This window comes from Rhodobacter lacus, from assembly GCF_042683065.1.
GTDB lineage: Bacteria > Pseudomonadota > Alphaproteobacteria > Rhodobacterales > Rhodobacteraceae > Rhodobacter > Rhodobacter lacus.
This window is the reverse complement of sequence record NZ_JBHUIX010000013.1, coordinates 55176-111391: the sequence shown is the minus strand read 5'-3', so window position 1 is coordinate 111391 and position 56216 is coordinate 55176. Positions and strand designations below refer to the sequence as shown.

54 protein-coding genes and 1 tRNA gene (1 of these 55 only partly in view) are annotated in these 56216 nt (G+C 65.4%); 30 read left to right on the top strand and 25 right to left on the bottom strand.

Translation table 11 applies throughout. The annotated features are described in order from the left end of the window. A protein-coding gene (locus ACFSM0_RS12745) for a glycoside hydrolase family 3 N-terminal domain-containing protein (RefSeq protein WP_377390940.1) crosses the window boundary here: on the bottom strand, positions 1-1212 show its 5' portion. Its footprint begins 1134 nt before the window's first position; 1212 of the gene's 2346 nt are visible here — the first part of the coding sequence; its start codon is at positions 1210-1212; its stop codon lies beyond the left edge, outside the window. An 84-nt stretch (positions 1213-1296) separates the two neighbouring features. Here ACFSM0_RS12745 and ACFSM0_RS12740 point away from each other — a divergent pair, with 84 nt between their 5' ends. After that, a complete protein-coding gene (locus ACFSM0_RS12740; protein ID WP_377390938.1) occupies positions 1297-2037 on the top strand; it encodes a hypothetical protein in 741 nt (246 codons plus the stop codon). Here the strand turns inward: ACFSM0_RS12740 and ACFSM0_RS12735 are convergent. Next, positions 2024-3787, bottom strand: coding sequence for a cation:proton antiporter domain-containing protein (locus ACFSM0_RS12735; protein WP_377390936.1), 1764 nt, complete (start codon positions 3785-3787; stop codon positions 2024-2026). The genes ACFSM0_RS12740 and ACFSM0_RS12735 overlap by 14 nt on opposite strands. Positions 3788-4015: 228 nt before the next feature. On the opposite strand from ACFSM0_RS12735, the gene ACFSM0_RS12730 reads away from it, so the two are divergent. After that, the gene (locus ACFSM0_RS12730; protein ID WP_377390934.1) at positions 4016-4474 is read left to right on the top strand and encodes a GNAT family N-acetyltransferase; all 459 of its coding nucleotides are present in this window, start codon (positions 4016-4018) and stop codon (positions 4472-4474) included. A 365-nt stretch (positions 4475-4839) separates the two neighbouring features. Here the strand turns inward: ACFSM0_RS12730 and ACFSM0_RS12725 are convergent, their stop codons facing one another. Continuing rightward, positions 4840-5520 (bottom strand): TetR family transcriptional regulator C-terminal domain-containing protein, encoded by a 681-nt coding sequence (locus ACFSM0_RS12725; protein WP_377390932.1) that lies wholly within the window; start codon positions 5518-5520, stop codon positions 4840-4842. Positions 5521-5692: 172 nt separating this feature from the next. Between ACFSM0_RS12725 and aptA the strand changes: the two genes are divergently transcribed. The 9 genes from aptA (at position 5693) to aroC (ending at position 15846) form a co-directional block, all read left to right on the top strand. Continuing rightward, positions 5693-7018, top strand: a complete 1326-nt coding sequence (gene aptA / locus ACFSM0_RS12720; RefSeq protein WP_377390930.1) for an omega-aminotransferase AptA — start codon at positions 5693-5695, stop codon at positions 7016-7018. Between the two features lie 192 nt (positions 7019-7210). Continuing rightward, positions 7211-7966, top strand: a complete 756-nt coding sequence (locus ACFSM0_RS12715) for a hypothetical protein (protein ID WP_377390928.1) — start codon at positions 7211-7213, stop codon at positions 7964-7966. 215 nt (positions 7967-8181) lie between these two features. Continuing rightward, positions 8182-9432: a Zn-dependent hydrolase gene (locus ACFSM0_RS12710; protein ID WP_377390926.1), complete on the top strand. Its 1251-nt coding sequence runs from the start codon at positions 8182-8184 to the stop codon at positions 9430-9432. Positions 9433-9519: 87 nt separating this feature from the next. Then, positions 9520-10971 (top strand): dihydropyrimidinase, encoded by a 1452-nt coding sequence (gene hydA / locus ACFSM0_RS12705; RefSeq protein ID WP_377390924.1) that lies wholly within the window; start codon positions 9520-9522, stop codon positions 10969-10971. A gap of 15 nt (positions 10972-10986) precedes the next feature. Then, positions 10987-11766 (top strand): ABC transporter ATP-binding protein, encoded by a 780-nt coding sequence (locus tag ACFSM0_RS12700; protein ID WP_377390922.1) that lies wholly within the window; start codon positions 10987-10989, stop codon positions 11764-11766. A gap of 108 nt (positions 11767-11874) precedes the next feature. Next, the gene (locus ACFSM0_RS12695; RefSeq protein ID WP_377390920.1) at positions 11875-12738 is read left to right on the top strand and encodes an ABC transporter permease; all 864 of its coding nucleotides are present in this window, start codon (positions 11875-11877) and stop codon (positions 12736-12738) included. Continuing rightward, the gene (locus tag ACFSM0_RS12690) at positions 12735-13580 is read left to right on the top strand and encodes an ABC transporter permease (protein ID WP_377390918.1); all 846 of its coding nucleotides are present in this window, start codon (positions 12735-12737) and stop codon (positions 13578-13580) included. Before ACFSM0_RS12695 ends, ACFSM0_RS12690 begins: the two co-directional genes overlap by 4 nt. A 55-nt stretch (positions 13581-13635) precedes the next feature. After that, complete coding sequence (locus tag ACFSM0_RS12685) at positions 13636-14616, top strand: ABC transporter substrate-binding protein (RefSeq protein WP_377390916.1); 981 nt, start codon at positions 13636-13638, stop codon at positions 14614-14616. Between the two features lie 129 nt (positions 14617-14745). Then, positions 14746-15846, top strand: a complete 1101-nt coding sequence (gene aroC / locus ACFSM0_RS12680; protein ID WP_377390914.1) for a chorismate synthase — start codon at positions 14746-14748, stop codon at positions 15844-15846. A gap of 7 nt (positions 15847-15853) precedes the next feature. Here the strand turns inward: aroC and ACFSM0_RS12675 are convergent, their stop codons facing one another. From ACFSM0_RS12675 to ACFSM0_RS12655, 5 genes are all read right to left on the bottom strand, one after another. Continuing rightward, the gene (locus tag ACFSM0_RS12675) at positions 15854-16156 is read right to left on the bottom strand and encodes a DUF1330 domain-containing protein (RefSeq protein ID WP_377390912.1); all 303 of its coding nucleotides are present in this window, start codon (positions 16154-16156) and stop codon (positions 15854-15856) included. Positions 16157-16236: 80 nt separating this feature from the next. After that, entirely contained in the window at positions 16237-16548 is a 312-nt protein-coding gene (locus ACFSM0_RS12670; protein ID WP_377390910.1) for a phosphoribosyl-ATP diphosphatase, read from the bottom strand. After that, positions 16545-17306, bottom strand: a complete 762-nt coding sequence (hisF, locus tag ACFSM0_RS12665) for an imidazole glycerol phosphate synthase subunit HisF (protein ID WP_377390908.1) — start codon at positions 17304-17306, stop codon at positions 16545-16547. Before hisF ends, ACFSM0_RS12670 begins: the two co-directional genes overlap by 4 nt. Before the next feature lie 199 nt (positions 17307-17505). After that, on the bottom strand, positions 17506-18225 hold the full coding sequence (hisA, locus tag ACFSM0_RS12660; RefSeq protein ID WP_377390906.1) for a 1-(5-phosphoribosyl)-5-[(5-phosphoribosylamino)methylideneamino]imidazole-4-carboxamide isomerase: 720 nt from the start codon (positions 18223-18225) through the stop codon (positions 17506-17508). Continuing rightward, a complete protein-coding gene (locus ACFSM0_RS12655) occupies positions 18222-18371 on the bottom strand; it encodes a hypothetical protein (protein WP_377390904.1) in 150 nt (49 codons plus the stop codon). Before ACFSM0_RS12655 ends, hisA begins: the two co-directional genes overlap by 4 nt. Here ACFSM0_RS12655 and ACFSM0_RS12650 point away from each other — a divergent pair. The 3 genes from ACFSM0_RS12650 to ACFSM0_RS12640 all read left to right on the top strand — a co-directional run bounded on the left by ACFSM0_RS12650 (position 18361) and on the right by ACFSM0_RS12640 (position 22061). Next, positions 18361-18747, top strand: a complete 387-nt coding sequence (locus ACFSM0_RS12650) for a DUF2147 domain-containing protein (RefSeq protein ID WP_377390902.1) — start codon at positions 18361-18363, stop codon at positions 18745-18747. The two genes, ACFSM0_RS12655 and ACFSM0_RS12650, sit on opposite strands and share 11 nt — an antisense overlap. A 121-nt stretch (positions 18748-18868) precedes the next feature. Continuing rightward, the gene (locus ACFSM0_RS12645) at positions 18869-20515 is read left to right on the top strand and encodes an FMN-binding glutamate synthase family protein (protein WP_377390900.1); all 1647 of its coding nucleotides are present in this window, start codon (positions 18869-18871) and stop codon (positions 20513-20515) included. Positions 20516-20609: 94 nt separating this feature from the next. After that, complete coding sequence (locus tag ACFSM0_RS12640; RefSeq protein ID WP_377390898.1) at positions 20610-22061, top strand: exonuclease/endonuclease/phosphatase family protein; 1452 nt, start codon at positions 20610-20612, stop codon at positions 22059-22061. Positions 22062-22088: 27 nt separating this feature from the next. On the opposite strand, the gene ACFSM0_RS12635 is transcribed toward ACFSM0_RS12640, so the two are convergent. The 4 genes from ACFSM0_RS12635 to ACFSM0_RS12620 all read right to left on the bottom strand — a co-directional run bounded on the left by ACFSM0_RS12635 (position 22089) and on the right by ACFSM0_RS12620 (position 27321). Further along, on the bottom strand, positions 22089-23744 hold the full coding sequence (locus ACFSM0_RS12635) for an ABC transporter permease (protein WP_377390896.1): 1656 nt from the start codon (positions 23742-23744) through the stop codon (positions 22089-22091). Between the two features lie 20 nt (positions 23745-23764). After that, complete coding sequence (locus ACFSM0_RS12630; protein WP_377390894.1) at positions 23765-24715, bottom strand: extracellular solute-binding protein; 951 nt, start codon at positions 24713-24715, stop codon at positions 23765-23767. Beyond that, positions 24712-25839, bottom strand: coding sequence for an ABC transporter ATP-binding protein (locus ACFSM0_RS12625; protein ID WP_377390892.1), 1128 nt, complete (start codon positions 25837-25839; stop codon positions 24712-24714). Before ACFSM0_RS12625 ends, ACFSM0_RS12630 begins: the two co-directional genes overlap by 4 nt. Positions 25840-25905: 66 nt before the next feature. After that, the gene (locus tag ACFSM0_RS12620; protein ID WP_377392454.1) at positions 25906-27321 is read right to left on the bottom strand and encodes a DHA2 family efflux MFS transporter permease subunit; all 1416 of its coding nucleotides are present in this window, start codon (positions 27319-27321) and stop codon (positions 25906-25908) included. Positions 27322-27523: 202 nt separating this feature from the next. Here ACFSM0_RS12620 and ACFSM0_RS12615 point away from each other — a divergent pair, with 202 nt between their 5' ends. Next, a complete protein-coding gene (locus ACFSM0_RS12615) occupies positions 27524-27901 on the top strand; it encodes a hypothetical protein (protein WP_377390890.1) in 378 nt (125 codons plus the stop codon). 234 nt (positions 27902-28135) lie between these two features. After that, entirely contained in the window at positions 28136-28696 is a 561-nt protein-coding gene (locus tag ACFSM0_RS12610; protein ID WP_377390888.1) for a manganese efflux pump MntP, read from the top strand. A 345-nt stretch (positions 28697-29041) separates the two neighbouring features. On the opposite strand, the gene ACFSM0_RS12605 is transcribed toward ACFSM0_RS12610, so the two are convergent. From ACFSM0_RS12605 to ACFSM0_RS12550, 12 genes are all read right to left on the bottom strand, one after another. Further along, positions 29042-29692 (bottom strand): pyridoxamine 5'-phosphate oxidase family protein, encoded by a 651-nt coding sequence (locus tag ACFSM0_RS12605; protein WP_377390886.1) that lies wholly within the window; start codon positions 29690-29692, stop codon positions 29042-29044. A gap of 16 nt (positions 29693-29708) precedes the next feature. Next, positions 29709-30230 (bottom strand): gamma-glutamylcyclotransferase family protein, encoded by a 522-nt coding sequence (locus ACFSM0_RS12600; protein WP_377390884.1) that lies wholly within the window; start codon positions 30228-30230, stop codon positions 29709-29711. Beyond that, on the bottom strand, positions 30227-30925 hold the full coding sequence (gene anfO / locus ACFSM0_RS12595) for a Fe-only nitrogenase accessory protein AnfO (protein WP_377390882.1): 699 nt from the start codon (positions 30923-30925) through the stop codon (positions 30227-30229). Before anfO ends, ACFSM0_RS12600 begins: the two co-directional genes overlap by 4 nt. 71 nt (positions 30926-30996) lie before the next feature. Then, a complete protein-coding gene (anfK, locus tag ACFSM0_RS12590) occupies positions 30997-32379 on the bottom strand; it encodes a Fe-only nitrogenase subunit beta (protein WP_377390879.1) in 1383 nt (460 codons plus the stop codon). Between the two features lie 13 nt (positions 32380-32392). Further along, positions 32393-32740: a Fe-only nitrogenase subunit delta gene (anfG, locus tag ACFSM0_RS12585; RefSeq protein WP_377390877.1), complete on the bottom strand. Its 348-nt coding sequence runs from the start codon at positions 32738-32740 to the stop codon at positions 32393-32395. Between the two features lie 8 nt (positions 32741-32748). Then, positions 32749-34332 (bottom strand): nitrogenase iron-iron protein, alpha chain, encoded by a 1584-nt coding sequence (gene anfD / locus ACFSM0_RS12580; RefSeq protein ID WP_377390875.1) that lies wholly within the window; start codon positions 34330-34332, stop codon positions 32749-32751. A 68-nt stretch (positions 34333-34400) separates the two neighbouring features. Further along, on the bottom strand, positions 34401-35228 hold the full coding sequence (nifH, locus tag ACFSM0_RS12575; protein ID WP_377390873.1) for a nitrogenase iron protein: 828 nt from the start codon (positions 35226-35228) through the stop codon (positions 34401-34403). 286 nt (positions 35229-35514) lie between these two features. Continuing rightward, on the bottom strand, positions 35515-37131 hold the full coding sequence (locus ACFSM0_RS12570) for a sigma 54-interacting transcriptional regulator (RefSeq protein ID WP_377390871.1): 1617 nt from the start codon (positions 37129-37131) through the stop codon (positions 35515-35517). Positions 37132-37622: 491 nt separating this feature from the next. Beyond that, positions 37623-37946, bottom strand: a complete 324-nt coding sequence (locus tag ACFSM0_RS12565) for a hypothetical protein (RefSeq protein ID WP_377390869.1) — start codon at positions 37944-37946, stop codon at positions 37623-37625. 68 nt (positions 37947-38014) lie between these two features. Further along, positions 38015-38203 (bottom strand): hypothetical protein, encoded by a 189-nt coding sequence (locus tag ACFSM0_RS12560; RefSeq protein ID WP_377390867.1) that lies wholly within the window; start codon positions 38201-38203, stop codon positions 38015-38017. Then, positions 38200-38454 (bottom strand): hypothetical protein, encoded by a 255-nt coding sequence (locus tag ACFSM0_RS12555; protein ID WP_377390865.1) that lies wholly within the window; start codon positions 38452-38454, stop codon positions 38200-38202. Before ACFSM0_RS12555 ends, ACFSM0_RS12560 begins: the two co-directional genes overlap by 4 nt. Before the next feature lie 183 nt (positions 38455-38637). After that, complete coding sequence (locus tag ACFSM0_RS12550; protein ID WP_377390863.1) at positions 38638-39090, bottom strand: Rrf2 family transcriptional regulator; 453 nt, start codon at positions 39088-39090, stop codon at positions 38638-38640. Between the two features lie 165 nt (positions 39091-39255). Between ACFSM0_RS12550 and ACFSM0_RS12545 the strand changes: the two genes are divergently transcribed. Continuing rightward, on the top strand, positions 39256-39729 hold the full coding sequence (locus tag ACFSM0_RS12545; protein WP_377390861.1) for an Lrp/AsnC family transcriptional regulator: 474 nt from the start codon (positions 39256-39258) through the stop codon (positions 39727-39729). Positions 39730-39857: 128 nt separating this feature from the next. Continuing rightward, entirely contained in the window at positions 39858-40412 is a 555-nt protein-coding gene (locus ACFSM0_RS12540) for an RBBP9/YdeN family alpha/beta hydrolase (RefSeq protein WP_377390859.1), read from the top strand. Between the two features lie 796 nt (positions 40413-41208). Here the strand turns inward: ACFSM0_RS12540 and ACFSM0_RS12535 are convergent. After that, positions 41209-41298: transfer RNA gene (locus ACFSM0_RS12535), tRNA-Ser, on the bottom strand. 202 nt (positions 41299-41500) lie between these two features. Between ACFSM0_RS12535 and ACFSM0_RS12530 the strand changes: the two genes are divergently transcribed. The 12 genes from ACFSM0_RS12530 (at position 41501) to ACFSM0_RS12475 (ending at position 56210) form a co-directional block, all read left to right on the top strand. Next, on the top strand, positions 41501-42403 hold the full coding sequence (locus ACFSM0_RS12530) for an SPOR domain-containing protein (RefSeq protein WP_377390857.1): 903 nt from the start codon (positions 41501-41503) through the stop codon (positions 42401-42403). Positions 42404-42416: 13 nt separating this feature from the next. Then, positions 42417-43592 (top strand): D-alanyl-D-alanine carboxypeptidase family protein, encoded by a 1176-nt coding sequence (locus tag ACFSM0_RS12525; protein WP_377390855.1) that lies wholly within the window; start codon positions 42417-42419, stop codon positions 43590-43592. Between the two features lie 3 nt (positions 43593-43595). After that, positions 43596-44219: a dTMP kinase gene (gene tmk, locus ACFSM0_RS12520; RefSeq protein ID WP_377390853.1), complete on the top strand. Its 624-nt coding sequence runs from the start codon at positions 43596-43598 to the stop codon at positions 44217-44219. Then, on the top strand, positions 44216-45331 hold the full coding sequence (locus ACFSM0_RS12515; protein ID WP_377390851.1) for a DNA polymerase III subunit delta': 1116 nt from the start codon (positions 44216-44218) through the stop codon (positions 45329-45331). Before tmk ends, ACFSM0_RS12515 begins: the two co-directional genes overlap by 4 nt. 15 nt (positions 45332-45346) lie before the next feature. Continuing rightward, the gene (locus ACFSM0_RS12510; protein ID WP_377390849.1) at positions 45347-46141 is read left to right on the top strand and encodes a TatD family hydrolase; all 795 of its coding nucleotides are present in this window, start codon (positions 45347-45349) and stop codon (positions 46139-46141) included. Further along, entirely contained in the window at positions 46134-46937 is an 804-nt protein-coding gene (locus tag ACFSM0_RS12505; protein WP_377390847.1) for an MBL fold metallo-hydrolase, read from the top strand. Before ACFSM0_RS12510 ends, ACFSM0_RS12505 begins: the two co-directional genes overlap by 8 nt. Next, positions 46934-47884: an AEC family transporter gene (locus ACFSM0_RS12500; protein ID WP_377390845.1), complete on the top strand. Its 951-nt coding sequence runs from the start codon at positions 46934-46936 to the stop codon at positions 47882-47884. The genes ACFSM0_RS12505 and ACFSM0_RS12500 overlap by 4 nt, the downstream gene beginning before the upstream one ends. Before the next feature lie 186 nt (positions 47885-48070). Further along, positions 48071-51433 carry a Hint domain-containing protein gene (locus ACFSM0_RS12495; protein ID WP_377390843.1) on the top strand — a complete coding sequence of 1121 codons (3363 nt, stop codon included), beginning with the start codon at positions 48071-48073 and terminating at the stop codon, positions 51431-51433. Between the two features lie 95 nt (positions 51434-51528). Further along, positions 51529-52632, top strand: a complete 1104-nt coding sequence (locus tag ACFSM0_RS12490) for an ABC transporter ATP-binding protein (RefSeq protein WP_377390841.1) — start codon at positions 51529-51531, stop codon at positions 52630-52632. A gap of 183 nt (positions 52633-52815) precedes the next feature. Next, a complete protein-coding gene (locus tag ACFSM0_RS12485; RefSeq protein WP_377390839.1) occupies positions 52816-53889 on the top strand; it encodes an ABC transporter substrate-binding protein in 1074 nt (357 codons plus the stop codon). Between the two features lie 91 nt (positions 53890-53980). Beyond that, positions 53981-55246: an ABC transporter permease gene (locus tag ACFSM0_RS12480; RefSeq protein ID WP_377390837.1), complete on the top strand. Its 1266-nt coding sequence runs from the start codon at positions 53981-53983 to the stop codon at positions 55244-55246. Positions 55247-55259: 13 nt separating this feature from the next. Continuing rightward, a complete protein-coding gene (locus ACFSM0_RS12475; protein ID WP_377390835.1) occupies positions 55260-56210 on the top strand; it encodes an ABC transporter permease in 951 nt (316 codons plus the stop codon). The last annotated feature ends 6 nt before the right edge of the window (positions 56211-56216 follow it).

The following is a 56216-nucleotide window of genomic DNA, read 5'->3' as shown; positions in this document are numbered from 1 at the left end:
CGGCCCGATCAGCGCAAGCGTGCCCTGCCGTTTGAGCGGCAAAGCCCCGTTGTTCTTGAGCAAAACGAGTGAGCGCGCCGCCGCCTCGCGCGCAAGCGCCACATGTTTGGGCGCGCGGATCACCTGTGCGCGGCGGTCTTCATCAAGGCCCAGATAGGGGTCGTCAAACAGGCCCAGCCGGTATTTGGCAGCAAGCACCTGGCGCGCGCGCGCGGTGATTTCGGCCACTGTCACCGGGCCGAAGGGGCGGGCCTTGGGGGCGCGCCGCCCCTCCTCCACCAGCGCCGCGAGATGGCGCAAAAAGGCGCCCGAGACCAGATCAACCGTCACCCCCGCCTTGAAGGCAAGATAGGCGGCATCGCGCGCATCCCTGGCAATGCCGTGGTGGATCAGCTCCGGGTCGATCGCGGTGAAATCGGTGACGATCATGCCCTCGAAGCCGAACTTTTCCCGCAAGATGTCTTGCAACAGCACGCGGTGCGCGGTGGCGGGAATGTCGTTGAGCGCGGAAAAGGCCACCATCACCGCCCCCGCCCCCGCCGCAACGCCCGCGCGGAACGGCTCCATGATGCGCATCAGCGTGGCCGGGCTCGCCTCGACAGAGGCATAATCGCGCCCCGCAGTCGCCAGCCCGTAGCCGGCAAAATGCTTGAGCGTGGTCATCATCCGGTCGGGGCGGGCCATGTCGTTATCGGCGCCCTGATAGCCCTCGATCAGCGCCTCGGCGAGGCGCGCGGAGAGATAGGGCAACTCGCCATGCCCCTCGGCCACCCGCCCCCAGCGCGCATCATACGAGATGTCGAGCATCGGCGCCCAGGTGAGGCTGACGCCATCGGCGCGCGCCTCCGCTGCCGTCATCGCGGCGATGCGGCGCAAAAGCTCCGGGCTCCAGGAGCAGGAGAGCGCCAGCGGAATCGGCCCGCAGGTGATATAGCGCTGCAGGCAATCGCGCGCGAAAAAGAGCGGGATGCCTTGGGGCGCCTCTTCCAGCGCCATGCGCTGCAGCCGCCGCCGCTCGGCAATGCTCGCCCCCGCCGAGGTGCCGCAAAGCTGGCCATGGCGGATCAGCGTTTCGGTATCGGCGCCTTTGGCGGCCCCGGTCGTGGGCAGGCCCGCGGCATGGGGAAAGTTGAGTTGACCGATCTTGTCGGCGAGCGTCATCCGCGCCAGAAGATCATCAAGAAAGCGCGTCATCGCGGCCGGTTCGGACATGGTGTGCTCCTCTGGCTTTGGGGGAGAGTGGACCCGCCGGGCGCGGGGCGCAAGCGGGCAGCGGGCACCATCACGTGAGGGAAGATGCTGGAACGGATCTGGGAGGCGGGGCCCTATGCTGTCGATTACCTGCCCGGACGGGGGGCGGATCTGGTGATCGCCTTCGCCTCGGTGGGCCATGATCCGGCGCGCCCGCCCGCGCCCGAGTTCATCGCCAGCGCCTCGGGCCGGGGCACCGCGGCCCATCCGCGCCCGGCGCTTTTTGTCTCCGATGAAAGCCGCAGCTGGGCCAATGCGCCGGGCTTTGAGGCCGCTCTGGAAGGCAGCCTCGCGCGGCTGCGCGCCCGTCAGGAGGTGGCGCGGATCGCCACGCTCGGGCTCTCGATGGGGGCCTTTGCGGCGCTTGTCGCGGCGCAGGTGATCCCGGTCGATCTGGTGCTTGCCTTTGGCCCGCAATATTCCATCGCCCCCGGCGGGGTGCCGGGAGAGACCCGCTGGGCGGAGTGGACGGCGCGCATCGCGCCCCTGCGCTGGCCCGTCGCCCCGCTCCCGGCACTGGCGCAGGCATGGCTCTTTCATGGCGGGGTCGATGACCTCCCGCATGCGCTGCGGTTTGAGGCGCATCCGGGCTCAGAGCAGATCATCTTTCCCGCCCAGAGCCATGCAAGCCTTGTGCCGCATCTGAAGAATCGCGGCGCGCTCTCGGGGCTGATCGAGGCGGCCCGCGCCGGAGACCGGCGGCGGCTTCTGCGGATCGCCGCCAGCGCCGGGGGGGCGCGGCGCGCAAAGCTCTTTCCGCCCGGGGCGGCAGCTATTCCGCGCTGAGCTCGCGGCGCAAAAACCGCATCATTTCCGCGCGGCGATCCGCGAGCAGGCTTTGCGTGCGCTCCTCTGCCACGCCCAATGCGCCCAGCGCGCGGTCCAGCAGTTCAAGGCTCGTCTCGAAGGCTTCGGGGATCACATGGCTCGCGCCAAGCGCAAAGAGCCGCACCGCATGGTCGGCATCCTGCGCGCGCACGATGATCGGCACCTCGGGGCGCTCGGCGCGAACGGCAGAGACGATGGCCTCTGTGGCGGCGGGGTCATGCATGGTGAGGATGACCGCCGGCGCCTCGGCCAACCCGCAGCGGCGCAAAAAGCCCGTACGCGCGGCATCGCCAAAGACCACGTCGCGCCCGCGCTCGCGGCCCCGGCGCACCAGATCCGCATCGCGGTCGATCACAAGGCACTCGAAGTTTTCGGCGGCGAGCACCTCGTCGATGAGCCGCCCGACCCGGCCATGGCCCACCACCAGCACCCGGCCGGAGCTGGCGTCGGGCACCACCGCATCGCCGCTTGCCGCATTTGCCCCCGCCCGCGTGCCCACGCGCCGCCCCATCTTGGCCAAAAGCGGGGTGAGCAGCATCGTGCCCGAGGCCACAAGCAACATGAACTGCTCCACCTCACGCGAGGTGAGCCCGCTTGAGCCTGCCATGCTGAGCACGAGAAAGGCAAATTCGCCCCCGCCCGCGAGAAGCAATGCCGCCTCCAGCGCGCGCGGCCATGGGATGCCAAAGGCGCGCGCGAGCGGTGCCATCACCGCCGCTTTCACCGCCGTCATGCCCGCAACCGACACCACAACCATGACCGGATAGGCGGCGATGGCCGCCGGGTCGATGCGCATGCCGACCGAGATGAAGAAGAGCCCGAGCAGCAGCCCCTTGAAAGGCTCGATATCCACCGCGACCTGGCGGCGAAACTCGGTTTCAGCGAGCAAAAGCCCGGCAAGAAAGGCGCCCAAGGCCATGGAAAGCCCGGCAAAACGGGTCACGAGCGAGGTGCCCACAACGACAAAAAGGATCGTCGCCATGAACAGCTCGCGATTTTGCGTATGCGCAACCTGACGAAACAGGCGGCGCAGGATCAACCGGCCAAAGCCCACAATCAGGCCAATCGCGGCAATGGCTTGCAAAAGCGCCGTGCCAAGCCCGCCGAGCACTTGGCCCACAGAGACCTCGCGGCCATCCGCCGTCGCATCGCCAAAAACGACGATCAGGAACAGGATCGGCACCACGGCCAGATCCTGCGCGAGCAGCACGCCAAAGATGTTGCGCCCCGAAATCGTGGTCAGGCGGCGCTGCTCGGCCAGCAATTGCAGCACGATCGCGGTCGAGGAGAGCGCAAGACAGGCGCCGATCACAAGGCTCGCGTCGATCGGGTTGCCAAACACCCAGGCCGTCAGCGCAATCGCCACCGTGGTCAGCACCACCTGTGCCATGCCAAGGCCAAACACCACGCGCCGCATTGTCCAGAGCCGGTCGAGCGACAGCTCTAGCCCGATGTTGAACAGCAAAAACGCCACGCCAAGCTCGGCGAGCTGGTCCACCGCTTCCTGCGAGGAGATCGTGAACCAGCCGAGAAACGGGAGGTATTCGGTCAACCGCCCGGCGCTGTTGGGGCCCAACAGCAGCCCCGCCACCAGAAAGCCGACCACCGGCGACACGCGAAAGCGTGTCATCAACGGCAAGACGACCCCGGCAGTGCCAAGGAAGATCAGGGTTTCGCGGTAAAATCCAAGGTGGCTTGCATCGGTCATGATCCCTTCAACCACGAAGCGGCACGGCGGGCGAGAGGCCATAGTGTCCTGTTGTGGCGGATGGTTACGGACATCTTGCCGCGCCCCGGCGAAGCACCTGATTTCCTTCGGCTTTCTGGCACGGCCAGTTAAGCTTGCCGGGCACGCGACGCTTGACCGGATCGCCGCGCAGGATCAGACTCGACGCACTGTGCCCTCCGCCCGCGTTCCGCCGAAGGAGTTCTGCCGATGCCCGATCAGATCACCGTTCCCCCGCTCACCGCCACGCCCGTTGCAGGGACCGATCCCGCACTCGGCGCGGCGCTCGCCGCGGCCCGTCTGCCGGTGGCCGATCTGGCCGATCCGGGGCCGCAGTTCTTCGCCTTTGCCCTGCCCGACACGGCCGAGCGGCTTTATGGCGGGGTCATGATGCTGGAGCAGCATGCGCTTTTGCGCTCGATCCTCGTGCCCGAGGGGCAGCGGCGCAAAGGGCTCGGCAGTGCGGTGCTGGCCGCGCTGATGGAAACGGCGCAGGCCGCCGGGGCGCAAGATCTCTGGGCGCTGAGCCCGGCGGGCGCGGCCCCCTTTTTCACGCGCCGCGGGTTTCGCGAGGTGGCGCGCTATGAGGCGCCGCAGGTGGTGCTGCACGCGCGCCTTGCCGGGCTCACCTGCCCGATCTCGACAGTGATTCTGACCCGGGCGCTTTGATCTTTGGGAGCGGGGTTTCGCTCTGCTGACGCAGAGCGACCCGGGCGGGGGCTCCGCCCCCGCACCCCCGAAGGGGTTCAGGCACACCGCCGCCCGCCCCCCGTCGTCCGTGCCCGGACGTGCCTGGCGGGCCGCGGTGGCACGGTGGCGGGGTGGCGGGGTGGCCGACCATACTCGGCCCGCACGCAGAGCTGAAAACCGGTTTTCGCTGTGGTCGCTCTCTCACCAGCGGCGCCGGACCAGAAAACATGTCCGCCCTCTCGCTGCCCCCGAGCGCTGGCACCCCCATGGGCCTTGCGCGGGCTGGGGGGTCCGGGGGGCGAAGCCCCCCGGCGGGTCGCTCCGCGTCAGCGGAGCGAAACCCGTCAGGGCGCGAGAAGGCGCTCGAACAGCGGCGTCAGGAAGCGCTCGGCCTCCGCGCAGGGGTCATCGTGCTCCGGGCCGAGCACGGCACGCACCTGCACATCGAAATCGGCATAATGCTGGGTCAGCGCCCAGATCGCAAAAATCAGGTGATAGGGATCGACCGGCGCGATCTGCCCCGCCGCCGCCCAGCCGCGGATCACCGCCGCCTTCGCATCGACAAGCGCCTTGAGATCGGTCGAGAGCATCTCCCCCATGCGCGGCGCGCCTTGCAAGATCTCGTTGGCAAAGAGCCGGCTTTCACGCGGCATCTCCCGGCTCATCTGCAGCTTGCGCCGCATGTAGCCCATGATTTCCGCCTTCGCATCACCCGAGGCCTCCATCTCGCGCAGGGGCGCGAGCCAGGTATCGAGCAGGCTTGTCAGAAGCGCGATGTGGATCGCCTCCTTCGAGGGGAAATAGTAAAGCAGATTGGGCTTCGAAAGCCCCGCCGCCGCGGCGATCTGGTCGAGCGTGGCGCCGCGGAACCCCTGCGCGGAAAAGACCTCGAGCGCAGCCTCGAGAATCGCCTCGATGTTGCGCTGCTGGATCCGGGTGCGCCCGCGCGGCGCGGCTCCGCTTCCGCCAAAGCCGGAATATTCGGCCGCCGCCGGCTCGGGAGCTTTCGGTCTGTCTTCTGCCATGCCGGTCCCGGTCTCCCCATGTTGAACGCTTTCCACCCGCGCCCGCTTGACGCCGTCTCAACCGATGTTAGCCTCTCGCTGACCGTGTGGTCAAACCACTCCGGCCAAGCCACCCCGGCACATTCCGCCACAGCCCCGGCCCACCGGCCCCATCGCCTTCAGGAGACCCCCCATGGCGCTCGACCGCAAGACGCCCAATGACCTCAATGCTTTCTGGATGCCCTTCACGGCGAACCGCCAGTTCAAGAAAGCGCCGCGGATGTTCGTGGGCGCAAAAGACATGCATTACACCACCGCCGAGGGGCGGCAGGTGCTCGATGGCACGGCGGGGCTGTGGTGCTGCAACGCGGGCCATTGCCGCCCGAAGATCTCCGAGGCGATCGCGCGGCAGGCGGCAGAGCTTGATTATGCCCCCGCCTTCCAGATGGGGCATCCGGCGGCGTTTGAACTCGCCAACCGGATCATCGAGATCGCGCCCGAGGGCATGGAGCATGTGTTTTACACCAACTCGGGCTCGGAATCGGTCGAGACCGCGCTGAAGCTCGCGATCGGCTATCACCGCGCCCGCGGCGAAGGATCGCGCACCCGGCTGATCGGGCGCGAGCGCGGCTATCACGGGGTGAACTTCGGCGGCATCTCGGTTGGCGGCATCGTCACCAACCGCAAGATGTTCGGCACGCTGCTTGCGGGCGTGGACCACCTGCCCCACACCCACCTGCCCGCGCAAAACGCCTTCACCAAGGGCCAGCCGGAGCATGGCGCGCATCTGGCCGACGAACTTGAGCGGATCGTGGCGCTGCATGGCGCCGACACGATCGCGGCGGTGATCGTCGAGCCGATGTCGGGCTCGACCGGCGTTCTGCTGCCGCCGAAGGGCTACCTCGAAAAACTGCGCGCGATCACCAAGAAACACGGCATTTTGCTGATTTTCGACGAGGTGATCACCGGTTACGGGCGGCTGGGCGCCCCCTTCGCGGCGCAGCATTACGGCGTGACGCCCGACATCATGACCACCGCCAAGGGCCTGACCAACGGCGTCATTCCGATGGGGGCGGTGATCACCACCGCCGAGGTGCATGACGCGTTCATGCAGGGCCCCGAGCACATGATCGAGCTGTTCCACGGCTACACCTATTCGGGCAACCCGGTCGCCGCCGCCGCGGGCATTGCCACGCTCGAGACCTACAAGGAAGAGGGCCTCTTCGAGCGCGCCGCAGAGCTTGCCCCCTACTGGCAAGAGGCGCTGCACAGCCTCAAGGGCACGCGCCACGTGATCGACATCCGCAACGAAGGGCTGATCGGCGCGGTGGAACTTGAGCCGATTGCGGGCACGCCGGCCAAGCGCGCCTTCGACGCCTTCCTCAAGGCCTATGAGAAGGGCATCCTGATCCGCACCACCGGCGATATCATCGCCATGTCGCCGCCCTTGATCATCGAAAAAGCCCATATCGACCAGCTCATCGGCACGTTGAAAGAGGTGCTCGACACGCTGGAATAACCCGACGCGGGAATATTCAGCCCGTTTCTGCCTTTTGTCAGAGACACGCGCGCGCAGGGCCCATTGCGGGTTTTGCGCGCGTTTGCGCTTTATGCCCTAAGGCAAATTGCCGAAGGCCGCGCCTCTGCCGTTCCTGTCTCTCGTCCTGCCATGGCCTTGGCCCGCGCAGACCTATCGAGACAGGAAGACGCGATGAAAACGATCCACCTTCATATTGGCTTGCACCGGACCGCCACCTCCTCCTTCCAGACCGCAATGGTGGCGCAGCGGGCCGCTTTCGAAGCGGCGGGAATCGCCCCTTGGGCGGGCGCGAACGGCTCTGGTCATGCGCGCGAGATCGCCTTTGCCTGCCTGCGCCCCGGCGTTTTTGACCGCGCGGGCGAATGCGCGGACCCGCAGGCGCTGCGCCGCCAGCTTGAAGCGCTCATTGACACCACCCCCGAGCCCGACCTCCTCATAAGCTCCGAGCATCTGTCACTGATCCGCACGCAGGCGGAAATCGACCGGCTGCGCGGGCTCTTTGCCGGGCGCGATGTGCGCGTGCACATCCTCGCAGTGGTGCGCGCGCCCGAGGTCTGGTTTCGCTCCTATGCCGACCAGATCGCCAAGGAAAAAGACACCCGCCCCGCCCCCGCCGGCTCGCGCCGCAATATCGCGCCCGACAGCTGGGTGCGCGCGACGGAGCCGATGCTCGCGCTTTACGCGCAAAACTTCCCGGACATGACCGTGCTCGACTATCACCCGGAGGATATGGTCGGGCAGTTGATGGCGGCACTCGGCGTCGCTCCCGGCTTCAACACCCGCGCCTATCGGCGCAACCAGCGCTCGGCGCGAGAGCGCTTCGGACCGCTCGGCTATCGGCTGCTGCGCGCGCTCTTCGGCTCCGAATATCACGGGCTCACCCGGCATGTTCTGCGCGCACGAGAGGCCTATCTGCTGCGCAAATGAGCCGCGCGGACGGAGGCGGCAGGGCGGCGCGCAGGCGCCCCGCGCCCAGCGCCCAAATTTAAGGCACTCGCCCTGCAAACCGGCGCCTGCCCGTGGCGGGCCGCGCCCTCCCCATTGACCGTTGCGCCGGAACATGGCCTGTTTCCCCTGACCAATCGGTCAGAAAAGATTCGTCGCAAGAGGGCCAAAGCCCCGCAACCGACAGGGAGAGACCCATGTCCGCACCCGGAGAAAACCTCCGTATCGATTCCGCACGTCTTTGGGACAGCCTGATGCAGATGGCCCAGATCGGCCCCGGGATCGCGGGGGGCAACAATCGCCAGACCGTCACCGATGCCGATGCCGAGGGGCGCGCGCTCTTCAAGCGCTGGTGCGACGCGGCGGGGCTGAGCATGGGCGTCGACAAGATGGGCACGATGTTCATGCGCCGCGAGGGCACCGACCCCGAGGCTCTGCCCGTCTATATCGGCTCGCATCTCGACACCCAGCCGACGGGCGGCAAATATGACGGTGTGCTCGGCGTGCTGGGCGGGCTCGAAGTGATCCGCACCATGAATGACCTTGGCATCAAGACCAGGCACCCGATCGTGCTGACGAACTGGACCAACGAGGAAGGCGCGCGCTTTGCCCCGGCCATGCTGGCCTCGGGCGTCTTTGCGGGCGTGCATACGCTCGATTACGCCTATGGCCGCAAGGATCTCGAAGGCAAGACCTTCGGCGAAGAGCTTGCCCGCATCGGCTGGGTCGGGGACGAAGAGGTCGGCGCGCGCAAGATGCATGCCTATTTTGAATATCACATCGAACAGGGGCCGATCCTCGAGGCCGAAGAAAAGACCATTGGCGTGGTCACCCATTGCCAGGGGCTGTGGTGGCTCGAATTCACGCTGACCGGAAAAGAGGCGCATACCGGCTCAACGCCGATGGCGATGCGGGTGAATGCAGGGCTCGCGATGAGCCGCATCTTGGAGATGGTGCAAGAGGTGACGATGGCAGCCCAGCCCGATGCGGTGGGCGGCGTGGGGCAAGTGACCTTTGCGCCCAATTCGCGCAACGTGCTGCCGGGGAAAGTGGTTTTCACCGTCGATATCCGCACCGTCGATCAACAAAAGCTCGACGGCATGCGCGACACGATCGAGGCGCGCGCGGCGGACATTTGCGCCGAGCTGGGCGTGGGCTGCGCGGTCGAACGGGTGGGCCATTTCGCCCCCGTCACCTTCACGCCGGAGCTTGTGAGCCGCGTGCGCGCGGCGGCGGAAAAGCTGGGCTACACGCACCGCGATATTGTCTCGGGCGCGGGCCATGATGCCTGCTGGGCCGCGAAAGTGGCGCCGACCACGATGATCATGTGCCCCTGCGTTGACGGGCTGTCGCATAACGAGGCCGAGGACATCAGCCCCGAATGGGCGGCTGCCGGCACCGATGTGCTGCTGCATGCGGTGCTCGAAACGGCCGAAGTGGTCGCGTGAGGCACGGCTGGGGGGCTGTCTGCCCCCCAGACCCCCCGAGGATATTTGAACAAAGTCGAAGGCATCAACGCTTTCAGGGAGTGGGCCATGAGCACAGTCATCAAGAACGGAACCATTGTCACCGCGGATCTGACCTACAAGGCCGATGTGTTGATCGAGGGCGGGCAGATCATCGCCATCGGCGCGGGGCTTTCGGGCGAGACGGTGCTCGACGCCACCGGCTGCTATGTGATGCCGGGCGGCATCGACCCGCATACGCATCTTGAGATGCCGTTCATGGGCACCTATTCCGCCGATGATTTTGAAAGCGGCACCCGCGCGGCGCTCGCCGGCGGCACGACGATGGTGATCGACTTTGCGCTCCCCGCGCCGGGCGAGGGGCTCCTTGACGCGCTCAAGGTCTGGGACAACAAGGCCGCGCGCGCGCATTGCGACTATTCCTTCCACATGGCGGTTACCTGGTGGGGCGAGCAGGTGTTCGACGAGATGCAGAAGGTGGTCGCGCGCGGCATCACCTCCTTCAAGCATTTCATGGCCTACAAGGGCTCGTTGATGGTGAACGACGACGAGATGTTTGCCTCTTTCAAGCGCTGCGCCGAACTTGGCGCGGTGCCGATGGTCCATGCCGAGAACGGCGACATCGTCGCGGAGATGTCGACCAAGCTTCTGGCCGAGGGCAACACCGGCCCCGAGGGCCATGCCTATTCGCGCCCGAGCCAGGTGGAGGGCGAGGCCACGAACCGCGCCATCATGATCGCCGATATGGCGGGGGTGCCGCTTTATGTGGTGCATACCTCCTGCGAGGAGGCGCATGAAGCCATTCGCCGCGCCAAGATGAACGGCAAGCGCGTCTGGGGCGAGCCGCTCATCCAGCACCTGACCCTCGATGAGAGCGAATATTTCAGCGAGGACTGGGACCATGCGGCACGCCGTGTGATGTCTCCGCCGTTTCGCAACAAAAAGCATCAAGACAGCCTCTGGGCGGGCCTGGCCTCGGGCACGCTCTCCTGCGTGGCGACCGACCATTGCGCCTTCACCACCGAGCAAAAGCGCTATGGGCTGGGCGATTTCACCAAGATCCCGAACGGCACCGGCGGGCTGGAGGACCGGCTGCCGATGCTCTGGAGCGAGGGGGTGACCACCGGCCGCCTCACGATGAACGAATTTGTCGCCGTGACCTCGACCAATATCGCGAAAATCATGGGCATGTATCCCAAGAAGGGCGCGGTGCTGGTTGGCGCGGATGCTGACCTGATCATCTGGGACCCGCAAGCGCGCAAGACGATCTCGGCCAAGAGCCACCAGTCTGCGAGCGATTACAACGTGTTCGAAGGCAAGGTTGTGACCGGCCTGCCGCGCTACACGCTCTCGCGCGGGCTTGTCGCCTTTGCCGAGGGCAAGGTGACGGCGCCCGAGGGGCATGGCGAATTTGTCGCCCGCACGCCGATGGGGGCGGAAAACCGCGCGCTTTCGAGCTGGAAGGCGCTCACCGCGCCGCGCCCCGTGGTGCGCGCGGGCATTCCGGCCTCGGGCGTGTGAGAGGCGGCAGACCAGATGCGCAGCCCGGTAATCGACGCGAAGAACCTCAACCTCGTCTTTGAAACCAATGACGGGCCGGTGCAGGCTCTGAAAGATGTGACCCTCTCCATCGACCGGGGAGATTTCGTGTCTTTCATCGGCCCCTCGGGCTGCGGCAAGACCACCTTCTTGCGCTGCATCGCGGCGCTGGAACAGCCGACCTCGGGCAGCCTTACCGTGAACGGCATCCCGCCCGAGGAGGCGCGCAAGGCGCGCAGCTATGGCTATGTGTTTCAGGCCGCGGGGCTCTACCCCTGGCGCACGATTGCCGGAAATGTGCGTCTGCCGCTTGAAATCATGGGTTACACCCAGGCCGAGCAGGCGGAGAGAGTGCGCAAAGTGCTCTCGCTGGTGGATCTGGAGGGGTTTGGCAAGAAGTTCCCGTGGCAGCTTTCGGGCGGCATGCAGCAGCGCGCCTCGATCGCCCGCGCGCTCGCCTTTGACGCCGATATCCTGCTCATGGACGAGCCCTTCGGCGCGCTCGACGAAATTGTGCGCGACCGGCTGAACGAGGAGCTGTTGAAGCTCTGGGCCGCGACCGGCAAGACCATCGGCTTTGTGACGCATTCGATCCCGGAGGCGGTCTATCTCTCGACGAAAATCGTCGTGATGTCGCCGCGCCCGGGCCGGATCACCGATGTGATCGAGAGCCCGCTGCCGAAAGAGCGCCCGCTCGAAATCCGCGACAGTGCGGAATTTCTCGCCATTGCGCACCGGGTGCGCGAGGGGCTGCGCGCGGGGCATGCCTATGATTGAGGGCGGCGCGAACGTTCGGGCGGCGCAGGGGGGCTGTCTGCCCCCCTCTGGCCTGCGGCCATTCACCCCCCGAGGATATTTGAGCAAAGTCGAAGGGCAGGCGTTGCGATGAAATCCATTCTTCCCATTCTGAGCGTGCTCGCGGCGATTGTCGTGCTTTGGTATGGCGGCGCGGTCTGGCTCAACAGCCAATGGACCTATGATCAGGCCGCGCGCGCGGGCGCGGAGGTCAGCTTTTCCGAGATGGTGGTCGATACGCTGCGCCAGGACCGCCCGGTGCTGCCCGCGCCCCATCAGGTGGCCCTGGGGCTGTGGCAGGGGGTCGCGGGGCAAGCGATCACCTCGAAACGCAGCCTTGTGTTCCATGCCTGGGTGACGTTTTCAGCGACCATGGCGGGGTTCGGGCTTGGCACTTTTGCGGGTATCGTGCTTGCCATCGGCATCGTGCATAGCCGCGCCATGGACATGAGCGTGATGCCCTGGGCGATTGCGAGCCAGACGATCCCGATCCTCGCGATTGCGCCGATGGTGATCGTGGTGCTGGCCTCGCTTGGCATCAAGGGGATGGTGCCCAAAGCGATCATCGCCGCTTATCTGAGCTTCTTCCCCGTCCTTGTGGGCATGGTGAAGGGGCTGCGCGCGCCCGATGCGATGCAGCTTGATTTGCTGCGCACCTATAATGCCTCGCAGGCGCAGGGGTTCTGGAAGCTGCGGCTTCCCGCCTCGATGCCCTATCTCTTTGCGTCGCTGAAAGTGGGCATCGCCGCCGCGCTCGTTGGCACGATTGTTGCCGAACTGCCCGCGGGGGCGACACAGGGGCTTGGCGCGCGGCTCCTTTCGGGCAGCTATTACGGGCAGACGATCCAGATCTGGTCGGCGCTCTTTGGCGCGGCAATCCTCGCCGCGCTCCTTGTGCTCGCGGTGGGCGTGATCGAGCGGATCACCCTCAAGGCAAAGGGGATGGCGCGATGAACGAAGCCCTCGTTGCCATCCTGTTCTGGGCCGTTGCCTGGGCCGTGAATGGCGTGCTCGCAAACCGCTTTCCGAAATCACGCCTTGTGCGGGCCATCGTGCCTGCACTGTTCGGGGTGACCTTGCTCGTGCTGTGGCAGGGCCTTGTGCGCGGGCTCGATGTGAGCCCGGTGATCCTGCCCGCGCCCAGCGATATTGCGACCGCGATCGGCGCCAATCTTGCGCTCCTGTGGGGCGATTTTGCGCAAACGATCCTGAAAGGCGCGCTCGCGGGTTATCTGATCGGCTGCGGGGCCGCGGTCATCGTGGCGATTGCGGTGGATCGCTCGCCGTTTTTGCAAAAGGGCCTGCTGCCGGTGGGCAATTTCGTGGCCGCCCTGCCGATCGTTGGCATCGCGCCGATCCTCGTGATGTGGTTCGGCTTTGACTGGCAATCGAAAGCCGCGGTCGTCGTTGTGATGGTGTTCTTCCCGGTGCTCGTCAACATGGTGGCAGGGCTTGCCGCGACCGATGCGCTCGGCCGCGATTTGATGGCGACATGGTCGGCCTCTTACGGGCAGGCGCTTTTGAAGCTGCGCCTGCCCGCCGCCCTGCCCTTTCTGTTCAACGGGCTCAAGATCGCCACCACGCTCGCGCTCATCGGTGCTATCGTGGCGGAGTTCTTCGGCTCGCCCACCCGCGGCATGGGGTTTCGCATCTCGACCGCGGTGGGGCAACTCGACCTGCCGCTTGTCTGGGCCGAGATCACCGTGGCAGCCCTTGCGGGGTCTGGCTTTTACGGGTTGATCGCCATGATCGAAAAGGCGGCGACCTTCTGGCACCCCTCGCAGCGCGGCCATTGAGGGCAAACGAATTTATCAACCGGGCGGCAAGTCCGGGATCAACAGGAGAGAGACGATGAAAAGACTGATGCTGGGGGCGGCGGCGCTCGCGCTGATGGCGGGCGGCGTTTGCGCCGAAGAGGTCAAGCTGCAACTCAAATGGGTGACGCAGGCGCAATTTGCGGGCTATTACGTCGCCGCCGAGAAGGGCTATTTCACCGATGAGGGCCTTGATGTCACGATCCTGCCCGGCGGGCCGGACATTGCGCCCGAGCAGGTGATCGCGGGCGGCGGCGCCGATGTGATCGTGGACTGGATGCCCGCCGCGCTTGCCGCGCGCGAAAAGGGGCTGGGGCTTGTCAACATCGCCCAGCCCTTCAAGCATTCGGGCATGATGCTGACCTGCCTGAAGGAAACCGGCATCACCTCGCCCGACGATTTCAAGGGCAAGACGCTGGGCGTGTGGTTCTTTGGCAATGAATATCCGTTCCTGAGCTGGATGTCGAAGCTCGGCATCCCGACCGATGGCTCGGAGGGCGGCGTGACGGTGCTCAAACAGGGCTTCAACGTCGATCCGCTGTTGCAAAAGCAGGCCGCCTGCATCTCGACGATGACCTATAACGAATACTGGCAGGTGATCGACGCGGGGATCAGTGCGGACGATCTCGTGACCTTCAAATATGAAGACGAGGGCGTCGCCACGCTCGAGGACGGGCTTTACGTGATGCAAGATCGCCTTGCAGATCCGGCCTTCAAGGAAACCATGGTCAAGTTTGTCCGCGCCGCGATGAAAGGCTGGAAATACGCCGAGGCGAACCCGGATGAAGCGGCGATGATCGTGCTCGACAACGACGAGACCGGGGCGCAGACCGAACTCCATCAAAAGCGGATGATGGGCGAAGTGGCAAAGCTGACCGCGGGCTCGAACGGCGCGCTCGATGTGGCCGATTACGAGCGCACCGTGGCGACGCTGCTTGGCGGCGGGTCGGACCCGGTGATCACCAAGCAACCCGAGGGCGCCTATACGCTCGACATCAGCAACGCCGCGCTGCAATAAGCCCGGCCAAAGACCTGCGCGGGGCGCCTTCGGGCGCCCTTTTGCGTTGTGCCCCGCGCGCGCCTGCGCCAAATTCCGCCTTTATCCGCGCCCCCCCTTGGCTTATGGCAAAGCCAAAGGGAGACGGTCATGAGCATGAACACCTTCGGTCACATCTTCCGCGTCACCACCTGGGGCGAGAGCCACGGGCCGGCGCTTGGCGCCACGGTGGACGGCTGCCCGCCCGGCATCGAAATCTCGGAAGAGTTCATTCAGGTGTTTCTGGACCGCCGCCGCCCCGGCCAGTCCAAAATGACGACCCAGCGGCAGGAGCCCGACCGGGTGCGCATCCTCTCGGGGGTGTTCGAGGGGCGCTCGACCGGCACGCCGATTCAGCTGATGATCGAGAACACCGATCAGCGCTCGAAAGATTACGGCGCCATCGCGCAGGCCTTTCGACCCGGCCATGCCGATATCACCTATCATCTGAAATATGGCATTCGCGATTATCGCGGTGGCGGGCGCTCCTCGGCGCGCGAGACGGCGGCGCGGGTTGCGGCGGGCGGCGTGGCGCAGGCGGTGCTGAAAGCGCTGGTGCCGGGGCTCACGATCACCGGCTACATGGTGCAGATGGGCGAAAAGCACCTGAACCGGGCCAATTTCGACGCGGACGAAATCCTCAACAACCCGTTCTTCCTGCCCGATGCCACGGCCGTTGCCGACTGGACCGACTACCTTGAGGGTCTCCGCAAGGCGCAAAACTCTGTCGGCGCCGCGGTCGAGGTGGTGGCGACGGGCTGCCCCGCCGGGCTGGGCGCGCCGATCTATGCGAAGATGGACAGCGACCTTGCCGCGGCGATGATGACGATCAATGCCGTCAAGGGCGTCGAGATCGGCGAGGGCATGGCGGCGGCGGCGCTGATGGGCACCGAGAACGCCGACGAGATCGTGATGGGGCCCGAGGGGCCGGAGTTTCTCTCCAACCACGCGGGCGGCATTTTGGGGGGCATCACCACAGGCCAGCCGATCGTGGTGCGCTTTGCCGTCAAGCCCACCTCCTCGATCCTCACGCCGCGCCGCTCGATCACCGCCGCGGGCGAGCCGGTCGATGTTGTCACCAAGGGCCGCCACGACCCCTGCGTCGGCATCCGCGCCGTGCCGGTGGCCGAGGCGATGATGGCCTGCGTGATCCTCGATCATCTGCTCTTGGACCGCGCCCAGACCGGCGGCGTCCGGGGCGAGATCGGCTGAGCGCGGCTCAGCCGGGCCAGCCCTCGACGATGCACAGATCCGCCACGGAGATCGGCGTGCGCAAGGCCAGCGCATGCTGATATTCGGGGCTGAGATAGCAGGCGCGCGCCGCGGCGAGTGTGGGAAATTCGATCACCACGGTGCGCGGGCGCAGATCGCCCTCGACCACTTCCATCTCGCCGCCCCGCACCAAAAACCGCCCGCCATAGCGCGCGAAGGCCTCGGCATTCGCGGCGCGGTAGGCCTGATAGCCCTGCGGATCGTCAACCGTCACATGGCCGATCCAATACCCTTTCGGCGGTGCACTCATCGTCCCCTCCCCCATTTTTCGCAGCGTGGCGGGGGAAAAGGGGATTCGGCAAGGCTTTTGAAGGGGCTGCGCCGCGACGCTCAGCCGCGCGAGGCTTTTTCGGCGATCCCGGAGGTGCCCTCGCGCCGCTCAAGCTCGGCCAGCACCTCATCAAGCGCCACATCGCGCGCGGCAAGCATCACGAGCAGGTGGTAAAGCACATCCGCAGCTTCATAAACGAGGTTTTCGCGGTCGTTCTTGGCAACGGCCATGCAGGCCTCGATCGCTTCCTCGCCAAATTTCTGCGCGCATTTCTCCGGGCCCTTGGCCAAGAGCTTCGCGGTCCAGGAACTGTCGGGATCGGCGCCCTTGCGCGCCTCGATCGTGGCGGCAAGGCGGGAAAGCGTGGTCATGAGAGCCTCATCGGAATGCCGGCGGCGGCCATATGCGCTTTGGCCTCGCCAATCGTGTAGGTGCCGAAATGGAAGATCGAGGCGGCGAGCACGGCGCTCGCATGCCCCTCGGTCACGCCTTCGACAAGGTGGTCAAGCGTGCCCACGCCGCCCGAGGCGATCACCGGCACATCGACCGCATCGGCAATCGCACGGGTGAGGGCCAGGTTGAAGCCCGCCTTGGTGCCATCGCGGTCCATCGAGGTGAGCAGGATCTCCCCCGCCCCTTTCGCCACCACGGTGCGGGCAAATTCGACCGCATCAATGCCGGTGGGCTTGCGCCCGCCATGGGTAAAGATCTCCCAGCGGCCCGGCGCCACGGTCTTGGCGTCAATCGCACAGACGATGCATTGCGCGCCGAACCGGTCGGCGGCCTCGGCGATCACATCGGGGTTGGCAACGGCCGCGGAGTTGAAGCTGACCTTGTCGGCGCCCGCAAGCAGCAGCGCGCGCACATCCTCATGCGTGCGCACGCCCCCGCCCACGGTGAGCGGCATGAAACATTGCTCGGCGGTGCGGGTCACAAGATCAAACATCGTGCCGCGGTTTTCATGCGTGGCATGGATGTCGAGAAAGCAAAGCTCGTCCGCCCCCGCCGCATCATAGGCCTTGGCGGCCTCGACCGGGTCGCCCGCGTCGATCAGGTTGACGAAGTTCACGCCTTTCACCACGCGGCCGTCGGCCACGTCGAGGCAGGGGATGATGCGCGTCTTGAGCATGTCAGACTCCTTGTGCAGCCTTAGTAGCGAGCGCGGGGCCAGAAGCCAAGAAGCCAGACGCCAAGAAGAAGGGGGCTGTCTGCCCCCTCTGGCCGTTCCGGCCATTCACCCCCGAGGATATTTGCGCAAAGTCAAAGCAGACCGCCGCGTTGCCTCGCCTTGCCCGAATATCACGGGCAGGCCGGGCGGGGCCTCCGCCTCACCCGCGCAGCGCCGCAAGCGCCGCGCGCAGATCAAGCGCGCCGTCATAGATCGCGCGGCCCGAAATGGCGCCGGCAATCACGCCGGTGTCGCGCAGCGCGATGAGATCGGGCAGCGAGGAGACCCCCCCCGAGGCGATCACCGGGATCGAGACCGCGCGGGCAAGCGCCTCGGTTGCCGCGATATTGGGGCCGGTCATGGCGCCGTCGCGCAGGATATCGGTGTAGATGATCGCGGTAACGCCCGCATCTTCAAAGCTTTTGGCCAGATCGGTCACCATCACGTCGGTCTCCTCGGCCCAGCCTTTTGTGGCCACGCGCCCGCCACGCGCGTCGATGCCAACGGCGACCTGCCCCGGAAAGGCCTTCGCCGCCTCGCGCACAAGGGCCGGATTTTCCACCGCCACGGTGCCAAGGATCACCCGCGCGAGGCCTTTCGAGAGCCAGCCCTCGATCGTCGCCATGTCGCGGATACCGCCGCCCAGCTGCGCGGGCACGGTGATCCGCGCCAAGATCGCCTCGACCGCGGCGGCATTGACGGGCGCGCCCGCGAAAGCGCCGTTGAGGTCCACCAGATGCACCCATTCGCAGCCCGCGGCCTCGAATTGCGCCGCCTGCGCCGCAGGATCGGTGCCAAAGACGGTGGCCTTGTCCATCTCGCCATGCAGAAGCCGCACGCAGTTGCCGTCCTTGAGGTCGATTGCCGGGTAGAGGATCATCGCAGCGCTCCTTTCGTTTGCCGCCTCATGCCATGCGCCGGGCCGCGCGACAAGGCTTCGGTCAACGTCACGTCAGCCTTGCCGGGAATCGGCGCCTGTGGCGCAATGACGCGCGGATCGAGGGAGGAGAAACCGATGAAATCCATGCTTATCGCGGCGGCGTTCAGCCTTGTTGCGGGGGCGGCGCTGGCTGCCGACCCGATTGAGGGGATGTGGCAGACCCAGGCCGATGACGGCGCCTATGCCCATGTGAAGATCGCGCCCTGTGGCGCGGCGTTTTGCGGCACGATCGTGAAGGCGTTCAACGCCGAGGGCGCCTATGCCTCGCCCAATATCGGCAAGCAGATCGTGATCGACATGGTGCCCTCGGGCGCGGGCAAATATCAGGGCAAGGTCTGGCGGCCCTCGAATGACAAGATCTACATCGGCAAGATCGCGCTTTCGGGCGCGGCGATGAAGCTTTCGGGCTGCGTGGCGGGCGGGCTGATCTGCGCCAAGCAAAACTGGACCAAGCTGCCCTGACACCGGCCGGGGGCGGCGCAAGCCGCCGCCCCTTGGGGCGCGTGCGTGCTTGTGTCGCGGCCGGGGTCGTGCTTTCAAAGGGCATAGCGCCCGTTTCGGGTTTTTGCGGGAGCCGCGTTTCATGACCTTCATGCGCCTGAATGTCCGATTTGTTCCCTTTGCCGCGGCGCTCGTGCTGACGCTCGTGAGTTTCATCGGGCTTTTGCTCACGCTCTCGGTCTGGTGGCTTGGCGCCTTTGTGGTTGCCGCGGCCTTTGCCGTGATCGGGGTCCATGACCTGCGCCAGCCCCGCCACGCGATCTTGCGCAACTATCCGATCATCGGCCATCTGCGTTACATGATCGAGAGCGTCGGCCCCGAATTCCGGCAGTATTTCTTTGAATCGGATCGCGACGAGGTGCCCTTCAGCCGCGAGATCCGCGGCCTCGTCTATCAGCGCGCCAAGGGGGTGGAAGACAAGCGCCCCTTTGGCACGGTCGAATCCGTCTATGCCTCGGGGTTCAACTGGCTCACCCATTCGATGGTGCCGAAAACCATCCACGACACCGATTTTCGGGTCCGCATCGGCGGCCCGGATTGCACCCGGCCCTATGAGGCCTCGGTCTACAACATCTCGGCGATGAGCTTTGGCGCGCTCTCTGCCCATGCGATCGCGGCGCTCAACCGTGGCGCCAAGGCGGGCGGCTTTGCCCATGACACCGGCGAAGGCGGGATCAGCCGCTACCACCGCGAGGGCGGCGGCGATCTGATCTATCAGATCGCCTCGGGCTATTTTGGCTGCCGCAATGACGATGGCACCTTCTCGGGCGAAAAATTCGCGGCCCAAGCGCGCGATCCGCAGGTGAAGATGATCGAGATCAAGCTCAGCCAGGGCGCGAAGCCGGGCCATGGCGGCATGCTGCCCGCCTCGAAAATCTCGCCCGAAATCGCCGAAGCGCGCGGCATTCCGATGGGGCGCGACTGTGTCTCGCCCGCGGCGCATTCGGCCTTTTCCACCCCGCGCGAATTCATGGAGTTCATTGGCCGGCTGCGGGCACTTGCCGACGGCAAGCCCGTGGGCTTCAAGCTCTGCATCGGGCATCGGCGGGAGTTCATGTGCCTTGTCAAAGCGATGATCGAAACCGGGATCGCGCCCGATTTTATTGTCGTTGACGGCAAGGAGGGCGGCACCGGCGCCGCGCCGCTCGAATTCGTCAACCGGGTCGGCATGCCGATGCTTGAGGGGCTGAATTTCGTCCACAACACCTTGCGCGGCGCAGGGTTGCGGCGGCGCATCCGCATTGGCGCGGCGGGCAAGATCGTCTCGGCCTATGACATCGCCCGCGCGATGGCGCTGGGGGCCGATTGGTGCAACTCGGCGCGCGGCTACATGTTTGCCATCGGCTGCATTCAGGCGCAGTCGTGCCACACCAACCGCTGCCCGGCGGGGATTGCCACGCAAGACCCCCGCCGCATGGCCGCGCTGAATGTCGAGGACAAAAGCGCCCGCGTGGCGCGGTTTCACAAGAACACGCGCCACGCCTTGGCCGAGCTGGTGGGCGCGGCGGGGCTCACCCACCCCTCCCAGTTCCTGCCCTATCACTTCATGTTTCGCAGCAAGAACAACGAGTTCCTTGATGGCAACGAGGCGTTTGAAGACCTGCCCGAGGGGTTCTTGCTGACCGGCTCGGACCACCCCGACCTGCACTCCTGGATTGATCGCTGGCAGCGCGCGAGTGCCGAAACCTTCGTGGCAGAACGCATGCCGCAAAGCCGCTTCGCCTCCTGACCCAGCGCCAAAGCTTGCCCGTTTGCCGCCTTTCTGGCAGGCTGGGGGCCTCAGCGGGCGGCGCCCCCGCGCCCCCCGGATCGGGAGACCGGGCATGTATTACGCAGGGCTGCGCATCGGCGAAGGGGACAGCACGGCAACGCGGCGCTGGAAGGCGCGCACGATCGACGACCTGCTCCGTCTGCGCGCCGCGCTGCGCCAGGCCAACCGCCTTGGCGTCGCCTCGCGCGCCCCCGACCCGGCGCGGCGGCGCCTGCGCATCGCCACATGGAACCTGCGCGAGTTTGACAGCGGGCGATACGGCTACCGGCTGCCAGAGGCGATCTACGCCATCGCCGAGGTGATCTCTGCCTTCAACATCGTGGCGCTTCAGGAGGTGCGGGGCGACCTGCGCGCCCTCAAGCGCCTGATGCGGGTGCTGGGGCCGGACTGGCAGGCGATCATGACCGATTCCGACATGGCGCAAAGCGCGCATGGCGAGCGGATGGTGTTTCTTTATGACACGCGCACGGTGCGGTTTCAGGGCACGGCGGGTGAGATCAGCCTTTCCGATGCGGATCGGCTGTTTTTGCCCGACAGTTTCGATCTGACCTTCCCGGCGGGCATCACGCTGGAACTTCCCGAGGGCACGGAGCTTGCCCCGCCCGCAAAAATCCCCTCCGAGAAGCGCGATGACGGGCGCTATGCCATTGACCCGGCGGCGCTGGTTGCGCTGCCCGCGGGCACCAAGATCGTGCTCCCCGAGGGCGTTCAGCTGGCGTTCAAGGGCGCGCCAGAAGAGTTTTCCTTCGCGCTGGACAACAACCGCATCACCGACAAACGGCTCGAGCTGCACGCCGGGCCCCGGCGCCATTTCTCGGCCCCGGTGCGGCTGCGCTGGCCCGCGCGCGAGATGGAGCTTGGCGCGCAGCAATTCGCCCGAACGCCGTTTGTGGTCTATTTCCAGTCGGACTGGATGAAGCTCGCGCTTTGCACCGTGCATATCTACTTTGGCGACAATGAGGAGGGCTCCGCCGCAATGGCGCGGCGCACCGCCGAGATTGCCGCGCTCACCCGCGCGCTCGGCAAGAAGGCTGCCGCCGAAGGCAATTCGGATGCGGAGAGCTATTTCATGGTTTTGGGCGATTTCAACATCAAGTCGCGCGCCCATGGCACGATGGCGGCGCTGGAAGACAACGGCTTTCTGGTGCCCGAGCGGATCCGCGAGATCCCCGAGGGCACGAATGTGCGCCGCGACATGTTTTATGACCAGATGGCGTTCTGGACTGGCAAGGAGGGCACGCCCGGCTTCAGCCCGCATACCCGGATTTCGGTCTCCGATGCGGGGGTGTTTGACGTGTTCAAACATGTGTTTCGCGAGGGAGAGGACGATCCGGGCGGCGCCGACGAGGCCTATTTTCGCGCCCGGATGGAAGAGGTTGGCAAGCCCTATGCAAGCTACCGCGACTGGCGCACGCATCAGATCTCGGATCATTTGCCGATGTGGGTCGAGATCGAGACCGATTTCGCCGATGCCTATCTGCAAACCTTGCGCCGCGAGACGTGAGCCTCAGCCAAGATCCTAGCCAGGATCCTAGCCAAGATCCTCGGTGCGCCGCGCCGCCACCAGCACGCCCAGCGGCAGAAGCGTGGTGAGGCAAATCGTGACGAAGGCCATTGCCATGCCGAGCCCGACCGAACCCTGATCGAACTGGCGCCAGATATAAGTGGCGATGGTCTGATGCCCGACCGGCAGGATCAGGAGCGAGGCCACCAGCTCGCGCGCGGCAACCACGAACACAAGCAGCATCGCCACCATCAGATGCGGGAAGATCAGCGGCAACAGGATGCGCCGCGCCATTGTCAGCTCTGACGCCCCCGCCACCCGCGCGGCAGCATCGAGCGAGGGCGCGATCTGCGCCAGCGCGGCGGTGGTGTAGCGCACCGGCTGTGGCAGAAGCAGCAGCACATAGGCAAGCACAAGGATCGAGAGCGTGTTATAGGGCGTGACCGGCCACCACGGCTGGTTCCAGAGCAAGATCATGCCCAGCGCCACCACCACCCCCGGCGCGGCATTGGGGAGCGCGGCAAGCAGATCCACCGCAAGGCGGCCCCGCGCGCGGGTGCGCACCACCACAAAGGCGGCAAAAGCCCCCAAAAGCCCGGTGGCCAGCGCAGCCACCAGCCCGAGCCAGAGGCTTGTGAAGAGAGCCGCGCGTGCGGCAGAGCCCGCCGCGAAGACGGCGGCAAAGTTCTGCAGCCCGAGGTTTTCCAAAGTGAGCCCGCCAGAGATGGTTTTGGCCGTTGCGGTGGCGAGCACCGCCAGAAGCGGCACCCCGGTCGAGACAAAGGCGACAGCGGCGAAGAGAAACAGCGCGGGCACGGTGCCCCGGCCGAGCGGGCGGCGCGAGGCCGCGAGCGGGCGGCCGCCGGTGGTTTCATACCCGCCCCGCACGATCAGGCGGCGCTGCGCCAGATAGGCAAGGGTCGCAAGGCCCACGAGCACCAGCGCCAGCGTCGAGGCGCCGGGCAGATCCACCGGCCAATCGCCGATCGCCTCGTCGATCCCGGTCACCAGCACCCGAAAGCCGATCCGCGTGCCAAGCACCGCGGGCGTGCCATATTCCTCGATTGCCATGGCAAAGACGAGGATCAGGCTCGCGGCAAGCCCGGGCAAGGCAAGGGGCAGCGTGACGCGCCAAAACGCGCGCAAGGGCCCGGCGCCAAACACCCGGCTGACATCGGCAAAGCGCCCGCCAATCGCGGCAAAACTGCGCGAAAGGGCAAAATAGACCACCGGAAAGCAGTGCAGACCGAGCAAGATCACGATCCCCGGCACCGAGAACAAGAGCCCCGCGATATTGTGGCCGGTGAGCTGTTCCAGGTAGCCGCGCGGCTGGCCCGTCATCACCCAGCCGAGCGTGGCGATATAGGGCGGGATCATGAAAGGCACGAGAAAGACCAGATCCCAGAGCGCCGCGCCGGGCAACCGGTAAAGCGCGCGGATCGCGGCCAGCGGCACCGCGATCAGGGCGGAGACGGCAACCGTCCCCACCCCCATGATCAGGGTGTTGAGCGTGGCCTGTGGCAACCGCCCCGTGCCAAGCACCTCAAGCGAGGCGGAAAACGGCGCGGCAAGGGAGCCCGCGCCGATTTTGGGAAAGATCGCCTGCGCGACGATGAAGAGGAAGGGGGCGGCAACGATCCCGGTGAGGAGCACCAGCGCCAGCGCCGTCAGCCCTCCCTGCACTGCACCCCCTTGCCCGCGCATCAGCTGCCAAAGCTCGCGGCAAAGGCTTTCAGCGTTTCGGCGCGCGCGCCATAGGCGGCGGCGCTGTCGAGCGGCAGCAGTTTCAGCTCGTCGATGCGCGGGCGCTTGGCGGGCACATCGGTGCGCGCGGGCATCAGGAAGGTCTTGGCGACCATCTCCTGCCCCTCATCGGAGAGCATGTAATCAATGAACTGCTTCGCCTCTTCGGGCTGTTGCGAGCTTTGCAAGATCATCGCCGGGCGCGGCGCCACCACGGTGCCCGAGGCCGGGAAGATCACCTCGACCGTTTCCCCCTTGGCGGCAGCGGCCATCGAGATGTAATCGACCGCGCCGAAAACGGCGCCCTTGGCGCCTTGCAAGACCGGGTTGAGCGCATCGGCATTGGCGCCTGCGATGATCGCCCCATTGGCGGCAAGATCGTCAAAGATCTGCGCTCCGATGGCGCCATCCAGCGCGGCAACAAGCTCGAACATCGAGCCCGATTTCGCCGGATCGGGCAGCGTCACCATGTTTTTGTACTCCGGCGTCGCGAGGTCGGCCCAATCGGCGGGTTTGGGCAGGCCCGAAGTCGGGTTCCACGCAATCGCGAGCGCCGAAATGCCCTGCGCCACGGCGGTATCGGTTTTCAGGAAATCGGGCACCATCGCGGCATTGGGCGAGGTATAGGGCAAAAGCTTGCCCTCGGCGGCCATCGTCGTCGCGGTATCCCAGCTTGCCGAGATCACCACATCGGCCACCGGATTGGCCTCCTCTGCGGCAAGCCGCGCCATCACCTTGCCGGTGGTGGCCTGAAACACATCGACCTTGATCCCGGTCTTGGCGGTGAAGCCCGCCGAGAGATTTTCGATCAGCTTGGCGGGGCCTGCGGTGTAAACGGTGATGTCGGCCACGGCAGCCTGGGCCGAAAGCCCGGCCGCGAGCGCCACGGTGGCAAGCAGCATTTTTGTCATGGAGAGATCCTCTCTGATGGGGAAGTCGGATGGGGACAGGGCGGAAACCAGCGCAGCCGCGCGTGACACAGGTGCAGCCCCAAAACCTCGCCGGGCAGCGCGCGCCGGGGCAGCAAAAGCTGGATCTCGTGCCCGCCCTCGAGCGCGAGCGTGGCAAGGTGGCCATCGCCACGAAAAAGGGTGCGCGTCACCCGTGCGGCAAGATGCCCCTCCCCCGCGGGAACCACGCGGAGCGCCCTGCTCGGCACGAGCACCGTTGCACACTCGCCCGGTGCCGCGCTCGCAGGGGCAAGACGGGCGCCACCGGCCAGATGCCAGCCCTCTGCCCCGCGCCGCGCCGGCAAAAGCGCGCCAAGGCGCAAAAACCGCGCAATCGACGCGGAGGCCGGATCGCTCACCAGCGTCTCGGGGGCGGCGATCTGGGAGATTTGTCCCGCCTCCATCACGGCCACCTCATCGGCAAGCGAAAAGGCCTCGGCGTGATCATGGGTGACATAAAGCGCGGTGAGGCCCAGCTCGGCCACCAGCCCGGCGATTTCCTCCACCATGGTCTCGCGCAATTCGCGGTCGAGATTGGAGAGCGGCTCGTCAAAAAGCACAAGCGCAGGCTCCGCCACGATCGCGCGGGCAATGGCAACGCGCTGCTGCTGGCCACCCGAAAGCGCGGCCGGGCGGCGCTCCGCATAGCGCTCAAGGCCGACGCGTGCAAGCGCGCGGCTGACCCGCGCGGCCCGTTCTGCCGCCGCAATCCCTTGCATTTCAAGCGGAAAACCCACGTTTTTCGCCACGCTCATATGCGGCCAGAGCGCGTAATCCTGAAACACCATGCCAAGCCCGCGCGCCTCGGGCGGCAGCGCCTTGCCCGGCCCGGCCACCACCCGCCCGGCAAGCCGGATCGTGCCGTGATCGGGCGCGAGAAGCCCCGCCACAAGGCGCAACAGCGTGGTCTTGCCCGAGCCGGACGGGCCAAGCAGCGCCAACACCCGTCCCGGCGCGAGCCGCAGATCGACATTTTCGAGAATGGCCGTGCCGCCAAGGCGCAATGAGAGACCCGCCATTTCAAAGGCGGGCGGGGGCACCTCGGTCGGGCGCACTGCGGGGCTGTCTGTCGCGCGAAGGTTCATCGCGGCGGACCCTAGTGCCCCGGCATGACGCTTGCATGACACCCGTGAGCGCGGCGCGCGATATGCTCAGCGCGGGCGCGGCGTTTTCAGCATGCCGCCCCCGGCATCCCGCGCGAGCCGGGCAAAGAACGGCGCAGAGATCAGCGCAACCGCCGCCATCAGCACAAAGACCGGGGCAAAATCTCCGGCATCAAGCGCCGCATGGCCTGTCATCGCCTGCATACCCGTCAGCCCGAAGGCCGCCACCGTGATGCCCACCGAGCCCGAAAGCTGTTGCAGCACCGAATTGAAAGAGGTGGCGGAACTCATCCGCTCTGCGGGCACTTCGGCATAGGCAATGGCATTGATGGCGGTGAATTGCAGCGACCAGCCCACCCCGGCAACAAAGAGCGGCACCACGATCAGCCCCCATGGCGTTGTGGCGGTGAACAGGATCGGCAGCAGCATCAGCACGGCAGAGATCATCGCATTCGCGACCAGCACGCGCCGAAATCCGAACCGGTCCAGGATCGGCTTGGCCACGAATTTCATCGTCATCGCGCCAAGCCCCGCGGCAAAGGTGAGCGCGCCCGACTGAAACGGGGTCATCGCAAAACCGAGCTGGAAGAGCAGCGGCAAAAGGAAGGGCCGTGCCCCGGCGCCGATGCGAAAGAAGGTGCCGCCCAGCGCGGCAATGCGAAAGGTGGGGATGCGCAAGAGCCCAAGGTCCACCAGCGGCTCCGCCACCTTGCCGGCATGGACGACATAGCCCGCGATCAGACCGCAGCCCCCGAGCGTGAACCCCGCCATCCAGAGCGGCGAAGACAGGTTCAACCCCGCGAGCGTCACCCCCGTCAGCACCGCGCCAAGCCCGGGGCCCAAAAGCAAAAAGCCGCGCAGGTCAAACCGGCGCGTGGTCTCGGCGGTCACTTGCGGAATGAACAGCGTCACCAGCCCCATGCCCAGCACCGCGATCGGGATATTGATCCAGAAGATCCAGCGCCAATCCCACCATGTGGTGATGAACCCGCCCAGAAGCGGCCCCAGCACCGGCCCGATCAGCGCGGGCACGGTGAGCCAGGCGAGCGCATTGACCAGCTCTGCCCGCGGCGTGGTGCGCAGCACGATCAACCGCCCCACCGGCACCATCATCGAACCGCCGATCCCTTGCAGGACGCGCGCCGCCACCAGCCCCTCAAGCGAATTGGCCGCCCCGCAGGCAATCGAACCGGCGGCGAAAACCGCGATGGCGAGGCGGAAGATGGGCCGCGCCCCGAACCGGTCGGCGGCCCAGCCGGAGGCGGGAATGAAGATCGCCAGCGCAAGCATATAGGAGGTCAGCGCAAGCTTGAGATGAATCGGCGAAGTGTCGAGATCGCGCGCGATCTCGGGGAGCGAGGTCGAGATCACATTGGCGTCGAGCGTTTCCATCAAGAGCGCGACCGCCACGATCAGCGGCATCAGCCGTGCATGCAGCAGGGCGCGAAACGCCGCCCGGGTCATGCGCGGCACGCCGACATTGCGGGCCCCAAAGCGCCTGAGCCTGTCATCATCCCCTTGCCCTCTGCGCGGTTGTCCTTGTGCGCCGGATGCACCGCGCGGGCACGCTCCGGGCTTGCGGCGCCACATCGCTTGCGATCCGGCACGCCACGAGGCCCCATATAATCCGTCAACAAAAATACGCCAATCATTTCAATCGGAAACGGTGCAGCATCCGCAAAATGCCTGCAACCGGTTCGCAACAGGCGGCGGCGCACCAGCCGCGCCCTTGATGCCGCGCACCAAGACGGCGATCACCGGTCCGGGCGGCAGCGGCCCCCTGCTCTTCCTGCTCTGGGTCGTCACCACCCGACCGCAGGGAGGAGAAGTGGATCGGGGGATCTGGACCGGTTGCGCGCGTTTTCCAACGGGTTTTCCGCCTCGGTTACGCCGCCACGGCATCACGCATCGGCGGGTTGCAGCAGGCCTGACCGGGGGATTTTCCGTCACGCGATGCATGGGGGCGCGGCTGTTTTCGAAGATCAGCCCGGAGACATTTTTCTCCGCCATCCTGCGCGCTGCAATCGTCATCTCTTGGTTCTGATCAAGAATGGCTCTGGAGCCTCGCCATAAATTTCAACTTGGAATTGACTTTGCCCGTGAGCATCTTCATAGGAGCCCCCTCGGGGAGTAGCGACCGCTCTGGCAGCGGAGGCACGTCAACAGACTCGCGGAATACCGCGTGGCGTGTCTGACCTGATGGGTTTTGCAAGACCGTGGCGAGAGGGCTCTGCGGGCGGGGTCCATGCATCGCCCGGATCAGCCCTGAGGAAAATGCATGTCCCCGATCTCCATCGGCGTACTGGCCGTCTCCATGTCGCTTGATGCCTTCATTGCCGCGATGGGCAAGGGAACCACGGCCTCCCGTCCCAGCTTCGCCATGACCCTGCGCACGGGGGCCATCTTCGGCCTCGTCGAAGCAATCACCCCGCTCATCGGATGGGCGGCGGGGATTGCCGCTTCCCGCTATGTCGCGGCGGTGGATCACTGGATCGCCTTCGCTTTGCTGGGCGGGGTCGGCGTTCACATGGCCTTGCAAGCCTGGACGCGGACGGAGGAAGAGGCGCCCTCCCCGTCTCTTTGGGCAACAATCGTCACCGCAATCGGCACTTCGATCGATGCGATGGCCGTTGGCGTGTCCCTTGCCTTTCTGGAGGTGAACATCTTCGTCATTGCGCTCGCGATTGGCGCCACGACGATGGTGATGAGCACAACCGGCTTGCTGGTGGGCCGCTACATCGGCGTTCGGTTCGGTCGGATCGCCGAAACGCTGGGGGGCATTGCCCTGATCTCCATTGGGACCATGATCCTCTGGGAACATCTCTCCGTGGCAGCATGATCAGTGGCCGCAGCGTCAGGCGCCCTCCCCCGCCCAAGCGACCCCACGGCGCGGGCGGGGGAGGGCCAACTGACTCGCAAGCGTGTCCTGTTCGAGAGGGGAGAGGCCCCGGGCGCCAGCATCGTGGCGAGGATATGGCCGTTCTTCCCGGAGGCCTGCGGCCATGCCGATCAGCATCTGAGGGCTTTTGCGGTCCCTGGCAATGGTCCAGACGATCGGCCCCCAGATCTGCCGTGCGGCTTTGGCCCCGCCAAGAACGGCCCCAAAATCACTCTAAATCATTGCGTTACGGGCGCCACCCCGGAACACCCCGTTTTTGGGGGCAGCCGGCGCCAAAGCCCGCGTTCAGAGCCGGAAAGCGCTCACGAAGCCGGGCCGTTCGATCCCGGGCCGCAGTTTCGGATCGGCAACCGGATCGCCGGTCACCATCCGCACCGGCACATGCCCGGCCCAGAGATCAAGCGCCATGTCGGCTTCGTCCTCCTCGGGCAGGCCCGCCGCGACCTTGGCCGAGACCTCGTCGAGCTTCATGCGGATCACTTTCGAGGCCTTCCATTCCTGTTCGGTCGGCGGGCGGGCATAGTCCCACAGCCCCGGCGCAAGGCGGGTGACAAAAGCCTCGAGCGCGGCTTTCTTCTCTTCTCCCGCCACCAGTTCGGTTGTGCCGAAGGCCATCACCGAGCGATAGAGGATGTTGTGATCGAAGGCCGCGCGGGAGAAGGCCACGCCGTCGAGATGGGTGACCGAGAAGCACACCGGCACGCCCGCCTCCTGATTGCGCAGCATCCGGCTGGCGGAAGACCCGTGCCAATAGACATAATCGCCGATGCGCCAATGGCAGGTCGGCGTGACGATCGGGGCGCCGTCCACCACATAGCCGATCTGGCAGACAAGGGCCGTGTCGATGATCGCGTCGATGGTGGCGCGGTCATAGGCGGCCAGCCAGTGATAACGCTTGAGACGGGTGCGCTCGGAGGGGGCTTGCGGTTCGGTCATCATGTTTCCTTTCGGGTCAACAGCAGGAGCCGGCAAAGATCGGCAGGTCAAAGGCCATCGGCACCGGATAGGCGGGCTCGGTGGCAGGCAGCGCCTTGAGCGCGGCGATATGCTCGGGGGAGAGGCCATGCAGTGCCGCACCTTCGGCGATGCGGTCGCGGTAGGGGCGGCTCGGCGGCTTTTCCGCGCGCCGTTCGGTCTTGATCAGCGCGACGGCGCCAAGGCGGGTTCCCTCCTCGGTCACCACATCGATGGGGGTGTGGAAATAGCGCCCGGTGCCGTTCAGCTTCACCCCGCGCGCGGCTTCAAGCGCCTCCGCCTCGGAGGGGGCAATGGCATAGAGAACGCCCGGCACGGTGGCGTCGGGGTCCGGGATCAGGCTTTCCTCGGCCCCGTCCCAGACCCGTGAATAGCCGAAGAAACCGAGCCGCCAGCCCGGCGCCGTGGCGCGGGCACGCGGTTTGGCCGCGGGGCAGAAGCGCGCGATCTCCTCGGGGTGGAGGTCAATGCCATAAGCGAAGACAAGCACCTCTCTCATGGCGCGACCTCTGTGGTCGCCGGTTGGGTGAGGGTGATGAAAAGCGCGCCGTCGCGGCGTTCCTCGTGGCGTTCGAGCCCGAGCGATTTTACCGCGCGTGCGAGCCAGCGCGGCGGGTGATCCATGCGGATGATGAGCGGGCGGAACGGCGTGGCCGAGAGAATTGGCCCCAGCACCGAGCGCGAATTGTGCCGGGCGTCCTCTGCCAGCGCGCGGGCGAGGTCGACATAGCGCGCGCCGTCGGGGCGGATCTCGGCCAGCACCGCGGGCGGCGGCGTGATCGCGACAAGGCGGGCGGAACCGCACGAGCCGCAGCCCGACTGGCTCGAACACTCGCAGGCCTCGGCCTGGGCCTGCGCGGTGAGCCGCTCGATTTCGCCCGCTTCGACCGAGGCGAGCATCGCCGCGGCCGAGCCCGCGGATTTCCAGACGCTGAATCCATACTGCTCTTGAAGCAGCGAATAGACATAGCCACGCACCTCCGACGAGATCAGCACGGTGCAGGGCGCGAGCGCGAAGACCATCTTTTCGACGGCCGCGCGCAGCCCCGCAATGCCGCCTGTGCGCGGCAGGTCGACGGGCCATTCCTCCATCAGCGCCCAGTCCTGGCCCGTGCCCTCGTAAAGGCACAGCCGTCCCGGCTCCGTGAGCGAAACAGGGGTGTCGGTGTCATCAAGATAAAGCGCAATCTGCATGGGAAGGCTCCGGGGATGAGGGAAAGGGCCGGGCCAGCCGTGGCGGCCCGGCAAGTGGTATGGCGATGCCGTCACCACACGTTGAGGATCCATTCCTTGGTTTTCTTCGCCTCCATGTCGGCGAAAAGCGTGTTGGCCATCGTTTCGGCCAGAAACATCGCGCCGCCGTAGCCCAGCACCGGATGGCGATACATGCCCGCCCGGTCATAGGTCGGGAAGCCCACGCGCACCATCGGCACCTTGTAGTCGATGGAGATGAAGCGGCCTTTCGAATGACCCAGGATCAGATCAAGCTCGAGCCCGTCCTTGATCCGGCTTTCCAGATCCCAGAAATCGGCATTGGTCACGATTTCCAGATCAGGCGCGTTTTCCTGCAGCGCCAGCACGCGGGGGTCTTTCACATAGCCCGAGTTGTCATCGCCCAGCAAAAGCAGTTTCGGCTTCATCTCGAGGTCGAGACAGAACTCGGTGAGCCCGATCGCCAGATCGGGGTTGGCATAGATCGCCACGCGCTTGTCGGCCAGAAACATGTGGCCGATGTCGGCGATGGCATCGAGCGCGATGCCGCGTTCCTTCACCAGGCTGGCGGGGATCGGCTGGCCCGTCATCTCCGAGAGCGATTTCAGGAAGGCATCGGTGTTGCGGATGCCAACCGGGGTCGGCCCGATCACCGAGGGAACCTTGAACTTCTTGCGCAGATAGTCGGCGGCCTTTGCCCCCTCGTAGCGGTTGAGCGCAATCGTGCCCTTGGCGTTCGCCGTGTCGCGCAGATCTTCGATGGTGGTCGAGCCATGCGAATGGTGATCGAGGTTCGGCATCAAGGGGCTGTCGAAGCTTTCCACCTCGAAGAGCACATTGGCCTTCACCTCCATCGCCTCAAGAAGATGCTTGAGCTCCTTCACATCGCCCGGGTTCACCCAGCCCGTGATCAGGTTGATCTTGTCGCTGGGCTCGTCTTTTGTGGCGAATTTCTTCACGAAATCATGCACCGCCTTGTCGTAGCCGGTGATCATCGAGCCGACGAAGGAGGGGCAATGCACGGTCATCAGATGCACCTCACGGCCGGGGAACTTGGTCGGCAAAAGCTCGTCTTCAAGCTTCGACAAAAGCCCGTCCACGTCATCGCCGATGATCTCGGTCGAGCAGGTGGTGATGATCGGCACCACCTTCACATCGGGGTAACGCGTCAAGAGCACCTCGACCGCGGTTTCAACGCGATCAAGCGCGCCGAACACCGCGCCGTCTTCATGCACCGAGGAAGAGGCGATCTCGAAGCTTTCCTTCATGTGCTGCGAGATCAGGAGCCGCACGAACATCACGCAGCCCTGGCCGCCGTGCACGATGCCGATGCAATCCTTGATGCCGATGGAGGCGAATTGCGCGCCGGCGGGCTGGCAGGTGAAGATCGGGTTGATCGTGCCTTCCCGCGCCTTCTGGGTGACCTGGCAAGTCATGGGTCTGATCCTTTCAATAATGCGGGACGGTCAGCTCGGTATTGAGCGAGCCGTGAACGGTGAGATGGTCGATCTTTTCGTGCAAAGCCTTGAAGAGGCTTTTGATTTCGGGCTTTGTCATGGCCATCAGCCACGGGAAGCGCGCCTTGTAAGCGCGGGCGAGGATCACCGCATCGACCCAGTAGCAGCGGTCAAGCGGCGTTTCGTGCACCGGCTCCTCGCCGCAAAGGATCTCGCTGGTCTGGCTGAGGATGCCCGCGTTCTGCTTGAGCCGGTCCCAGCCGCGCGAGTTGAACTGCCACAGGCAATTCTTCATGATGTAATCGACGAGCGGATCGAGTTTTTCGTTGATATCGGTCATGGTTTCCCTCACTCGGCAGCGGTTTGGGCGGCGTCGCGCGCGGCCTTTTGCGCGGCGTCATAGGCGAGGTTGCGGGCGCGCACTTCGGCGATGGAATCGTATTTGCCGGTATATTCGTGCAGCACCTCGCTGAACTTCACCTCATCCGAGACGGTCAGATCGGCGTTCATCTTCGCGGTGCGGAAGCCCGAGGTGATCGCGGCATCGGGGGCGGAGATGTCGATCGCCGCAAGCTGGCGCATCGGCGAATAGATCGCGTTGTAGATGTCGCGCGCAAAACGCACCCAGCCCTCAAAGCCCTTGTAGGGGCCGTTGTGATAGGCATGGGCGTTGAGATAGGGCACGCCATGTTTTTTGACGAACTCACCCGGGCGTTTGCCGGTGAAGATGATGTCGGGCTTGAGCATGCCGATCGCCTCGACCGATTCCAGCTCGTTCGGGTCGTCGATCGCGAGCGCGCCTTCGCCGCAGCGCGAAACGCCCTTCTCCATGTCGCCCTGATGGCCGAACTTGGTGTAGACCGAGACGATCTTGACGCCCATTTCCTCTTCGAGCACATGCGCCCAGTGCCAGAGCTTGGAGCCGCCCGGCCAGAGGCAGACCTTTTTGCCCTGCAGCCGTTCCTTGTACCAGTCGAGCTGCGGTTTCCACTTCGCATATTCCTCGGCGATGATCGCCTCGGCGCGGTCTTCGATGCCGAAGAAAAGCCCGACCTTGCGCAACGAATCCGCGAGCGGCCGGAAGCCGAAACCGTCGATGTCGAGCCGCGGGATGCCGTAGCGCTGGCGCAGCTCGTCGCAGATATATTCAGCCGAGCGGGCGCATTCGAGCACGTTGAGATGGGCGCGGTGCATCATCCGCAGGCTGTCATAGGAGCCGTTGCCGGTGAAGGTCGACAGCACCTGAATGCCCATCTTATTGAAATAGTCGATCATCACCTCCTGGTCGCCCTGGATGTTGTATTCGCCCACGTAGTTGATGACATGCTCGCCCAGATATTCGGGCTCGACGGTGCCGACCTTCTGGTTCAGCCAGGCGATGTTGATCTTGTGGTGGCCGCCCGACTGGCTCGGGCCCGCAAAGCCCGGCGAGTTGCACACGAACACATCGACATCGCCGCGCTCTTCCATCACCTCGCGGGCAATGGCGTCGACGTCGTCGCCGATCAGCGCGGTGGTGCAGGTCTGATAGACCGTCATGCGCTTGATGTTCGGGAAGGCGTCAAAGGCCTCGTGCATCGACTTTTTCAGCAAGCCTTCGGCGCCAAACACGACGTGCTTTTCCTTCACGTCGGTGGCGAAGGTGTATTTGAGCTGGAAGTTGTCGTTGTCCGAGATGTAGCGCTTGGTCTGCCAGGTGTCATAGGTGCAGCCGTTCGGCCCGTGAGAGATGTGGATCACATCCTTCATCGGCGTGCCGATCACGTGCTTGGCGCCGCAATAGGCGCAGCCGCGCTCCGAGATCGTGCCGGGGATGGTGTTGAGGTAGCCTTTGGGCAGGCACGAGGTCAGATCCTCGCCCGCCGCCTTCATCACCGCGTGCTCTTTCCGCTCGGGGATGCATTTCGAGACTTCAAACTCATGGTAGGGCATTGGCCTTGCTCCATGCGAGAGGGGGGAAGGGCGCCGGGCGCGGCGCCCACGAACTCAGGGATGCCGCGTCAGTCCATCAGGCCGTATTTGACGACCATGGCTTCCAGCTCATCCATCGCGAGCGGTTTGGGGATCACGAAATCCTCGTTCTCGATGATCTTGCGGCCCAGTTCGCGGTATTCCTGCGCCTGATTGGCCTCGGGCTGGAATTCGGTCACGGTCTGCTTGTTGAACTCGGCCTTTTGCACGATGTTGTCGCGCGGCACGAAGTGGATCATCTTGGTGCCGATGGCGGAGGTGAATTCTTCAAGGAATTCCTTCTCCCCGTCCACATTGCGGCTGTTGCAGATGATCCCGCCCAGACGCACGCCCGATTGCCGGGCGTATTTCGCCAGACCCTTGCAGATGTTGTTGGCGGCATAGATCGCCATCATCTCGCCCGAGGCGACGATGTAGACCTCTTCGGCCTTGCCGTCGCGAATGGGCATGGCAAAGCCGCCGCAGACCACGTCGCCCAGCACGTCGAAGAACAGGAAATCAAGGTCTTCGCTATAGGCCTCGTTTTCCTCCATCAGGTCGATGGCGGTGATCACGCCACGCCCGGCGCAGCCCACCCCCGGCTCCGGCCCGCCCGATTCCACGCAGCGGATGTCCTTGAAGCCGGTCTTGACCACCTTGTCCACGGTGACGCGCTCGGCGCCCTCGATGCGCAACGTGTCCATCACCGTTTGCTGCGGCAGCCCGCCCAGCACCAGACGGGTGCTGTCGGCCTTGGGGTCGCAGCCGTGAATGAAAACGTTCTTGTCGTGGAAATAGGCAAGGGCTGCGGCGGTGTTCTGGGTGGTCGTCGATTTGCCGATACCACCTTTGCCGTAAATGGCGATCTTGCGAGTCATTGGGGTCTCCGTGGGAAGGGTTGCTCCGGAGACGGCGTTTCGCTGCCGTCTGCCCCTGATAGAGCAGCGCGCGTGCCAAGGCGGATTTCGCGGCAAAAAATCCACCAAAACCATGACATTAAATAACTTTTCTAAAAGCCTCAGGCGCCTCCTGGGCCCTGCCCCGATTACCGTTATGTAAAGCGTTACCGTTCGGTAAGTCGCCCACCGAACGCAGGCCGGCACGAAAAAGGCCCCGCGTGGGCGGGGCCGGGTCGGGTTGGCGCGGTGGGCCAAGGCCGGTCGCTCAGCCTGCCGCGCGGAATCGCTGCGCCTCGATGCCAAGCCGCCCCATCCGCAGCCCCAACACCCGGCGTGAGACCCCGAGCATCTCTGCCGCCTGCCCGATATTGCCCGCCGCCGCCTTCAGCGCCTCGACGATCATCTCCTGCTCGACGATCCGCACCTTCTCCTCCAGTCCCACCCCCAAAGCCGTGCCACTTTCCTTCGCGGTCTGCACCGAGGGCGGCAGGTTCCAGGCATGGATCACCTCATCGTCAGACAGGATCACCGCCCGCTCGATCACGTTTTCCAACTCGCGCACATTGCCCGGCCAGTGATAGGCCATCAGCATGTTCAGCGCGGGCGTGGAGATGCGCTTGACCGATTTCTCCATCGCGGCGCAGGCGCGGGCGACGAAATGATCGGCCAGAAGGATGATATCCGCGCCGCGCTCGCGCAACGGCGGCACGGTGATCGGCACGACATTGAGCCGGTAATAGAGATCCTCGCGAAACCGCCCCTCGGCCACTGCGCGCGCCAGATCGCTGTTGGTCGCCGCGATCACCCGCACATCGACCGTCACCCGCGTCGACCCGCCGACCCGCTCAAGCGTGCGGTCCTGCAAGACCCGGAGCAGTTTCGCCTGCACCGCAAGGCTCAACTCGCCCAATTCGTCCAGAAACAACGTGCCGCGATCAGCCTGCTCGAACAGCCCTTTGCGCTGCGCCAAAGCGCCGGTGAAGGCGCCCTTCTCATGGCCGAACAGCACGCTTTCCGCCAGGGTCTCGGGGATCGCCGCGCAGTTGAAGCGCACGAAAGGTTTTGCCGCCCGGTCCGAGGAATAGTGAATGGCCGAGGCGACGAGTTCCTTGCCCACCCCGCTTTCGCCCAAAATCAACACGGTGGCCCGCGTCTTCGAGACCTTGCCGATCAGGTCGTAGACATCGGCCATCATCGCCTTGGAATTGCCGATGATGTTGCCCGGCTTGAACCGCTCTTTCAGCGCGTCGCGCAAGGCGCGGTTCTCGCGCTCCAGCTCCAGCTTCTCGACATTGGCGATCAGGTAAAGCTCCACCATCGGCGCGATCATCAGCGCGATTGCCGCCAGAAACTCGGCATCCTGCTTCAGCAGCCGTTTTGAGATATAGAACCGCTCGCCCCCGATCGTGCCCAGCACCCGTTGCCCGAGCATGATCGGCACGCATAAAAACGCCGCGCGGCGGCGCTCTTCGCGCGCATGAGCGCCGGTGCGGTCAAGGAAATCGGGGCTCTCGTGTAGCCGCGGCGCCACGATCACCTTGCCCGATTGCGCCACCTTGCCGGTGATGCCTTCCCCCACCGCATAAACGCCGCGGCTCTCCTCTTCGGGGCTCAGCCCGAAGCTTTCATGGATGAACACCTGCCCGCGCCGGCTGTCGATCAGCGCCACCGAACCGCGGTCCATCCGCATCTCCACCCGCATCATCTCGAGGATCAGCGCCAGCGTTGCGCCCAGATCCGCGGCCTCGGAGATGCGCGCGTTGAGCCGGTAGAGCGTGGGCAGCAGGTTGACCCGACATTCGCCCGAATAGCACTGGCCGAATTCGTCCTCGCGCCGGGTCGCGCCGAGGTCCAGCGCCTCGATCTCGTTGTCACCGAACATGCTTTGGCCTCCGCTATAAAGTGATTCTACATAACGAAATTGCGCCGGGAGCCGCGGGCTGCCAAGGGGCTTCGCGCGGCTGCGGCCGCGGGGCGGGAGGGGGCGCGACCGCTGCCGCCGGGCTGCGCGGTTTTCGGGCGCCGCTGCTCGCCGCGCAGGCAAACCGCAAGCGATGGCGGCGGGCAGAGACCGGCACAGTTGCCGCCACATGCCGGGCGGGTGGTCGCCTGATGGCCCCAGCCGCGACCCTGTTGCCCCCATCAGGTGATGGGCGAGAGCCTCCACGCCATCGTCACCAAAGGGCCGACCGAAGTCTCTCGATGCGCGCAGGGCCGCGTTCGCGCAACAGCGCCACGGGGACAATTGTCCATGGCTTGACGCTCTCGCAGGGCGGGATCGCAGCATGGGCGCCGCGCGAAAACGCGCGATCCTCTATCAGAACCGCGCGGCGGGGATGCGGGGCATGGCGGCACGGGTCAGGCCATGCCCGGTCAGGCCATGCCCGGAGCAAGGTGGCGCAGGCGCTCGGCGATCAGCGGCCGCCATTGGCACCCGGCCGCCGCGGGCGGCAAGGGATGGCCTGCCCAGCGTTGATGCGCCCAGCCGCCCTGCCCCGGATCGGGCAGCACCAGCACCTTGCAGGCAAGGAGCGTCTCCCGCTCCCGCGACCAGGTCGCATCCCAGCGCGGACCGGCAAAGCGCAGCCGCCAGCCCTGCCGCGCAAGATCTGCGGCAAGCCGGACAAGGTCATGCTCAACCAATTCGCAGCGGCTCGCGGCACGGGTGGTGAAGGCGAGCATCATTCGGGCAAACATGCATAATCCTCCCGTGACGGGCGGGGACAATGGGGGAAGCAGCGGGATGACGGGGTCCGGGCGGGCTCTCAGGCCGCCCCGACCAGGGGGCGCACAACGATCCGCCAAGGCTGCGGATCGCGGTGCCGCAGGAACTGCCGGCTGACGGCCGCGGGGTCATGCGTGACCGCGGTCTGCACCACGCCCCCCACCCGAAGCGGTTGACCGGTGCGGCGATCCACCAGTGTCACGGCATAAAGCGGCACGGCGGCGATCATGCGAGGAGCCAGCCCAGAACCGCCGCCCAAAACACCAGCGCGGCAATCAGCACGACCGCAAACCCGGCCCCGGGGGGCCAATCGGTTTCGGGGTCCGAAAGCCAGGACGGCCGCGCCGGGCCGCACGCGCCCCCCTCTGACGGAGGAGGCAGGACGCCATAGGCCTCGGCCGTGCGCAGCGGCGAGACGAACTGCAGCGGCAACAGCGGTGCAGGCCGGAGATCGGCGTGGATCGGCAGGACGTGGGGCATGACGATTCCTTTCTGGCAGCAGAGGACCAACTGCACAAATACTCTACCCAGAAAGTCGTCTTTTCAAGAAAAGATTCACGCTTAACTTTGTCGTCTTTTGAGGGAATTATTCTCTGACCACAGGGGAAACGATCTCCAGACGCCCCGCGCAAAATCAGTCAATCCTTTGATCCGAAAGTATTTTCAGCCCGCAGCCTGGCCCGGAGCCGTGCCACCCGCGCGCAGCATGTCCGCCAGTGTCAGCGATTCGATCAGCACGAGATAAGACCAGAACACCTCGGCAAAGACCTTGCGGATGCGGCAGGCCGCCTCATCCGCGCAATCGTCGCAGGGCTGATAGGCGGTGCGCGACAGGCACGGCAAGGGCGCAATCGGCCCGTCGATGCGGCGCAGCAAGTCAGGGATCGATATCTCTGTCGGCGGTTTGAGCAATGCGTAGCCGCCCGAACGGCCCCGGATCGAACTGACAACCCCGGCCTTGCGCAGATCGAGAAGAATATGCTCCAAAAACCGCTTCGGCGTCCCCGACCTTGTGGCGATCTCTTCGATCGTCAGCGCCTGCGGCGCCTCACGCCCGGCTTCGTCGGCCAGTTCCAGAAGCGCCTTGAGGGCGTATTTCATCTTTTGAGTGATCATCGGGCAGGATTACGGGGCCGGAACGCACAAATCAACAGCGATCCGGTCGGGATTTCCGCTTTCGCCCGGGTCGCAAGCGGGGGAGAATAAATATCTACAATCCTTGTGGACATTTCGTATTTTATTGTCATGCTGGCCACATCATCCCCAATCCCAGAGGATAGCATGGCAGAGCTTGACCTGATCGACCGCAAGATCGTTGCCGAATTGATGCGCGACGCGACCTTGCCAGTGGCGCAGATTGCCGACCGGGTGGGCCTGTCGCAGACGCCGTGCTGGAAGCGGATCCAGAAGCTCGAAACAGCCGGGGTGATCGAAAAGCGGGTGGCTCTCGCCAATCCGCAGGCGCTTGGGCTCGGGCTGACGGTGTTCGTGGCGATCGAGGCCCCCGATCACGGGGCCGACTGGCGCGACACCTTTGCCACCGAGGTGGCGAAGCTGACCGAAATCATGGAGGTCTGGCGCATGGCGGGCGAAATGGATTACCTTTTGCGCGTCGCCGTCCCCGACATGGCGGCCTATGACCTGCTCTATCGCCGCCTCACCGATGCCGTGCCGATCCGCAACATCACCTCGCATTTCGCGATGGAGCGGCTGCGCCACACCACCGCCTACCCGATCGACACCAAGAGCTGGTGAGAGCGAAACCGCCGCCCGCCGTCGCACAAGAGCCGGTTTCTTCTCTTTCTCCGCCGGTCTTTGGAACGCACAATCACGACGCACGTGGTAGACATTATGGACCACGATCCGCCTGAACGGAGGCTTCCATGATCAAGACCCTGCTCGTTCCCGGCCTGGACGGCTCGCCTGCGCCGCATTGGCAAGACTGGTGGGCCGCCACCGACCCGACCGCCCTGATGGTCGACCTGCCCGATCCGGCCCATCCGGTGCCCGAGGCCTGGGAGGCTGAACTGGCTGGAATGGTGCTGCAGCATCCGGGCGCAGTGCTGGTGGGCCACAGTCTGGGCGCGGTGCTGATCGCGCGGCTGATTGCGAAATGGCCACAGATCGAGGTCAGCGCCGCGCTGCTTGTGGCGCCGGCCGATACAAGAGGCGCAAGGCGGATCGGGCATTTCGACACCCCCGACCGGCACCCCTTGCCCGTCCCCACAACCCTTGTGGCCAGCCGCAACGACCCCTGGATGCGCTATGAGCGCACGGCGGAGCTGGCGGCAGCCTGGGGCGCCAACCTCGTCGATCTGGGCGCGGTCGGGCATATCAACCTTGCGGCAGGCTTTGGCCCCTGGCCCCTCGGCAAGGCCCTGCGCGACCAGCTTTTGGCCCGGAAACCCCGGCAAAAGCGGGGAGGAAAAACCGCATGAAGCAGCTCTTCAAGCGCGCGCCGCTCTGGCACGACTGGTTGACCCTCGCCGCCCTGCTCGGCGGCTGGGGCGGGCTGGTGGCCGCCATTCTGTTGCACTGACCGCGTCGCAGACCGGCCATGCTTGACGGACGCATCGACCCCGACCTGATCCGGCTTTTGACCCGCGGCGAAAGCCGCCTCCCCCGGCGCGGCGACGCAACACCGCGCCCCAAAGCCACCGCCACCACCGCAGATCGCGGCTTGGCGGGCGGCCTTGGGCGCCTCCTCCGCCGACTGCGGGCGCGGCGGAAGGGACGCAGATGAGCCATTGGCCTCGTCACACCGACATCTCCTTGTCATCGGTGGCGGGGCCCGCGGCGGTCCCATGGCGTTTCACCCGCTGCGCGCCTCCGATCCGTCGGAACGGGCGGGCATGACCCCCGGAGTGTCCGGCGGCGGTCCGCCGCAACAAGCCCCTTCGGGCGCCACACCCTCCGGGCAAGGCGCTCTGAACGAGAGGGTCGGGTGACCTGATCCGAAGTCGGGTCGCGGCGCAGATGACCCACTTCCTTCGGCGAGCGGATCACGTCCTGGGCGCCCGCTCGCCAGTGCGGCCAATGTCTCCACCAGTTTTTAGCCTGCTTTCGAGAACGTCAGCGCGGTGCTTGCAGCTCAGGACATCCCGAAACGAAGGCATCTGTTGAAGTCTCCAAGAGTTATCGGGGCAAAGAGATGAGTCACGACATGTGTGGGAAGGGCGATTGCCATTCCTACACGGCATTGATTTCAAATCAAAATCCATGGCGCGCGGAAGGTGGCGGAAGCGGTGGGATTCGAACCCACGGAGGGGTCTCCCCCTCGCTGGTTTTCAAGACCAGAGCCTTAAACCACTCGGCCACACTTCCAATCCGCTCGCCCTAGCCGCTCTCACGCGATTCTGAAAGCCTCGGCGTGACGAAAACTCGCCCCGCGCCCCCGGGCGGCTTTTCTTGCCGGATCGGAACCTGTAAGCTGGCTCCGAACGTCCGCGGCCTGCCGCTGCGGAAGAATAATGTGAGCCGGGCGCGGGTCAGGGGGCGCACCGGCGCCAAAAAGGGGCTCTGGAGCATGTCGCATTCGATCCGCTGGGTCTGGGCTGTCGCTGCCGTGGCGGCGCTCGCCGGCTGCCAGGAGGGCACCCAGCCCTTCGGTTTTCTCAAAGGCGCGCCGAAAGACGAGAGCGGCGCCGTGCCCGAGGCCACTTCCGCGCGGCTCGTCGAACGCGATGTCGAGGCGCCCGAGGTGTTCTCGGTCGAGGAAGACGGGCTCTGGGACGGGCGGCCCTCGCTGGGCGGCGTCTGGGTGGCGCATCCGGGCGTGAAAGATCCCGAGCGGGTGATCATTCGCAACACCGCGAACGGCAAATTCGTGATCGGTGCGCTGTTCCGGCGCGAACGCGACAATCCGGGGCCGAAACTTCAGATCTCCTCCGATGCCGCTGCCGCGCTCGATGTGCTGGCGGGCGCGCCCTCCAAGCTCTCTGTCGTTGCGTTGCGCCGCGAGGAAGCGGCTGCAGAGGCGCCCGAGACCGCCGCGCCGGACACGGCATCGGGCAGCCTGCCCGCCGCCGAAGAGATTGCCGCCGCGCCGATCGCGGCGCCGCCCGGAGGCGCCACACCGCCGCGCCCGGCAGGCGATCTCGCCGCGCGCGCGGGGGCCGCGATTGCCAGCGCAGAAGCCGCCCCGCCCGCCGCCAAACCGGCCCCCGCCAAACCCGCCCCTGCCAAACCGGCGGCAGGCACCAAGATGTTCGTGCAGATCGGCATTTTCTCCACCGAAGCCAATGCCCAGCGCGCCTCCGAGCAGCTTTCCAAAGCGGGCGTGATCGCCACGATCCGCACCGAAAAGAGCCAGGGCAAGACGTTCTGGAGCGTCGTCGCCGGCCCCGCCACCTCCCGCTCGGACCGCGACGCGCTGATCCGCAAGATCAAATCCGTCGGCTATGCCGATGCCTATCCTGTTTCGAAGTGAGGCCCGCCGCTCGATGACCTTTGCAAAACCGTTCCTTCGCCTCGTCCTGCTGCTCGCGGCCCTTCTTGCCGCGCTGCCCGCCGCCGCGTTTGAAACGCGCGCCCGCGCGGCCTGGGTCTATGACCTGACAACGCAGACGGTGCTTTTGGAAAAGAACGCCGATGTGGCGCTGCCGCCCGCCTCGATGTCGAAGCTGATGACGCTGAACCTGCTCTTCGAGGCGCTGCGCGAGGGCCGGGTGACGATGGACACCACCTTCGCCGTCTCGACGCGCGCCAAGCAGATGGGCGGCTCGACGATGTTTCTGAACGAGATGGACCGGCCCACGGTGCGCGATCTGATGCAGGGGATCGCGATCAACTCGGGCAACGATGCCTGCGTGGTGGTGGCCGAGGGGCTTGCGGGCTCCGAAGAGGCCTTTGCGCAACGGATGAGCGAACGCGCGCCGCAGCTTGGCATGACGCAATCGAGCTTTGCCAATGCCTCGGGCTGGCCGCATCCGAACCAGCGCATGTCTATGCATGATCTGGGCGTGCTCGCCGTGCGCATCATCACGCAATTTCCCGAATATTATCCGCTCTTTGCGGAGACAACCTTCAACTACAAGAACCGCGCCCCCGCGAATGCGCACAACCGCAACCCGCTTTTGAAGATCGCCGCTGCCGACTGGCACGCCGACGGGCTGAAAACCGGCCATACCGAAGAGGCGGGCTACGGCCTTGTCGGCTCTGCGGTGATGGGCAACCGCCGCATCGTCTTCGTGCTCTCGGGGCTTGGCTCGGAGGCGGAGCGCGCGCAAGAGGCGGAGGCCGTGGCCAACTGGGCGTTCCGGCAATTCGTGCTCAAAACCGTGGCCGAAAAGGGCACCCGGCTCGCCGAGGCGCCGGTCTGGCTTGGCGCGCAGTCGCGCGTCGGACTGGTTCCGGCAGAAGATGTCGCGCTGCTCCTGCCTGCGGGCGCGGCGGCCGGCGTGACCGCCGAGGCGGTTTTTGCGGCGCCGCTTACCGCGCCGGTTGCGGCGGGCGCCACGGTCGGGCAGCTCGAGATCTCGGTGCCGGGGTTTGACGCGCCGCGCGTGGTGCCGCTGGTGGCGGAAGCAGAGGTGCCGGCGGGGGGCTTTGTGACCCGCTTCACCTCCGCGGCGCTGCGGCTCTTTGAGCGCGCCGTGGCGATGACCGCCAGCAGCTGAGCGATGTTCATCACCTTCGAGGGGATCGACGGATCGGGCAAATCCACCCAGGCGCGGCTCCTTGCGGAAGCACTCGGGGCGGCGGGGCACAGTGTCGTGCGCACGCGCGAGCCCGGCGGCAGCCCCGGCGCAGAAGAAATTCGCGCGCTTGTGTTGCAGGGCGATCCCGAGCGCTGGTCTGCCGAGACCGAGATCCTTCTCTTCACCGCCGCCCGGCGCGACCATCTGGAACGCACGATCACCCCCGCGCTTGCTGCCGGAAAGGTTGTGGTGTGCGACCGCTTCGCAGACAGCACCCGGATGTATCAGGGGCTTTCGCGCGGGGATCTGCGCGCCCAGGTGGATGCGCTGCACCGGCTGATGATCGGGCAAGAGCCGGACCTCACCTTTCTGATCGACATTGACCCCGCGGTGGGGCTCTCCCGCGCCAAGGGGCGGCAGGGCCATGAGGAGCGGTTCGAGGATATGGGGCTTGGCATGCAGGCGCGCATGCGGGCGGGGTTTCTCGCGCTCGCCAAGGAATTTGCGCCCCGGTTTCGGGTGATCGACGGCGCCCGCCCGGCCAAGATCGTTGCCGCCGAGGTGTGCGCGCTCGCCACCGCAGCGCTTGCGGCGCGCGCCGGATGAGCACGACCGACTTCCCGGACCCGACCGCGGTCGAGGGCGCGCCGCATCCGCGCCAGACCGCGCGGCTTTACGGGCAGGCGCACGCCGAACAAGCCTTTCTGGAGGCCTTCACCTCTGGCCGCCTGCATCATGCCTGGATGCTCACCGGCCCGCGCGGCGTGGGCAAGGCCACGCTCGCCTGGCGCATCGCGCGGTTTTTGCTCACGCAGCCGCTTGAAGAGGGCGGCGGGCTCTTTGGCGCCCCCGAACCGCCGCGCAGCCTTGACGCCGACCCCGAGCACCCGGTGTGCCGCCGCATCCTGGCCGAGGCGGAACCGCGCATCTTTCATCTCAAACGTGGGCTCAACAGCACCAAAAGCGCGCTTTCGGAGGATATCCGGGTGGAGGAAGTGCGCAAGCTCACCTCCTTCCTGCATCTCTCCGCGGCGGATGGCGGGCGCCGCGTGGTGGTGATCGACGCCGCCGACGAGCTTGCCACCGCGGGCGCCAATGCGCTTTTGAAACTGCTCGAAGAGCCGCCGCCGCTTGTCACCTTTCTGCTCGTCACGCACCAGCCTGCGCGGCTTTTGCCCACAATCCGCTCGCGCTGCCGCGAGTTGCGGCTCACCACCCTGCCGCCCGAAGAGCTCGCGCTGGCCCTCAGCGCCGCCGAGGCAGAGGTGAGCGCAGAGCAAACCCTTGCGCTCTCGGCGCTTGCGGGCGGCTCGGTGGGAGAGGCGCTGCGGCTGATCAACCTCGACGGGCTTGAAAGCTATGCTGCGCTCGTGACGCTTTTCGGCTCATTGCCGCGGCTGGAGCGCACCCGCGCCTGGGCCTTGGCGGAATCGGTGACCGGGCGGGCCAATGAGCCGCGGTTTGATCTGATGTTGCGGCTGATCGACCTGTTCCTGTCCCGGCTCGCGCGCGCGGGGCTGACCGGCCCGCCGATGCCCGAGGCGGCGCCGGGCGAGGCAAAGCTGATGGCCCGGCTCTCCCCCGATGGCGCGGCCGCACTGAAATGGGCCGGGCTGCATCAGGATCTGGGCGCGCGCGCGCGTCACGGCAAGGCGGTCAATCTTGACCCCGCCGCGCTGGTCATGGATATGGTGTTGGCAATCAACGCCGCCCCCTAGCGGCAGGAGAGAGACGTGACCACCCTGCCCCGTATCGTCGACAGCCACTGCCATCTCGATTTCCCCGAACTGAGCGCGGAACTGCCCGAGGTGATCGCCCGCGCCAAGGCCGCAGGCGTGACGCGGATGGTGACGATCTGCACCCGGCTGCGGTCCGTGCCGCAGGTGCGCGCGATTGCCGAGGCCCATGAGGGCGTGTTCTGGGCTGCGGGCACGCATCCGATGAGCGCCGCCGAGGAGCCGATGGCGACGGTCGAAGAGCTTGTCGCCCTCGCCCGGCATCCGAAATTCGTCGGCATCGGCGAGACCGGGCTCGATTACCATTACACCGCCGACAGCGCCGAGGTGCAGAAAGTTTCGCTGCGCCTGCATATCGAGGCTGCGCAAGAGACCGGGCTGCCGCTCATCATCCATTCGCGCGCCGCCGATGAGGATATGGCCGCGATCCTGACCGAGGGCATGAAGCGCAAGCCCTATGCTTGTGTGATGCATTGCTTTTCGTCGGGCGCGGCGCTTGCGCAAACGGCCATCGAGCTTGGCTTCTATCTCTCGATGTCGGGCGTCGCCACCTTCCCCAAAAGCGGCGAGATCCGCGAGATCTTCGCCAAGGTGCCGCTGGAGCGCGTGCTCGTCGAGACCGACAGCCCCTATCTCGCCCCGCCGCCGCATCGCGGGCGGCGCAATGAGCCGGCCTTCACCGTCCATACCGCCAAGGTCGGCGCCGAGGTGTTTGGCCTGAGCTTCGAGGAGTTCGCGGCTGCCACCACCGCCAATTTCGAGCGGCTTTTCGCAAAGGCCTGCCATGGCTGACCGGCTCCGCTTCACCATCCTCGGTTGCGGCTCCTCGGGCGGCGTGCCGCGGATCGGCGGGCATTGGGGCGAATGTGACCCGAAAAACCCGAAAAACCGCCGCACGCGCTGCTCGATGCTCGTTGAACGCGTGGGCGCCGCGGGCATCACCCGGGTGCTGATCGATACCTCGCCCGATATGCGCGAGCAGCTGTTGCGCGCCGGGATCGGCACACTCGATGCGGTGGCCTTCACCCATCCCCATGCCGATCACCTGCACGGGCTCGACGACATCCGCCAGATCACCTTCAACATGCGCGCGCGGCTGTCGGTCTGGGCCGATGCGCCCACCACGGATGCGCTGATCAACCGCTTCGGCTATGCCTTCGTGCAGCCCGCAGGCAGCGACTACCCGCCGATTTGCGATCTGCACGAGATCACCGGGCCCTTTGGCGTGGATGGCGCCGGGGGGCGGCTCGATTTCATTCCCTTTGAGGTCGAGCACGGCAATATCCCGGCGCTTGGCTTCCGGGTGGGGGGGCTTGCCTATCTGCCCGATGTCTCGGCGATCCCGGAGCCCGCCTGGGCCGCGCTCGAAGGGCTTGACTGCTGGGTGCTCGATGCGCTGCGCCGCAAGCCGCATCCGAGCCATGCGCATCTGGCGCTCTCGCTGGAATGGATCGCGCGCGCGGGGGCGAAAACCGCCGTGCTCACCAATATGCATATCGACCTTGATCACAGCGATGTCGAGGCCGAGACCCCTGCGCATATCCGCGCCGCCTATGACGGCATGGTGCTTGAGATGGCCGCGCCATGAGCGCGTTGATCGACGTCATCCTGCCCGTCTTCCTCGTGCTGGGCTTCGGCTATATCGTTGCGTGGAAAGGGCTTTTTTCCGAAAGCGCGGTCGAGGGGCTGATGCGCTTTGCGCAGAACTTTGCCGTGCCGGTGCTGCTCGCGCGCTCGATTGCCAAGCTCGACCTTGGCGCAAGCTACGACTTCGGGCTGATGGTGAGCTTTTACGCGGGCGCGCTGATCTCCTTTGTCATCGGCGCAGGCGCGGCACGGCTCTGGCTCAGACGCACCGGCCCGGATGCGGTGGCGATCGGCTTTGCCTGCCTGTTCTCCAACTCGCTCCTCCTCGGCATCCCGATCACCGAGCGCGCCTATGGGCATGATGCGCTTTCCGGCAACTTCGCCATCATCTCGATCCATTCGCCGTTTCTCTACGCCATCGGCATTGTCGCAATGGAGGCCGTGCGCAGCCATGGCACGGGCGCGGGGCTGAGCCGGGTCGGGCTCAATGCGCTGATCGGCGTTTTGCGCACGCCGCTCGTGATCGGCATCCTGACGGGCTTCACGATTCAGGCGGGGCAAGCGCTCACCGGCATGGCACTGCCCGCCCCGGTCTGGTCGGCGATGGACATGATCGCGGGCGCGGCGCTGCCCGCGGCGCTCTTTGGCCTTGGCGGCGTGCTGGTGCGTTACCGCCCCGAGGGCGACGGGCGCGCGATTGCCATGGTCACCATGCTGTCGCTGCTGGTGCACCCGGCCATCGCCTACGGGCTTGGCCGTTTCGTGTTCGATCTTGGCACGCCCGCGCTGCGCTCGGCCGTGCTCACCGCGGCGATGGCGCCCGGCGTGAACGCCTATCTGTTCTCCAACATGTATGGCGCGGCGCGCCGGGTTGCCGCCTCAAGCGTGCTCGTGGCAACCGCAGGCTCGATCCTGACGATCTCGCTCTGGCTCTCGATCCTGCCCTGATACGCCTGACGGCGGGCGCGCCCGCCCTGCCCCTTTCGCAGCCCGGAACCGGCAAATTGACGCATCATTTCTGGGCCGCATTAACCGCCCCTTCAGATGCAATGCGCATTCTCGCAGGCGGGGGACCCGGTGCAAAACACGCCCCCCTGAAACGACGCGAAACTGGGCCTTGGGCTGGGAGCTTTTATGACAACCTGGGTTCTCCAGGGGTTCAACGGGCAGGATCTTTTGATCGACGGCGGCGGGAGCACGCTGAACGTCGGGTCCGGGTTCATGCTCGATCCGGCCTGGGACGCCTCAACCCGAAGCACCACCTACACCTTCACCGACCCCGACGACACCACCCTCTCGGGCGACAACAGCTTCGACAACTTCGGGGATGACTGGACCCAGACCATCGAGGTCCGCGATCCATCCGGCACGCTCACTCACTGGGGCCAAGTCTACATCGAGTCGGCCCTCGGTTTCACGGCGCCGGACGGCAGCACGATCAAGCTCTATGTGCTTGAGGTCAACAACGTGGTTGTTGGCACCGTCACCTCGGCTCCGCTGACGCCGGGCGTGCATTATGTTGTGACCACCAATGACGATTTCGTCTCACCGGTCAATTACAGCGCGCTCGCCTCAACCACCTTCGACCCCGACCTTGTCAACACGATCACCGGTGGCACCGGCAATGACTCGATCCTTGCCGGGGCGGGCGACGACACCATCACCACCGGCGCCGGGTCGGACACGATTTATGGCGGCAGCGGCAACGATTCCATTCAGTTCGGCACCGGCGGCGACTTCGTTCATGGCGGCGACGGCAACGATTACATCGACGATTACAACGGCTCGAGCGGCTACGTTTTCAACGACACGCTTTATGGCGACGCAGGCAACGACACGATCTATGCCGGGGCGGGCAACGATTACGTCGATGGCGGCGCCGACAATGACACGATCTATGCCGAAGACGGCAACGACACTGTCTTCGGCGGCACCGGCAATGATTGCATCGAGGGGGGCGCGGGGAGCGACTCGATCGACGGCGGCGCCGGCACGGACATCATCCTTGGCGGCACCGAGAACGACACGCTCCACGGCGGCGATGGCACCGACTATATGGCCGGCAATGCCGGCGACGACATCCTTTACGGGGACGCCGATGCGGACCGGTTCTATTTCGAAGCCGGTTGGGGCCATGACACCGTTTATGGCGGCACCACGACCACCGCAGGCGGCAGCGACTTCGACACGCTCGATTTCTCGTATTTCGTCGGCCCCGGCATCTCTGTCACCTACACCGATTGGGAAGACGGCACGGCGACAGACGGTTTCAACACGGTCACGTTCGACAATATCGAGGCGATCTATGGCTCCGCCCAAGGGGATACGATCAATGCCGCGGCCGATGGCTCGGGGCTGACCCTCGACGGGCAAGCGGGCAATGACAGCATCCTTGGCGGCTCGGGCGCCGACTGCATCCTTGGCGGTGCGGGCGATGACACGATCTATTCCGGTTTTGGCAATGACACTGTCTATGGCGGCGATGGCAACGATTACATCGACGACAAAGCGGGCGTTCTGGCCGAGACCTACAGCAATTTCGTCGATGCCGGCACCGGCAACGATACGGTCTTCACCGGCGGCGGGTCGGATACGATCTACGGGGGGGATGGCGATGACCAGCTGCATGCCGAGGCGGGAAACGATCTCGTCTATGGCGGAACCGGCAGCGACACGATCTGGGGGGGCGATGGCGCCGATACAATCTGGGGCGGCGATGGCGCGGATTCGATCCTTGGCGGCCTCGACAATGACCTTCTTTACGGCGAGGCAGGCAACGACACGATCTTTGGCGGTGCGGGCAATGATACGCTGTCCGGGGGCACCGGGGCAAACCTGCTTTATGGCGACAATGATGCCGATACGTTCCTTCTGAACTTTGGCGAAGGTTCCACCACGATCTGGGGCGGCGAGGGCGGCACCGACACGGACACGGTCCTGCTGTCGGGGGCTGGCGCGACAGTCACCTGGACCGGCGTCGAGACCGGCACGATCACCTTCAGCGGCGACCCGACGGTCCACTCCTTCTCCGAGATCGAGACCATCGACGGCACCGCTTACGCCGACACTTTCGACGGCACCGCCTCGGGCAGCGGGATCATCGCCAGCACCGGCGCGGGCGATGATACCATTACCGGCTCGGCCTTCGGTGACAGCATCACCACCGGCTCCGGCAATGACAGCGTCCTTGCGGGCGCGGGCAATGACACGATCTATTCCGTCAGCGGCAATGATGTGGTCGATGGCGGGCTGGGGGATGATTACATCGACGGCGGCGCGGGCAATTCCACGCTTTTGGGCGGTGAGGGGAATGACACGCTGATTGCCGGAACCGGGGCAAACAGCCTCTCAGGCGGCGCGGGCAATGACAGCCTTGTCGGCTCCACCACGACCGGCAATGACACGCTTGACGGCGGCGCCGGCGATGACACGATCACGGGCGGCGCCGGATCGAACCTGATCACCGGCGGCGACGGCAATGACAGCATTTTTGCAGGCGCGGGCAATGACACGATCACGGGCGGCACCGGCGCAGATACGCTGACCGGCGGCACCGGCGCCGATACCTATGTGATGTCGGACGGGGACGGCACCGACACCGTCACCGATTTCGACATGACGCTGGTTTCGGGGCTGACCACGGATCAGCTCGATGTCAGCGGCCTGACCGACGCAGAGGGCAATCCCGTCAATGCCTGGGATGTGACGGTCGGGAATGACGGCTCGGGGAATGCCGTGCTGACCTTCCCCGATGGCACATCGGTGACGCTGCTTGGCGTGGACCCGCTCACGGTCGAAAAGGCGCCGATGCTGCACAAGATGGGCATCCCCTGCCTCGTTGCGGGCAGCCCGGTGGAGACGCCCCGCGGCCCGGTGCCGGTCGAGCAGTTGCAGCCCGGCGATCTGGTGCTGACCGCCGCCGGCAGGGCAGAACCGGTGCTCTGGGCGGGTGTGCGCACGGTTTCCGGCGCGGAGATGGCAGCCGATCCGCGGCGCGTGCCGATCGAGATCGGCGCGGGGCAACTGGGCAACACCGCCCCCGTGCGGCTTTCGGCGCTGCATGCGATCCTGGTGCCCGAGGGCCGCGGCGCGCTTGCCCGGGCCGGGCATCTGGCGGCAACCGGCTGGGGCGGCGCGCGGGTGATGCGCGGGATGGCAAGGCCCGGCGCGGTGGTGCGCTATCATCATTTGCTCCTGCCCCGGCACGCGGTGATTTCGGTTGCGGGGCTCTGGGTCGAGAGCTTCTGGCCCGGTCGTCAGGGCCTCTCGGGGCTCGACAAAACCGCCTGCGCACAGCTGATTCGCACCCGTCCGCAGCTCGCTCAGGTGCTCTGGGGGTGCAAAAGTGTCGCAGAGTGCTATTCCCCCCCGGCAGCCCCGTTTTTAAGGCGCCAAGAAATTGATCGTGCGACATGTTTGAACTGGTCGCACATTGTCCGCGAGAAGACGCATTCGGACGGTTTCCAAAGCCTGCCCGCGCAGGTCGGAACTCTGTGACAGCCTGTCGGAAATGACTGTTGAAATATCTCGAAGGCGCTGTTTTAGTTGCCTCACGGGAGCAAACGAACCAGAAAAACCACGGGGAGCCCGCATTGACTGCTGCACCGACCGACGAAGGCTTCGTCGTCTTTGATCATGTCCAGAAGAGCTATGATGGCGAAACCCTCGTCGTCAAAGATCTTAACCTGTCCATCGCCAAAGGCGAATTTTTGACCATGCTCGGCCCTTCGGGCTCGGGCAAGACCACCTGCCTGATGATGCTGGCGGGCTTCGAGACGGCGACGAATGGACGCATCCTGCTTGACGGGACGAACATCAACGAGATGCCGCCGCACAAGCGTGGCATCGGCATGGTGTTCCAGAATTACGCGCTGTTCCCGCATATGACGGTCGGCGAAAACCTCGCCTTCCCGCTCGAAGTGCGCGGGCTCGGCAAGTCTGAGCGCGAGGCGAAAGTGATGCGCGCGCTCGACATGGTGCAGATGGGCAAATTTGCCAACCGCCGCCCGGCCCAGCTTTCGGGCGGCCAGCAGCAGCGGATTGCGCTTGCCCGTGCGCTGGTGTTTGATCCGAGCCTTGTGCTGATGGACGAACCGCTCGGCGCGCTCGACAAGCAGCTTCGCGAACATATGCAGTTCGAGATCAAGCACCTGCACGAGACGCTCGGGATCACCGTGGTCTATGTGACGCATGATCAGGGCGAAGCGCTGACGATGTCGGACCGGGTGGCCGTGTTCAACGATGGCCGGATCCAGCAGCTTGCCCCGCCCGATGAGCTTTATGAGCGCCCGAAAAACAGCTTCGTGGCGCAGTTCATCGGCGAGAACAACAAGCTGCCCGGCACGGTCGAGGAATTGAGCGAGGAGCATTGCCTCGTGCGGCTTGAAACGGGGGAACTGATCGACGCAACGCCGGTCAACATCCGCCACAAGGGCCAGCAGACGCTGGTGTCGATCCGCCCCGAACGGGTCGAGTTCAAGGCAGAGATGATGCCGCCCGGCGCGCATATGATCGAAGCCGAAGTGCTCGAAGTGATCTACATGGGCGACATCTTCCGCACCCGGATGCGGGTTGCCGGAACCACGGATTTCGTGATGAAATCACGCAATACCATCGGTCAGACCAAGCTCTCCCCCGGTGAACGGCTCAAAATTGGCTGGCACCCGGCGGACGCGCGCGCGCTCGATCCGATGTAAGACTGCGGCCCGGGCCGCTGCCGGCGCGCCGGTGGCGGCGCCCCGGGCCGAGGATCTGCCGGCATCTGGCAAGCCCTGACAAAGAGCAGGCGCCCGATGCGCAAGGAGACAGCAGACAGATGCAAAGCGGGGGCACATCCGCACGCATCACGACGACAAACTCATCAACAAGGGAGTAACAAAATGAAGAAACTTCTGGTCCTGAGCACTGCTCTGGTCGCCACGGGCTTCGCTGCGCAAGCGCAAGAGCTTAACGTGGTGTCCTGGGGTGGCGCCTACACGGTCAGCCAGGTCGAGGCCTATCACAAGCCCTTCACCGCCGAGACCGGGATCAAGATCAACTCGATCGACGCCGACAACCCCGCCGCCCCGGTGAAAGCCCAGTCGGAAGCGGGCAACGTCTCGATCGACCTCGCCGACGTGGAACTCTCGGACGCGATCAAGATGTGCGACGAGGGCCTGCTGGCCGAGATCGACCCGTCGATCCTGCCCCCCGCCCCCGATGGCACCCCCGCGACCGAAGATTTCGTGCCCGGCGCGATTCAGGATTGCGCGGTGGCCAACATCGTCTGGGCGACCGTGATCGCCTATGACAAGACCAAGGTCGGCGACACCCCGCCCACCACGGTTGGCGATTTCTTCGATACCGCCAAATATCCGGGCAAGCGCGGCCTGCTGAAATCGGCCAAGCGCACGCTCGAGCTTGCGCTCTATGCCGATGGCGTGGCGCCGGAAGACATCTATGACGTGCTGGGCACCGACGAGGGCGTGACACGCGCGCTTGCCAAGCTCGACACGATCAAGGGCGACATCGTCTGGTGGGAAGCCGGCGCGCAGCCGCCGCAGCTGCTTGCCGATGGTGAAGTGGTGATGACGAACGGCTATAACGGCCGCTTCTTCGCCGCCGAAGTTGCCGAAGGCAAACCTTTCGGCACCATCTGGGACGGCTCCTACATGGATTACGACCTCTGGGTGATCCCGAAGGACGCGCCGCACAAGGAAGATGCGATGAAGTTCCTCGCCTTCTCCACCGACACCCAGCGCCTTGCCGATCAGGCGAAATGGATCTCCTACGGTCCGGCGCGCAAATCGTCGAACGCGCTCGTCGGCCTGTATCAGGACGGCAAGACCGAGATGGCGCCCTACATGCCGACCAACCCGGCAAACATGACCGCGCCGATCTGGACCGACCCGACCTTCTGGGCCGATCACGACACCGAGCTGAACGAGAAGTTCAACGCCTGGCTGGCGAGCTGATCGTCTGACCACCCCGGGCGGGGGCACCCCCCGCCCGATCTCCCCGCCGCATCCCCTGCGGCGGCAACATTTTTGTTGATCGGGGAACCGAATGACCGACGCCTCCTCCCAGATTCCTACCGGGCCGCTCACCACTGCGGATGGCCGCCCGCTCAAGGCCGCCCTGGCCGCCTCGCTTGCGGTTCGCCGCCGCCGCGCCCTGATGCTGGTGGCGCCGCTTTTCCTGTTCATCATGATCAGCTTCATCGTTCCGATCGGACAGATGCTGTTCAAATCCATCTATAACGACGGGTTCTCGAAAAACGCACCGGCGCTGGTGCAATGGTTCGATGAGCACCCCAAAGGGTCGGAGATCGACGAGAGCGCCTATGCCGCGCTCCGCTCGGACCTGATGCTGATGCGGGACCAGAAAACCGCAGGCGAAGCGGGCACCCGGATCAATTATGACATTTCCGGCACGCGCTCGCTTTTCACCGGTGCCGCACGCAAGGCCGAAAAGATGGAACCGCCCTACAAGGACGCTTTCATCGCGCTCGACAAGGATTGGGGCAACCCGAATATCTGGCGCGCGCTGCGTTCGGCCTCGAACCCGTTCACGATCGATTTCTACCTCGCCGCCAATGACATGACCCGCGACGAGACCGGGGCGATCACCGCCGTTCCCAAGGATCAGCAGGTCTACAAGAAGCTGATGGGGCGCACCTTGCAGCTGTCGATCGAGATCACCGCGCTGTGCCTGCTGCTCGGCTTCCCGATCGCGCATTTGCTCGCCACCCTGCCGATGCGCAAGGCGATGCTGTTGATGATCTTTGTTTTGCTGCCGTTCTGGACCTCGCTTCTGGTGCGCACGACCTCATGGATGGTGCTGCTGCAAAGCCAGGGGGTGCTCAACGACCTCTTTGTCTGGCTCGGCGTGGTCGACGAGACTGGCCGTATCCAGATGATTTATAACGAGATGGGCACGATCATCGCGATGACCCATATCCTGCTGCCCTTCACGATCTTGCCGCTTTACTCGGTGATGAAGACGATCCCGCCAAGCTATGTGCGGGCCGCCCGGTCGCTCGGCGCCACCTCCTGGACCGCGTTCCGCCGGGTGTATCTGCCGCAGACCTTGCCCGGGGTCGGCGCGGGCGGGCTTTTGGTGTTCATTCTGGCGATGGGCTATTACATCACCCCGGCCCTCGTCGGTGGTGCGGATGGCCAGATGATCTCCAACATGATCGCCTTCCACATGCAAAAATCGCTCAACTGGTCGCTCGCGGCCGCCCTTGCCGCACAGCTTCTTGTGGTCGTGCTGATCTTCTTCTGGATCTACGACAAGCTCGTCGGCATCGACAAGATGAAGCTCGGCTGAGAGGACGAAACCGATGGCCCTACCCGTCTACGCAAGCCCGCTCGAAAAGCTGTGGCACTACGCCTATCTGGTGCTCTGCGCGCTGATCTTCGTGTTTCTGATCGCGCCGATCATCATCATCATCCCGCTGAGCTTCAACGCCGAGCCCTACTTCACCTTCACCGAGAAAATGGTCTCCTTCAACCCGGACGGCTATTCGCTGCGCTGGTATGACAAGCTGATCACTTTCGGCATGCTCGAACCCGATGCGCCGCGCAACATGGCCTTCTGGCTCGATTTCTGGCACAATGCGACCTGGATGCAGGTGGCCAAGAACTCGGTGATCATCGGCGTTTGCGCCACGGTGCTCTCGGCCGGTCTTGGCACGGTGGCGGCGCTTGGCCTGACCCGGCCCGAGATGCCGTTCCGCAAGCAGATCACCGCTGTGCTGATCTCGCCGATGATCGTGCCGATCATCATCTCGGCCACGGGGATGTTCTTCTTCTACTCCGGCAAATGGGTGCCCAACGTTGGCGCCGATGGCTTCGAATGGGGCCGCCTCGCGGGCACCTATGCCGGGATCATCCTCGCCCATGCGGCGCTCGGCATTCCCTTCGTGATCATCACCGTCACGGCAACGCTCTCGGGGTTTGACCAGTCGCTTGTGCGCGCCGCCGCCTCACTTGGCGCCAACCCCCGCACCGCTTTTTTCCGGGTGGTGATGCCGCTGATCATGCCGGGGGTGATCTCGGGCGGGCTCTTCGCCTTTGTCACCTCGTTTGACGAGGTGGTGGCGGTGCTGTTCATCGCCGACCATACCCAGCAAACGATCCCGCGGCAGATGTGGAACGGTATTCGCGAGCAGATCTCCCCCGCGATCCTCGCTGTCGCAACGTTGCTCGTGTTGCTCTCGATCTCGATGCTGACAGTGCTTGAACTGCTGCGCCGCCGCTCGGAACGGCTCCGCGGCATGTCGCCGAGCTGATCGGCC

Coding starts and splice junctions, on each gene's coding strand:
- hisF (WP_377390908.1), bottom strand. CDS start 17,306: ATGCTCAAGACGCGCATCATCCCCTGCCTCGACGTGGCCGACGGCCGC.
- ACFSM0_RS12625 (WP_377390892.1), bottom strand. CDS start 25,839: ATGAACCTTCGCGCGACAGACAGCCCCGCAGTGCGCCCGACCGAGGTG.
- ACFSM0_RS12640 (WP_377390898.1), top strand. CDS start 20,610: ATGTATTACGCAGGGCTGCGCATCGGCGAAGGGGACAGCACGGCAACG.
- ACFSM0_RS12530 (WP_377390857.1), top strand. CDS start 41,501: ATGTCGCATTCGATCCGCTGGGTCTGGGCTGTCGCTGCCGTGGCGGCG.
- ACFSM0_RS12730 (WP_377390934.1), top strand. CDS start 4,016: ATGCCCGATCAGATCACCGTTCCCCCGCTCACCGCCACGCCCGTTGCA.
- ACFSM0_RS12600 (WP_377390884.1), bottom strand. CDS start 30,230: ATGAGAGAGGTGCTTGTCTTCGCTTATGGCATTGACCTCCACCCCGAG.
- ACFSM0_RS12480 (WP_377390837.1), top strand. CDS start 53,981: ATGACCGACGCCTCCTCCCAGATTCCTACCGGGCCGCTCACCACTGCG.
- ACFSM0_RS12515 (WP_377390851.1), top strand. CDS start 44,216: ATGAGCACGACCGACTTCCCGGACCCGACCGCGGTCGAGGGCGCGCCG.
- ACFSM0_RS12550 (WP_377390863.1), bottom strand. CDS start 39,090: ATGATCACTCAAAAGATGAAATACGCCCTCAAGGCGCTTCTGGAACTG.
- anfD (WP_377390875.1), bottom strand. CDS start 34,332: ATGCCCTACCATGAGTTTGAAGTCTCGAAATGCATCCCCGAGCGGAAA.
- ACFSM0_RS12565 (WP_377390869.1), bottom strand. CDS start 37,946: ATGTTTGCCCGAATGATGCTCGCCTTCACCACCCGTGCCGCGAGCCGC.
- ACFSM0_RS12670 (WP_377390910.1), bottom strand. CDS start 16,548: ATGACCACGCTTTCCCGCCTTGCCGCCACGATCGAGGCGCGCAAGGGC.
- anfG (WP_377390877.1), bottom strand. CDS start 32,740: ATGACCGATATCAACGAAAAACTCGATCCGCTCGTCGATTACATCATG.
- ACFSM0_RS12570 (WP_377390871.1), bottom strand. CDS start 37,131: ATGTTCGGTGACAACGAGATCGAGGCGCTGGACCTCGGCGCGACCCGG.
- ACFSM0_RS12555 (WP_377390865.1), bottom strand. CDS start 38,454: ATGCCCCACGTCCTGCCGATCCACGCCGATCTCCGGCCTGCACCGCTG.
- ACFSM0_RS12485 (WP_377390839.1), top strand. CDS start 52,816: ATGAAGAAACTTCTGGTCCTGAGCACTGCTCTGGTCGCCACGGGCTTC.
- hisA (WP_377390906.1), bottom strand. CDS start 18,225: ATGATCCTCTACCCGGCAATCGACCTCAAGGACGGCAACTGCGTGCGG.
- ACFSM0_RS12695 (WP_377390920.1), top strand. CDS start 11,875: ATGAAATCCATTCTTCCCATTCTGAGCGTGCTCGCGGCGATTGTCGTG.
- ACFSM0_RS12650 (WP_377390902.1), top strand. CDS start 18,361: ATGAAATCCATGCTTATCGCGGCGGCGTTCAGCCTTGTTGCGGGGGCG.
- ACFSM0_RS12500 (WP_377390845.1), top strand. CDS start 46,934: ATGAGCGCGTTGATCGACGTCATCCTGCCCGTCTTCCTCGTGCTGGGC.
- anfO (WP_377390882.1), bottom strand. CDS start 30,925: ATGCAGATTGCGCTTTATCTTGATGACACCGACACCCCTGTTTCGCTC.
- ACFSM0_RS12620 (WP_377392454.1), bottom strand. CDS start 27,321: ATGACCCGGGCGGCGTTTCGCGCCCTGCTGCATGCACGGCTGATGCCG.
- ACFSM0_RS12525 (WP_377390855.1), top strand. CDS start 42,417: ATGACCTTTGCAAAACCGTTCCTTCGCCTCGTCCTGCTGCTCGCGGCC.
- ACFSM0_RS12715 (WP_377390928.1), top strand. CDS start 7,211: ATGAAAACGATCCACCTTCATATTGGCTTGCACCGGACCGCCACCTCC.
- ACFSM0_RS12655 (WP_377390904.1), bottom strand. CDS start 18,371: ATGGATTTCATCGGTTTCTCCTCCCTCGATCCGCGCGTCATTGCGCCA.
- ACFSM0_RS12475 (WP_377390835.1), top strand. CDS start 55,260: ATGGCCCTACCCGTCTACGCAAGCCCGCTCGAAAAGCTGTGGCACTAC.
- ACFSM0_RS12675 (WP_377390912.1), bottom strand. CDS start 16,156: ATGAGTGCACCGCCGAAAGGGTATTGGATCGGCCATGTGACGGTTGAC.
- hydA (WP_377390924.1), top strand. CDS start 9,520: ATGAGCACAGTCATCAAGAACGGAACCATTGTCACCGCGGATCTGACC.
- ACFSM0_RS12685 (WP_377390916.1), top strand. CDS start 13,636: ATGAAAAGACTGATGCTGGGGGCGGCGGCGCTCGCGCTGATGGCGGGC.
- anfK (WP_377390879.1), bottom strand. CDS start 32,379: ATGACTTGCCAGGTCACCCAGAAGGCGCGGGAAGGCACGATCAACCCG.
- ACFSM0_RS12735 (WP_377390936.1), bottom strand. CDS start 3,787: ATGACCGATGCAAGCCACCTTGGATTTTACCGCGAAACCCTGATCTTC.
- ACFSM0_RS12540 (WP_377390859.1), top strand. CDS start 39,858: ATGATCAAGACCCTGCTCGTTCCCGGCCTGGACGGCTCGCCTGCGCCG.
- ACFSM0_RS12560 (WP_377390867.1), bottom strand. CDS start 38,203: ATGATCGCCGCCGTGCCGCTTTATGCCGTGACACTGGTGGATCGCCGC.
- ACFSM0_RS12495 (WP_377390843.1), top strand. CDS start 48,071: ATGACAACCTGGGTTCTCCAGGGGTTCAACGGGCAGGATCTTTTGATC.
- ACFSM0_RS12700 (WP_377390922.1), top strand. CDS start 10,987: ATGCGCAGCCCGGTAATCGACGCGAAGAACCTCAACCTCGTCTTTGAA.
- tmk (WP_377390853.1), top strand. CDS start 43,596: ATGTTCATCACCTTCGAGGGGATCGACGGATCGGGCAAATCCACCCAG.
- ACFSM0_RS12725 (WP_377390932.1), bottom strand. CDS start 5,520: ATGGCAGAAGACAGACCGAAAGCTCCCGAGCCGGCGGCGGCCGAATAT.
- aptA (WP_377390930.1), top strand. CDS start 5,693: ATGGCGCTCGACCGCAAGACGCCCAATGACCTCAATGCTTTCTGGATG.
- ACFSM0_RS12645 (WP_377390900.1), top strand. CDS start 18,869: ATGACCTTCATGCGCCTGAATGTCCGATTTGTTCCCTTTGCCGCGGCG.
- ACFSM0_RS12605 (WP_377390886.1), bottom strand. CDS start 29,692: ATGACCGAACCGCAAGCCCCCTCCGAGCGCACCCGTCTCAAGCGTTAT.
- aroC (WP_377390914.1), top strand. CDS start 14,746: ATGAGCATGAACACCTTCGGTCACATCTTCCGCGTCACCACCTGGGGC.
- nifH (WP_377390873.1), bottom strand. CDS start 35,228: ATGACTCGCAAGATCGCCATTTACGGCAAAGGTGGTATCGGCAAATCG.
- ACFSM0_RS12545 (WP_377390861.1), top strand. CDS start 39,256: ATGGCAGAGCTTGACCTGATCGACCGCAAGATCGTTGCCGAATTGATG.
- ACFSM0_RS12630 (WP_377390894.1), bottom strand. CDS start 24,715: ATGACAAAAATGCTGCTTGCCACCGTGGCGCTCGCGGCCGGGCTTTCG.
- ACFSM0_RS12610 (WP_377390888.1), top strand. CDS start 28,136: ATGTCCCCGATCTCCATCGGCGTACTGGCCGTCTCCATGTCGCTTGAT.
- ACFSM0_RS12740 (WP_377390938.1), top strand. CDS start 1,297: ATGCTGGAACGGATCTGGGAGGCGGGGCCCTATGCTGTCGATTACCTG.
- ACFSM0_RS12505 (WP_377390847.1), top strand. CDS start 46,134: ATGGCTGACCGGCTCCGCTTCACCATCCTCGGTTGCGGCTCCTCGGGC.
- ACFSM0_RS12690 (WP_377390918.1), top strand. CDS start 12,735: ATGAACGAAGCCCTCGTTGCCATCCTGTTCTGGGCCGTTGCCTGGGCC.
- ACFSM0_RS12710 (WP_377390926.1), top strand. CDS start 8,182: ATGTCCGCACCCGGAGAAAACCTCCGTATCGATTCCGCACGTCTTTGG.